Source organism: Geomesophilobacter sediminis (assembly GCF_016458275.1).
GTDB lineage: Bacteria > Desulfobacterota > Desulfuromonadia > Geobacterales > Geobacteraceae > Geomesophilobacter > Geomesophilobacter sediminis.
The window spans coordinates 1-40980 of record NZ_JAEMHM010000032.1 but is presented as its reverse complement, the minus strand read 5'-3'; the positions used below and the strand labels follow the sequence as shown (position 1 = coordinate 40980).

The following is a 40980-nucleotide window of genomic DNA, read 5'->3' as shown; positions in this document are numbered from 1 at the left end:
CCCTCTGCGAAACTAAGGAGACCCTCTGCGAAACTAAGGAGACCCTCTGCGAAACTAAGGAGACCCTCTGCGAAACTAAGGAGGCCCTCTGCGAAACTAAGGAGACCCTCTGCGAAACTAAGGGGACCCTCTGCGAAACTAAGGGGACCATCTGCGAAGCTAAGGGGACCACCTGCGAAGCTAAGGGGACCACCTGGCAGAAAGACACACATCGATGTCATCAGGGGGCGTGTAAAGGATTTTGTAAATGCCCCATCGGCTACATCAGGTGTCCTTTTGGTCTTTTCTGCTTTCGCGCCGACATCACCTGCTGCCGGTGGTAAGATTAAAGTTATCCGGAATCAAATCTCATAATCAAAGGAGGCAGCCATGAAAAGGATCGGCTGGGCTCTCCTGATCCTGTTACTGGCAATCACCGTTGGGGGCTGTGGTGGCAGCAGCGGCCCTTCGACCGTCGTCACCCAGATTCTCAGCGACCCCACCCGCGACCAGGACATTGCCCTTAGCTCCGGCGGCGTCTTCAGCTTCAGCGGAACCGACACCGCCACTGTTCTGGCCGGGATCGACCCGTCCACCCTCACCGAGTACCGTGCCTTTCTCGACTTTTCCCTGGGCACCGTTCCCGCCGACGCCGTCATCGTCTCCGCCACCCTCGACATCTTCATCGACAACATCACCCCCCAGCCGCTGTTCACCACTATTCCCATCCGGATCGACCTGGTCTCCTACCCGCAGCCGCTGGTCGCCAGCGACTTCGACCGGAACCAGCAGCTGCCGCTCGCTTCCACGACCATCGTGCCCCCCATCGCACAGAGCGACCTGCTGCATCATGTGGCGGTCGACGTGACTCCGCTCATGCAAGAGGCGCAGCGGCGCGGCCTGTCCCGCTTCCAGGTCCGGATCCTGGAGGATCTCGGTCCGGTTACCCCGGGGTTGATCGAGATCGAGGAACTCGCCACCAGCCGCGCCCCGCTGCTGACCGTCGAATATTTCTGAACCGCCAGAGTGAAGTCGCGGCACTAAAAAATGAAGGGACCAGCTCGAAAGAGCTGGTCCCTTTTGCTTTGTGCAGTGGCAACTTTTGGGGAAGCCTTTTTAAGGCCCTAAGGGACACCAGGGAGCTAAGCCGGTTGATGGTATTCTGAGGTATTTGTATTGGGAAAAACAATAGAGGTAAGCGTAAAATACGATACTTTTTTCTTGAACGAACCGGCCGCTTTTGCTATATAGATACTCACCCGTCGGGAGGGGCAGGATAACCTCCACACAATACTCGTGTTTTTCGGGCCGCTAGCTCAGTTGGTAGAGCAGTTGACTCTTAATCATCAGGTCGTTGGTTCGATCCCAACGCGGCCCACCATCCTCACAAACGCTTCAGGTGCTACCTGGGGCGTTTGATTTTCCCCCCCAGCAGCCATTTCCGCCCCCCCGTTGTTTCTTTAGCCGACCTCAACCCAGAGAATCAAAGGGGGAATCGGCGCAGATTAGCGATTCCCTCTTTTCTTGTTTGTGCCGGTACATCGCCGCGTCGGCCTGGCGGATCAGGGTCTCCATGGTGCTCCCGTCCCGGGGGTAGAGGGCCACCCCGATGCTGGGGGAAACCTGGACCCGAACCGCATCGACGACGAATTCGCTGCGTACCGTATCGACCACCTTTTCCGCAGTCCGGATCGCGTCCACTTCCTCCCGCACCCCGTTGATCACGATGATGAACTCGTCACCCCCCAGCCGGCTCACCGTGTCGCTCGCCCGCACCAGGCCGAGCAGCCGCTGCCCGATCTCCTGCAATACCAGGTCGCCGGCCTGGTGGCCGAGGTGGTCGTTGATCGCCTTGAAATTGTCCAGATCGATGAACAGGATCGCCAGTTGCCGACCGTAGCGCTGCGCCGCGGCCAGCGCCAGCTCGAACCGGGCGGTGAGCAGACTGCGGTTGGGGAGGCCGGTCAGCGCGTCGTGCATGGCGAGATGGCGGATCTGCTCCTCGGCTCTTTTGCGCTCGGTGATGTCGGACAGGATCCCGACGTGGTGGGTGATCTCGCCCGCCGGGTCGTTGACGCAGGTGATGGAAAGCCTGGCCGGGAAGTGGGTCCCGTCCTGGCGCCGGTTCACCAACTCCCCTTGCCAGGAACGCTTGGTGCTGATTTCCTCCCACATGGCCTGGTAGAAGGATGGCTCCTGTTCCCCGGACGAAAGAAGGTGCGGGTTTTTACCGATGACCTCGTCGGCCGCGTATCCGGTGATCCGGCAGAAGGCGTCGTTGACCGATACGATGCGGTTGGACCGGTCGGTCACCAGGATTGCCTCGGGGCTGCAGCGATAGACCGTGGCCGCCAGCCGCTGCTGCTCTTCGAGGTAGAGCCGGTGCGCGCATTCCAGAAGGCGGTTGCTCAGCTTTTCGGTGCCGATCGGCTTCACCACGTAACCGTTGACTCCCAAATCTATGGAGTCCAGCAGGTACTCGGTCTGCTCGAAGGCGGTGGTCACGATGACCGGGACGTTCCCGTCGAGCTCGCGGATCTGGCGCACCATCTCCAGGCCGTTCATCTCCGGCATCAGGATGTCGGTCACCACGAGATCGATCTGGTGGGCGCGGAAGGCGGCCACCCCTTGGGTCCCGTTTCCCGCCGGGATGACCTTCCCGACGCGCCGCTTCAGGAAAACCTCCAGCTGGCGTCGTACGTCTTCATCGTCTTCCACGTAAAGCACGGTAAGCGTCTTCAGAAACTCCTGGTCATGCGTTCGATCCATTGGCGCTCTCCCCGGCTAGCGGGGCGAAGACGGCGAATTCCGCTCCGCCCGCTACGTTTCTTGCCCTCAGGTTTCCGTTCATGTTGCGTTCGATGATCATTTTGGACATGTACAGCCCGATGCCGGTCCCTCCCTGTTTCGTGGAGAAGTAGGGCTCGAAGATGCGGGGCAGGACCGCATCCGGGATGCCACCCCCGCTGTCGCGCACCGTGATGCACCCTTTTCCCCCATCCATCTGCAAGGAGATGACGATATCTCCGGCACCCTCTCCCCGCCCCTTGATCGCCTCCTTGGCATTGGTGAGAAGGTTGAGCAGCACCTGGGAGAACTGGTTCGGAAACCCGGCCAGCCTCAGGTCGGGGACCCCCTGCACCTGGATCCGGATCTGGTCGTTGCCGAAGCTCGACTCGACCAGCGAGATCGCCTCGCGGATCTGCTGGGCGGCCGAGAAGGCCACCACCTCGCGGTCGGGGCGGAAGAAATTCCGGAAGTCGTTGATGGTGGAGGACATCTTCTGGATCAGCCGGTTCCCCTCCGCCGTCGCCTTTTCCAGGTATGCCTCGTCCATCTCGCCAAAGTGGTAGGCGTCCGCCATGTTGGCGATCAGCAGGTCGAGCGCGTTGAGCGGCTGGCGCCACTGGTGGGCGATGTTGCCGATCATCTCCCCCATCGCCGCCATCCTGCTTTGGGAAATGAGGATCTGGTCCTTTTCCCGGCTCTTCGCCAGCTCCTCGGCCACCCGCTTCTCCAGGGAGCAGTTCAAGACGGCGAGCTGCATTTGCTTTTGGGCCAGGGCCTGCTCCGCCCGCTGCCGCTCGTGGACTTCCTCCTCCAAAAGGGTCGTTTGCTGGTAGAGAAGCTCCTCGGCCCGCTTGCGCGCCGTGACGTCGACGGCGATCGACAGGACCGCGGGGCGCCCCTGCTGCTGGATCGGCATCATCACCGCTTCGACGATGGTCACGTCCCCGTCCAGGCGCAGGAGCCTCAGCTCGCGGGGCGGGACCGATATCTGCTCTCGTTGCACCTTCTCGACCCGCTGTCGGGAGATCTCCCGGTCCTGGGGGTGGAGCCGGGCCAGGAGGGGGGTGCCGAGCAGATCGTCGGCGGAGCGCGCGCCGAGCTTGCGGACCGCCGCCGGGTTGACGAACACGATTTTCCCCTTTTCCTGGATCACAATCAGGTTGGGGGAGGATTCGATGATGTTGCGGTAGCGCAGTTCGCTTTCGGCGAGCTCCTGCTCGATGAACTTACGGTCGCTGACATCGGTGATAAAGCCGTGCCAGAGGATGCTGCCGTCGTCCTGCTGCTGGGGGCGCGCGCTGCCGAGGCGCCAGCGCACCCCCTGGGCCGGGAGTACCACGCGGAACTCGTGCTGCCAGGGACGTCCCGAATGACGGGATTCCTCCACCGAGGCGAGATACCCGGGGAGGTCGTCGGGATGGATCAGTTTCAAAAGCCGGGAACCGTCCCGGGCGAGCTCCTCCGGCGTCACTTCGTAGAGCTCCTCGATGGCCCGGCTCACGTAGGGGAAGGTGGAACGGCCGTCCGGGAAGAGCTGGAACTGGAAAAAGGCCCCGGGGACCTGCAAGGAGAGGTTCTGGAGTCGCTCCGAACTGGCGCGCAACTCCGAAGTCCGCTCCTCGATCCGCTGCTCCAGGGTCTGGTTCAGGGCGGTGACTTCGCGGAAGGTGGCGGTGAGGGCATCGGCCACCACCTGGATGTGGGTGCTCAGGCTCTGGACCTCGCGAATCCGGGAGCCCGGCCAGTCGCTGATCCCCTGGCCCAGGCGGGCCGGAATCGCCGCCGCGGTCTGCTCCAGGCGGCCCAGCGAGTTGGAGAGGAGACGGCTCAGGACCCGGGACACCGGAAGGATCAGCAGCGTCGTCCCCCAAAGCAGGAGGAGCTGGTCGTTGATCTTCTCGGCCACCTCCGTCACCAGCGGCGCGAGCGGGCGTTCCACCACGATGTGCCACGGGGTCCGGGCCGAAGCCGGGATTTCCCGCACCATCACCTTTTCCGCTCCCCGCGCCATGATCCGCGCGCTCCCCGGGGTCTGATCCTGCAGGTGGTAGCCTCCCTGCCGGGCATAGCGGGCCCCGTTGCTTTCGGGCCAGACGAATCGCTCGCGGGGACGAAAGCGCTTCCCGGTGCTCACGACGACAGAGCCGCGGCGGTCGACCACGCTGATCTCGGTCCGCGGCTGGTTGAGCAGGGTGCCCAGGCGCATGGAAAAGACATCGAGGTTGACCGCGCCGGCGCAGTACCCGCGGTAGCTTCCGTTGATGACGATCGGGGCGAAGACCGGGACCACCGCGCCGCTCGCCGCACCCCCCACCCTGGCCGTCCCGCCGACCAGGGGCTGGAGGGTTCGCTGCAACTGGGTGAGTTCGGCGGCCGAAGCGGTGCAGCCGGTAACCAGGGGATCGGTTGAGGGAACGGCGGCCGGGGCCCGGGCCATGCAGGTGCCGTTGCGGTCGAAGGCGGCCATGAGCAAAAGGCTCGGGATCCCGAGTTTGAGGGTCTCCACCTCGTGCTGCAGTTGGCTGCGGCTTTGGTGCTCCGGAACACGCACCAACTGGGCCAGGGCAATCACCCCTTGCATGCTGGATGCGGCGGCGGCCCCTAAAAGCCGGTCGGCGTTGGTTGCCACGATGGTGACCTGGCTGTTCATCTCCGCCTCGGCGTCGTCCACGTTCTCGATCATTTCATGGAACAGTTCCCCAATCGACGGGAGGATGGTAATGGCGACCAGTGCGGTGAAGATGATCTCGCGCAGCGGGATGGCGTTTTGGGGGAAAGGGGTCCGGTTTCGCATCAGCAGCTGCCCATACAGGATGGCCGTGGCCAGGAGGGCGTTGAGCAGCCCGTTGACCGATTCCTTCAGGGCGATGAGGAGGGTGATATGGGGGGGGGAGCGAAGCACGCCGCCGTAGAACAGGAAGATGAGCGGCATCCCCGCCACGATCCAGAAGACGGTGTCGGCGAGGACCAGGTTTCCCCAGCGGCGCCGCTTGCAAAGCGCGACGGCAAGGGCCTCCAGGAAGAGCACGATGGCGGAAAAGGGGTGTCCCCAAGTGAAGATGGTGGCCGTTGCGGCGATGGCTCCGGCCAGGGCGGCGCCCCCCATCCCGAACCGCCCGATCGCCAGCATGACGAAGATCGATCCGGTCAGGATCTCCACGTTCAGGACGACGTGGATCGGGCACCAATTCCCCAGAAACGCGCCCAGGCAGAGCAGGGCCAGGAGAAAGCCTTCCTGGGTGGCAGATCGCTGTCGGCAAACGGTATCGGAGGATTCAGTCATGATGCTCCTCGCTCGACCGGTGAAGTTTGCTATCTGCTGCAGGTGTTACAGGCACTGCCAAGGGATGGGTGTGGCAGAAACCAGATTGATGGGTAATGTCACATTGAACTTTACTTTGCTGTGTGACAAAGTCCAGACCTTAGTCTCAGATAATTTTCATCAAGGCTGTTATTGGTTTTGGTTAATGATTGACAAAGACAGCAATCTCCGTCGGTTCCCCACACCGTGTCCGGCGCATATAGCATATAATGGGCGAAGGACCGGCTCTCTGAGCATTCCGCTGGCGCAATCGGGGCCACCGAGACAGTGGGAGGGTAGTCCAGCCCGTTGCATTGACAGCCATCGGGCCGATGGCATAATGACTCGTCCTTTGCAGGGCCCAAAGCCGCGGTAATGGTACCGCGGGCCGACCGGCGCAACTTTTTCGGGGGAGCGTCATGAAACCGGATACCGAAGCAAACCGCACCCTGGCCGAAAACGTCCATCCCGGGGAGTGGACCAACCCGGTCCCCGCCCCCCGTTACAACCTGGTGGTGATCGGCGGCGGAACCGCCGGACTGGTTTGCGCCGCGGGTGCCGCCGGACTCGGGGCCAAGGTGGCCCTCGTCGAGCGGGGCGATCTCGGTGGCGATTGTCTCAACGTCGGCTGCGTACCGTCCAAGGGGATCATCCGTGCCTCCCGCGCCTTCCACGACGCTCGGACCAGCGGCCGCTTCGGGGTCTCCGGGACCGAGGGGCTCGCGGTGGACTTCGGGCAGGCCATGGAGCGGATGCGGCGGCTGCGGGCCGGAATCAGCGGCCACGATTCCGCCCGCCGCTTTCGCGACCAGCTCGGGGTGGACGTCTTTTTCGGCTCGGCGTGTTTTGCCGGGCCGGACCGGATCGAGGTCGGCGGGGCGGTGCTGCCGTTCTTTCGGGCGGCCCTGTGTGCGGGCGGGAGGGCCGCCGCGCCGCCGGTGCCCGGGCTGGCCGAGGCGGGGTATCTCACCAACGAGACGGTCTTTTCCCTGACCGAGCTCCCGGCGCGGCTTGCCGTCATCGGCGCCGGACCGATCGGCTGCGAGCTTGCCCAGGCTTTTGCCCGCTTCGGGAGCCGGGTCACCGTCATCGACCGGGGCGACCGGCTGCTGCACCGCGAGGACCTCGACGCTGCGGAACTTCTGCGTGCGGTAGTTGAGGGGGAGGGGATCGGGCTGCGGCTGGGGCGAAAGATCGACGCGGTGACCCGGCACGGGGCGGAGCGGCGCCTGCGGCTTTCCGGGGCGCAGGGAACCGAGGAACTTTCGGTGGATGCCATCCTGGTCGGCGCGGGGAGGGTGCCCAATATCGAGGGGCTGGAACTGGAGCGGGCGGGGATCGAGTTCGACCGGGACGGGGTGAAGGTGAACGAGAACCTGCGTACCAGCAATCCGCGGGTCTTTGCCGCGGGAGACATCTGCTCGGGATACAAGTTCACCCACCTGGCCGACGCCCAGGCGCGGATCGTGATCGCCAACGCGCTCTTTTTCGGGAGGAAAAAGCATACGGCGCTCACCGTGCCGTGGTGCACCTACACCGACCCGGAGATCGCCCACGTCGGTATGTACGAAAAGGAGGCGCGGGAGCGGGGGCTCGAGGTGACCACCTTGACGGTGCCGTTGTCCGAGGTGGACCGTGCGGTTTTGGACGGCGAGGAAAGCGGTTTTGCCCGGGTGCACCTGGTTAAGGGGAGCGACCGGATCCTGGGAGCTACGGTGGTGGCGCGCCATGCGGGGGAGATGATCAGCGAGCTGACCCTGGCGATGGTGGCGGGGAAGGGGCTGGGGACGATCGGGAACACGATCCATCCGTATCCGACCCAGGCCGAGGCGATCAAGAAGCTCGCCGACCTCTACAACAGAAGCCGCCTGACGCCAAGGCTCAAGCGTCTGCTAACGTGGTGGATGGGGTTCAGCAGGCAATGAGACAATGAGACAATAAGACAATAAGACAATATGACAATAAGACAATAAGACAATAAGACAATAAGACAATAAGACAATAAGACAATAAGACAATAAGACAATAAGACAATGAAAGGCCGCGACCCCTCTGGCTTTTTATGGTCTCATTGTTCTTTATCTGTGTACGGCAACCTGGTTCCGCCCGCGTTTCTTGGCCTGGTAGAGCGCCTTGTCGGCCATGCGCAGGGCTTCCTCCGGGGCGGTCCGCTGGTCGCCGGAGGCGGCGACCCCGATGCTCACCGTCACCGAGACGGTTTCGGCGCTCCCGCCGGCCTCGGAACGACGCTTCCGGCCGGTCTCCTCTTCCTGGGGACGGTCCTTGCCCCGAAGCTTCAGCTGGTAATCCTGGATCGTCTCGCGCAGCTCTTCCAGGTGGGGAAGCACTTCGCCCACAGTCTTGCCGGGAAAGATGATGGTGAATTCCTCCCCCCCGTAGCGGTACGCCTTCCCGCCCCCCTTGGTAAGACGGATCTTCGCCCCCACCAGTTTCAGTACCTGATCCCCCACGTCATGGCCGTACGTGTCGTTGAACCCCTTGAAGTGGTCGACGTCGATCATCGCGACGACGTAGCGCCGCCCGAGCCCCATGATCTGCTCGTTCAGGGCGCGCCGGGACGGCAGCGCGGTCAACTCGTCGGTGAACGCCATCGAGTGCGAGTCCTGCAGCACCCCGATGCTCAAAAGCACCGCGGCCGCGGCCGTGAACAGGGTCGGGGTGAAGTCGGCGGCGATCCGGTCGCAGGAGATCCCGATGGCGATCAGGGTGCCGAACAGCGCCACCTCGATCGGGGAGCAGCGCTTGAGCACGCGGACCGCAATCAGCACCCCGGCCACCACGAAAAGGACCACCGCCGGCTGGGGGAGCCCCAACCCTTCCAGAAAAGGGCTCTTCACGATGGGATGGGAAAGCAGCTCCGGAACGGCGCTGTAGTCGACCCGGAAGCGGACGATCCAGTAGACCGCGATCAGCTGTATCGCGATGAAGCTCATGCGGAGCCGGCCGGCATGGGTGAAAATACCGCGCTCGGCCATGAAGGAGAGGAGCAGGAGGTTGATCGGGAGCAGGAAACAGAAGCAGTGGTAGATGGCGCTCGGGGTGTAGCCGGTGGCGCCGATGAGCAGGTAGTGCCGGGTAACCAGGTGGAACAGCCCGAGAAGAAGCAGGGCGAAGAAGACGCGGCCGCGGTTGAAGGCGAGGCTCAAACCGAGTCCGACGGCAAGGGCGAGATAGGGGGAAAGGAACACCAGCTCCCGCTGCACCGGGGATAGCAGAGGGATTTGCCTGAGACTCATCTGAGTCGCAACCAGAAGTGCCGCCGGTAGGGCGATGGTGCTCACTCTTTTGATCAAGGCATACGACAAAGGCAACCCACCACTAGTTCAAGCACCGCGTCCCGGAAACGGGGTGCGTCATGGAGTTGCGCAGAGATCGGTAGATCGGGCTCGGCAAGGCGCAACTTCCCTCAATTACATAACAAGCCGCTTTATTATACTGGCGGAGCGGACCTGTCAACGGCAATCTGTCAAACGGCGCCGGTCAGGCGCTTCCATCCGTTGCCGGCGAGCTCCAGGACGCCATCCACGGTGCGCTGATAAAAACGCCGCACCGGCATCCGGTTCACCAGGATATCCTCGCCGCTTCGCTCCAACGTGATCCGGTCCCCGGGGGCGAGCCCCTGGACCAGCTCGTAGCTCTCCGGGCCGAGTCCGAAAAGAAACGGATACCTTTTGCCCGAGAAGGCGCAGGATACGATGACGATGACCCCCTCGGGGAGCCCGGTCTTGTAATCGAAACGGGTGGTGGCGGCGACGTAGCGCCCTTCGGTCTCGGTGCCGGAGGCCAGGAGGCTCGCGACGTTCGCTTCCTTGGGCTTCATCTGCCCCAGCGGCGGGAGCCCCCACGGCGAGACCGCGGCGTGGGGCCGGGCCCGGTAGTGGCCGGTCCGCTCGATCAAGGTCACCACGTTGTTGTTGATCGGCCCGCCGATGGAGTGGGCGAGCCCCAGGTCGAAGCGCCCCTCCTGGATCAGCTTGTGGTTCTCCACGATCTGGATCATCCCGGTCGCCCCGAGCGGATGGCCGCGCCCCTTGAGCCCGCCGGTGAGGTTGGTCGGGAAGGCGCCGTCCGGTCCGGTCAACTCGTCGTTCAAAAGGGCTTCCACGATCCGGCGCCGCGGCACGAAGCCCAGGTCGACCATGTTGATCGGCCCGAACCCGTTGAACGGATCGTGCATGTTGACGTGGATGCGGCCGGCAAAGTCGGTGATGTTCTTGATCTCCGCCATGGCGTATGCCTCGGAGGCGGCGCGCACCGTGGCCGGAAAGGAGTGGAAATAGGGGCGGTCGGCGATGGTCGGGATGTCGGTGGCGCTCCCCACCCCGGAAACCATCACCTCGTGCGGCAGGGCGCTCAAAAGGACCCCGGCGACCCCGTCCGACATCGGACAGAAGTCGTGGTAGCGCAGCGGATACCAGTAGCGGTAGTTTTTGCCGTTGACGATCTCGCGGTAGTACTGCTCCAGCGGGATCTCGAAGTTCAGGTGGGCGTCGGGGTTCTGGGCGGCGAAGCGGTGCGCCCGCTGGGTCAGCAGCGCGGAGAAGGCGGTCCACTCGTCGATGTCGAGTTTCAGCCGGTTCATGAGCGCCCCGGCGACCAGCGCGCCGCAGGCCGGCATGGTGAGGCCGAATTCCCCTTCCTCCCGGTCGATCACCCCCGCGACGATGCGGGTGGCGGCGGCGGTGGAGACGTCGCTCATCTTCTGGATTCCCAGGGCGAGGACGTGGTCGCAGCGCCCCGAGGCGATCTGCAGGTAGGCGTATTCCAGGGCCGAGGCCCCGGACGAGGAGGCGGTGTCGATGAGGACCGACTTGGCGCCGGAGATGCCGAGCACCCCGGCGATCTTCGCCGCGGTGTTGTCCACCCCGGAGAAGGCGACCGGGTTCTGGCACCCGACCACGACCGCGTTTACGTCGGAGCGGCGGACCTTCCCGGTGGAGAAGAGCTCCGACGCCTTGGCCGCCATCTCCAGAAAGGAGAGCTTTTCCCGCTCCTTTCCGGTATAGCGTCCGACCGGCCCCATGAAGGACGAGGCGATGTAAACCTTCCTCGGCTGAAACGAACTCATTCCGCCCCCGCTCCCGGCGCGACACCTTTGCCGCCGGAGATTACCCTTGCCAGTCCACAGCCACTCTGCTACTCTCTGCTATCTATTAGAAAGCTGTCACAACATATCATTAAGGCGGTCAATATGGTAGAAAAAATTAAAAACATCGTCGTATTCGTTCGGGATTTCCAGGCCGCGCGCCGTTTCTACAAGGACCTGCTCGGGCTCCCCATCGCCCAGGAATCGGAAACGATGATGGAATTTCTCCCCGGGTCCGAGACCAAGCTCGGGGTGGCGCTCGCCCTGCACGAGGCGGCGCAGAAGCTGGTCGGCCGTCATACCGGCGTCACCTTGAACGTCACCGGGCTGGACGCCCTCTGCACCGCCCTGGTGGAGAAGGGGGCACACTTCACCGAGCCGCTGGAGCGGACTCCCTGGGGAAAGATGGCGGTGGTAGCCGACCCCGACGGCAACGAGTTCGCCCTGGTGGAAGGGTAAGGAGGCCGCTCATGGAGATCATCGATCAGGAGCTTTTGGACCGCCTTTCCGAGCAGGCGCGGCTCGCGCCGAGGCTCCGGAAGAACCACAACCTCCACACGGCGGACGACTCCCGCTGCCACCGGCTCCTGAACGCCATCGAGCCCGACTCCTACATCCGGCCGCACCGGCACCTGAGCCAGGACAAGGACGAGGCGTTCGTCCTGCTGCGCGGCACCCTCGGGGTGGTCACCTTCAACGACGAAGGCGAGATCATGGAGAGCGTGAAGCTGACCGCCGGCCGGGGGGCAGTCGCCGCCGACATCCGGCACGGCGTCTTCCACAGCGCGGTGAGCCTGGAGCCGGGAACCGTCTTTTTCGAAGCCAAGGCCGGCCCCTACCAGCCGCTTGCCCCGCAGGAGCTCGCCCCCTGGGCGCCGGAAGAGGGGTTCCACGAAGGGCGGGTGTACCTGGAGAAACTGCGTGCCCTCTTCACGTAGGACGCTTTTTTTCACCCTGATCCTCCTGCTTAGCTGCACCGTCGCCTTTGCCGCACCGCCGAAGCCGCGCCCCTACAGCGGCTTCGGCGTCGTCGTTTTGGGGCGGGGGGATCTCCTGGTCCTCTATGCCGAACCGGGGGTGCAGCGGGTCGGCGAGCTCTCCGCGGAGCGGATTCCGGCGCTCGCCGCCGAGGGGGGAGAGGTCGCGGTCGCGGCCGACGCCCGCAAGGGGGAGTGGGTCCGGCTCGCCTACGACGAGGCGGGGCGCGAGGGATGGGTCGAGCTCAAGCGCTCCTGGGAGCTTTGCTCCTGGGAGGAGTACCTTCCGGGGCGCTCGGTGCGGCTTTACGGCGGGCTGAAAAGGGGTTTGTATCTCCTCTCCCCGACGCCGGGCGAGGGGAAGGGGTCGGTAAGCCTGGTGCCGGGACAGACGGTCCGGGTGGCCGAGGTGGCGGGGGAGTGGGCGCGCAGCGAGCGTCCCTCCGGCTGGTTTCGCTGGCGCGACGGTGACCGGCGGCTCACCATCGTCCCGCTCCCGCCGCTGCGCTGAAAGAAAAAGCGTTGACTCCACCGGCAGTTCATGCTATCTCAACCGGCATGTTAAACGAGACTCTGTACATCCGTGGCCTGGGCCACGAGCTGGCAGCAGCGGCCGCAACCTGATCGGGGCCGCCACTGCTTATTCAGAGACAGATATGATACTGAAGGCCGTGGGGGTTCCCACGGCCTTTTTGCATCCAAGAGCCAAAACTGAGAACTTCAGAGAGATCTGAATATATCCAACGGGGGAATACATGCGCAACGAGATAGTCGCTCCCGGCGCGGGAGAGCTGAGCTACGAGATCCGGAACATCGTGACGGTCGCCGAGAAGGTGCAGAGTTTCGGGGTGAAGATCAACTGGGAGAACATCGGTGACCCCATCGTGAAGGGCGAGGACATCCCCGCCTGGATGAAGGAGATCGTGGCCAAAGAGGTGATGGAGAACGACACCTACGGCTACTGCCCGACCCGCGGGGTGCTGGAGACCCGCCAGTTCATCTGCGAGATGACCAACAAGCTGGGGGGGGCGCAGATCACCCCGGACGACATCATCTTCTTCAACGGTTTAGGTGACGCCATCGCCAAGGTGTACGGCAACCTCCGTCCGGAGAGCCGGATCCTGATGCCGTCGCCGACCTACACCACCCATTCCATCGGGGAAGCCGGCCACGCGAACGCGGTCCCGGTCTGCTACCGGCTCAAGCCGGAGGACAACTGGTACCCGGACATGGAAGACCTGGAGTGCCACGTCAAGTACAACCCGCAGATCTCCGGGATCATGATCATCAACCCGGACAACCCGACCGGGATGGTCTACCCGCGTGCCGTCCTGGAGAAGATCGTCGCCATCGCCAAGCAGTACGACCTCTTCATCATCGCCGACGAGGTCTACAGCAACATCGTCTACAACGGCGAGGTGAGCGTCCCCATCTGCGAGGTGATCGGCGACGTCCCGGCCATCGCCCTCAAGGGGATCTCCAAGGAAGTCCCCTGGCCCGGCTCCCGCTGCGGCTGGATCGAGGTCTACAACGGCGAGAAGGACCCGCGCTTCAAGAAGTACATCAACTCCATCCTCTCCTCCAAGATGAACGAGGTCTGCTCGACGACGCTGCCGCAGCGCTGCATTCCGGCGCTCATGCAGCACCCGGAGTATCCCACGTACCTCAAGGAGCGGATCGCGCGCTACGAGAAGGCGAGCAACATCACCTACCAGGCGCTCAAGGAGATCCCGGGGCTCGCGGTGAACCGGACCAACGGCGCCTTCTACATGGCGGTCTCCTTCCGCAAGGGGGTCCTGAACGACCGGCAGAGCCTCCCGATCGAGAAACCGGAGCTCCAGGAGCTGGTCGAGGGGATCGTGAACGCCCCCGGCGTCTCGCTGGACAAGCGGTTCGTCTACTACGTCCTGGCCAACACCGGGATCTGCGTGGTGCCGCTCTCCTCGTTCAACACCGACCTCCTCGGCTTCCGGGTGACCCTGCTGGAGCGGGACGAGGACGAGGTGCGGCGCATCTACCGCACCCTCACCGAAAAAATCGACGCCTACCTCAAATCGGCGTAGCATGGAACCGGAAAAGCCCCGCCCGCGGGGCTTTTCTGCTTTTTGACCTGCGGCATCCGTAACCCAAGCGGAGAAACCGTATGACCTCCCCATCTCGCCCCCTCCGGCGGACCGTTCAGCGCCCGTCGGTCTTCCGGGAGATCAACCCGGAGATCGCGCCGGAGACCTTCCAGGCCATCGCGCGCCTGCTCCAGGCGTGCTACGGCTTCACCCTGACGAGCTACAAGGACAAGTGCGTCAAGCGGCGCATCAACATCCGGATCCAGGCCACCTTTTCCCCGTCACCCGAGAGCTACCTGGCGCTGCTGAACGACTCGCCGGCCGAACTGGAACGCCTCGTGGCGGTCCTCACCATTCACGTCTCCCATTTCTTCCGCAACCCCTCCGTTTTCGCCCTGCTGCGCGAGGCGGTGCTTCCGGAGCTTTTCGCCCGCCGTCCCGGGCCGATCACCATCTGGAGTTCCGGCTGTGCGACCGGCGAAGAGCCGTACAGCCTCGCGCTCATCCTGCGGGAGAACTTCCGCGCGGACCTGGTGCGCCGCCCGGTGAGCATCGTCGGCACCGACATCGATGCGGCCACCCTGGTCCGGGCCGCCCAAGGGAGTTACGGTCCGGAGCGGCTGGGGGAGGTGAGCGAGGAGCAGCTGCGGCGCTGGTTCACCCCGGAGGGGGAGCGCTTTCGGCTCAGGGATGAGATCCGCTCCCTGGTGCAGTTTCAGGAACTGGACCTGCACCATTCCGAGCGTTTCGTCCCAAGCGACCTGATCCTGTGCCGTAACGTGCTGATCTACTTCGAGCGGGAACGGCAGCAGGAGATCATCGCCGGCTTTGCCCGCGCCTTGGGGGCGGGCGGGGTGCTGGTCCTGGGGAAGGCCGAGACGCTGGTGGGACCGACGCGCCGGCTTTTCGAGCCGATCTCGAGCACGGAGCGGATCTACCGGGTGCTGTGAGGGGGGAGGTGCGATAAGATAATGTGCCGCCTTCGGAGCCAGAGTTTTCTCATGTTTTCGCCCGTCCCGCCGATACGGAACGGGTGGTCCTGTCGCAGCTGCGGCTGGGCCGGGCAGAGCCGGAAATAGACCAATGACCGCCCCTGGAAAGGAGCCTCCATGTACATCCAGATCGGGTACAAGTTCATCCTCGGATTCCTCGCCGTCGTTGCCGCCGTGGCCTTCGTTCCGCAGTGGGTCGACAAGCTCGGCTACCCGCCGGAGGTCACCCACGTGCTCTCCTACGTGGTCGCCCTGACCTTGGGGCTCATCCTCGGCTCCTTCTTCTCCAAGAGCTTCACCCGGAACATCTCCCGGTTGAAGGCCTCTGCCGAGGCGATCAGCGACGGTGACCTCACCGGCAGCGCCGAGCTCCCCCCCACCCGATTCCCCGACGAGACCCGGGACCTCGCCGTCTCGATCAACCGGATGATGGAAAGCCTCCAGGTGCTGGTCCAGCAGATCCGCGGCACCTCGGAGAAGGTCTCGCTCTCGTCGCGCGGCCTTTCCACCTCGGCCCAGGAGGTGAACGTCTCCTCGATCGAGGTGGCCCAGGCGGTGGAGCAGATTTCCCGCGGCGCGGAGACCCAGTCGGAGATGGTTACCCGCTGCTCCAAGGTGATCCACGAGATGGCGGTTTCGGTGGACATCATCGCCCGCCGGGCCAAGGAGACCGCCACGGCGGCCCGGGAGACGAGCCAGACCGCCCAGCGCGGCGGCGAGATCGCCAACGATTCGCTGGAGCGGATGAAGAGCTTTTTCGACGGGGTCGGCTTGATCGGGAAGGAGTTCGCCCAGCTCAACGCCAAGCTGCAGCAGGTGGGCAAGATGGCGGACTTCATCGTGGAGATGGCGCGCCAGACCAACCTCCTCGCCTTGAACGCCTCCATCGAGGCGGCCCGCGCCGGCGACTACGGCAAGGGGTTCGCGGTCGTGGCCGAGGAAGTGAGAAAGCTCGCCGACAACAGTTCGAAATCGGCGACCGAGATCGTCGAGACCATCGACATCGTGAAGCAGGGGAGCCAGCGCCTTCAGGAAACCATTGCCGAGAGCTCGCGCAGCATCGCCGGAGGCAAGCGCAACATCGACACCACCATCGAGTCCTTCAACAAGATCGTCGCCACCGTCGTCGAGACCGAGCGCAAGGCCAATTCCATCGCCGATCTGTCGGTGATGCAGAACACCGGCGCCGAAAAGATGGTCTCCATGGTCGACGAGATCGCCCGGGTGGCCGAGGACAACGCCGCCGCCACGGAACAGGTGTCGGCCGCGACCGAAGAGCAGTCGATGGCGATGCAGGAGATGGCGCAGGCCGCGCAGGAGCTGACGCAACTGGCCGGGGAGCTTTTGCGCTCGGTGGAGCGTTTCCGGCTGAGCGACGAGCCGCCGGTCGAGGCGACGGACGTGGTGCCCCCCCCTGAGTCGGAGCCGGGGGTCTGATGGAGCGCCGGTATCTCCTTTTCACCGCCGGGGGCGAAGGGTTCGCCCTGGGGCTGGGCGAGGTGGTCGAGGTCCGGGAGCGGGCCGACCTCTTTCCCCTCCCCCGGGTGCCGGAAGCCATCCTGGGGCTGATGAACTATCACGGCAACCTGACCGCGATTCTCGATTTCGCCGCCTTCATCGGGAGTCTCGGCCGAAACGACGGGAAACTCCTGGTGCTGGATCCCAAGCTTGCGGCCCTGGCGCTGTGGGTGGACGAGGTGAAGGCGATCGTCCCGGAGGAGGCGGTGGAGGTGGTGGCAGAAGGGGAGCGGCACTGGGAGACCGCCACGCTCAACACCGATTTCGGCACCATGACCCTGTTGCGGTTGGAGGGGCTTTTGGAAGAGGTGGAAAGCCAACTGGCCGCGGAGCCCTAGCATAGAGGTACCCGATCCGACGGATCCGACCGATCGCTCTGATCCGAGCGATCGGTCCGAGGAATCAAGTAATGACTATGGACATGTCCCAGTACCGCGCGCTGTTTCTTGCCGAATCGCGGGAGTACCTCGAGGAGATGGGCCGCTGCGTGGTCGCCCTGGACTCCGGTGCCGGCGGGAAGCCCGAGGTCGACGCCCTGTTCCGTGCCGCCCACTCGCTGAAAGGGATGGCGCTCAGCATGGAGTTCGAGCCGATCGTCGCGCTGGCGCACTCCATGGAAGACCTGATGGTCCGGGTTCGCGACGGCGCGCTTTCCTTTGACCGGGGCATCGGCGATCTCCTTTTGGAAGGGGCGGACCTCCTCGAGGGTATGATGCAGGACCTGGAGGCGGAGCGCCCGCTGCGCGGCCCGGAAGACCTTCCCCTGCGCCTTTCCTCCTACTCCCCCGGACAGGCCACCGCACCGAAGGCGCCCGAGCCGGCACCCGAACCGGAGGTAGGCGCGCCTGCCGAGCCGGCACGGGAAGCGCTGCGGGAAACGCCTGCCGAGGCCGGATTCGAACCGGCGACGGTCCGGGTCAGGACGGAACTTCTGGACCACCTGGCGAACCTGACCGGGGAGCTCCTCACCAACAAGCAGCGCCTGCTGAGCCTCGCCCGCGAGGTGAGCTCCTCCAGGCTGGACGAGGCGCTGACCGAGACCAACCGCCTGTTGCGCAGCCTGCAGGATGAGGTGGCCCGGGTCCGGCTCATGCCGTTTGACGCCATCTGCCCGAGGCTGGAGCGCTCGGTGCGCGACGTCTCCCGCAAAAGCGGCAAGCAGGCCGACTTCGTGATCGAGGGGCGGGAAATCGGCCTGGACCGCGGGGTCCTGGAGCAGCTGGGCGAGCCGCTGAACCACATCCTCAAAAACGCGGTCGACCACGGCCTGGAGCCGGCCGAGGAGCGCCAAAGCCTGGGGAAACCGGAGCGCGGCACGGTGACGCTTTCCGTCACCCGCGACCGCGACCAGGTCGTCATCCTGGTGACCGACGACGGGCGCGGCATGGACCCGGCCAAGATGATCGCCTCGGCGGTCAAGAAGGGGCTCATCGATCCCGACGAGGGGGCGATGCTCTCGCCGCGCCAGGCGCTCATGCTTTCGGTCATTCCCGGCTTCTCCACCGCGGGGAAGGTGACCGAGGTGTCGGGGCGCGGGGTCGGCATGGATGCGGTCAACAGCACCATCCGCCGGCTGGGCGGCATCCTCGCCATCGACTCGCAGGTGGGAAGCGGCAGCCGGTTCACCCTGCGCCTGCCGATGACCATCGCCACGGTGCACGCGCTCCTGGTGCGCTGCGGGAAATTCAAGGGGGCGGTCCCGGTGAGCGCGGTGCAGCGCAGCGTGGAGCTGCGCCGCGAGCAGATCCGCAGCGAAAGCGGGCGCCAGGTCTTCTATCTCGGCGACGAACCGGTTCCGGTTTTGAGCCTGAACCGGATCCTCGGGCTCCCGCTGGGGCGTTTCCCGCGCGGCTTTTTGCCGGTGTTCGTCACCGAGGTGAAGGGTCGGCAGCTCGGGCTCGTGGTCGACGAGCTTTTGGGGCAGCACGAGCTCTACATCAAACCGCTCGGGAGGCCGTTGGGCAAGGTCGCCGGCGTGGCCGGGGGCGCCATCCTGGGCGACGGCGAGATCGTCCCGGTGCTCGACCTGGCGACGCTGATGTAGAGGGGCGAAAAAGGTTCATTTCCTGCCGCAACTTACGTATACCGCGTTGCGGCAGAGGCCCGGGAAAATGGGGTTGCACCGAAAATCGACTTATGGCAGAATGACCGGTCAATGCAGCGGTACCCCCTTTTGGGGGGTGATCGGGAGTAATCCGGAGGCGACACCAACACTGTCGCCTTTATGAATTTTTGAGAGAGGTAATCCAATGAAACTGCTGAAAACGCTGAGCCTCGCTGTTTCCCTGTTCGCCTTTGCCGCCACCTCCGCATTCGCCGCCGACCTGAACCAGGTGGTGAAGACCCTCGAGGAAGGGTACGGCACCCTCAACGACGTCCAGGCTGCTTTCAGCCAGAAGACCACCATCAGCTCGGTCAAGCGTGAGCAGAAGGGGGGCGGGGAGCTCTACATCAAAAAGGGAAGCGGTTCCAATGCCCTGTTCCGCTTCAACTACGACCGTCCCAAGCAGCAGATCGTGAGCAACGGGAAACAGGTCTGGTATTACCTGCCGGAGAACAAGCAGGTGATGGTGATGAGCATGGCCCAGCTCTTCGAGGGGGGGAAATCGGTCGCCCTGAACTACCTCACCGGGATGGGGCACGTCTCCCGCGACTTCAACGCCAAGTTCGCCGCGGAGCAGAAGGACAAGAAGGGGAACTACATCATCGAGCTCACCCCGAAGCAGAAGAACCCGGCCATCGCCAAGCTGCAGCTCACCATCAGCGGCGACGCGGTCGAGAAGTTCGTCGCTCACGGGCGTCCGAGCTACCCGTTCCCGATCGTCTCTTCGGTCATGACCGACCAGGTCGGCAACATCACCCGGATCGAGTACAGCAACGTGAAGACCAACAAGGGGATCTCCAGCAGCAAGTTTGAATTCAAGGTCCCCTCCGGCGTGGAAGTGATCAAACGGTAAAAATTTTGCTCCGCCCGCCAGGGTAGGGGGAATGCTATAGGGGATGCACATTACTTTGTAAGGGGGTACCCAATGCCGTCATTCGATATCGTTTCCAAGGTGGACATGCAGGAGGTTGACAATGCGGTCAACCAGACCATCAAGGAAATCAGCCAGCGTTACGACTTCAAGGGCTCCAAAAGCGAGGTGACCCTGGAGAAGGACTCGATCAAGATCCTGGCCGACGACGACATGAGGCTCAAGGCGATTGCCGACATCCTGCAGTCCAAGTTCTTCAAGCGCGGGATTTCCCCGAAGGCACTGACCTTCGGCAAGGCCGAGCCCGCCTCCGGCTCGATGATCCGCCAGATCGTGACCATCCAGCAGGGGATTTCCAAGGAGAAGGCCAAGGATATCGGCCAGGTGATCAAGGAGTCCAAGCTCAAGGTCCAGAGCCAGATCCAGGACGATCAGGTCCGGGTGACCGGCAAGAACATCGACGACCTGCAGGAAGTGATCAAGCTCCTCAAGGCGAAGGATCTCGACGTGGAGATGCAGTTCGTCAACTTCAGAAGCTAACGTACCAGGAGGGGCCGGCACCGCGCGGTGCCTGCCCCCCCCGGTGCCGACTTCTAACTCAAGAGTAACCAAGGGGTTTATGACCAAGGAAAAAGTAAGCCTGGTTAGCCTGGGCTGTCCGAAGAACCTGGTGGACGCGGAGGTCATGCTCGGCTACCTCACCAACGTGGGGTACGAGGTCACAACCGATGAGACCGAAGCGGATATCATCATCGTCAACACCTGCTCCTTCATCAAAGAGGCGAAACAGGAGAGCATCGACACCATCCTGGACCTCGCCGACCGCAAGCACGACGCCCGCTGTCAGCTCCTCATCGTCACCGGCTGCCTTCCGCAGCGCTACCAGCAGGAACTCGCCAAGGAACTCCCGGAGGTCGACATCTTCGTGGGGACCGGGGACTATCCCCGGATCGCCGAGATCGTCGCGGAGAAGAAGGGAACCTCGGAACAGCTCTGCTATACCGGCGACCCCAACTTCGTCTACAACGACGACCTGCCGCGGCTCCCTTCGTCCCCGTACTATACGGCCTACCTGAAAATCGCCGAGGGGTGCTCCAACAACTGCGCCTACTGCGTCATCCCGTCCCTGCGCGGCGCGATGCGGTCGCGCTCCCTGGATAGCCTGCTCGCCGAGGCGCGTGCCCTGGTCAAAAACGGGGTGAAGGAACTCAACCTCATCGCCCAGGACATCACCGCCTACGGGCGCGATCTCTCCGACGGCGTGAGCCTCGAGAACCTGGTGCGGGAGCTGGCGAAGCTGGACGGCCTCAAGTGGATTCGCCTCCTCTACGCCTACCCGGACGGGGTCACCGATTCGCTGATCGAGCTGATCAAGACCGAGCCTAAGGTCTGCAAGTACCTCGACCTGCCGATCCAGCACATCAGCGACCCGATCCTGAAGAGGATGAAGCGGCGCAGCGGCGAGGAACAGATCCGGACCCTGATCGGGAAGCTGCGCAGCGAGATCCCGGACATCGCGATCCGCACCTCGCTCATCGTCGGCTTTCCCGGTGAGACCAACGACGACTTCAAAAAGCTTTTGCAGTTCGTGGAAGAGACCCGCTTCGATCGGCTGGGTGTCTTCTGTTATTCCCGGGAGGAGGGGACCCCGGCGGCGGAGATGCCGGACCAGGTCTCGGAACGGATCAAGCGGGAACGCCACAAGAAGCTGATGCGCACCCAGGCGCGCGTCTCCTTCAAGCACAACCGCAGCCTCGTCGACACCGAGGAAGAGGTGCTGGTCGAGGGATACTCAGAGGAGACCGAACTCCTGCTCAAGGGGCGCTGCTCGCGCCAGGCGCCGGATGTGGACGGTCAGGTTTACATCACGGCGGGTAATGCCAATGTAGGCGAAATCGTTCGATTAAAGATCACCGATTCGTCTGATTACGACCTTATCGGGGAGATCATAGACTAGGGGGCTTTTAGCTTGACAGCCCTTTTTATTGCTGTATCATTACGTCGCTTTTTGGCACAGATATTATACGGAGTGAATTTTACATGACAGAAAAGCCGGAAGAACTAAAATCAATGCTCTTGAAGATGAAGGAAGAAACTCTTCAAGAAATTAACAAAGCAATGAAATCGGGCTCTGACTTGCCCGTGAATGAACCTAGCGGTGACATCTACGATCAAGCGTCCAGTGAACGTGACAGAGAGTTAGGACTTCTTCTTGGAGACAGAGAAAGGGAGAAACTCAGAAACATTGATGAGGCGCTTTTAAGGCTTGAAGAGGGTGAATACGGGATCTGCGAAGAGTGCGAGGAAGAAATTCCCATGGGAAGATTAAAAATCGTTCCTTTCGCACGTCACTGTGTCAAGTGCAAGTCCGACCTGGAGAAACAGCAGGCTCAGACCAAGCGCTTTGAAGAGGATCGGGCCTACCGGGAGATTGCTCTTGGCGAGGAAGAGGAAGCCTGACGGCTTCCGCCCAGCCCAAACTGATGACTGGCAAGGTACGGGGGCGTTAGCGCCCCCGTTTTTTTTCGGCCGGACGGGATCACCCGCCCGGCCGGAGTCGTTTCAGCGGAGAACTGTTGCCAATTGGCGCAGGCGCGGCATTGGGGGAGGGTACCGCGTGGCGTTCCCTCCCCTTCAAGGGGAGGGACAGGGTGAGGATGGGGTTGCTGACAGCCGCTATCTCGCCAGGAAAGGCGCTCCCACCGGGTGGGCAGCTGCCTTGCTTATATGAAGGAGTCAAATCGCGACCGGAATGTCGCTCCTACCAGGTAGGCCCGGGCTTCACCTGGATCAAAGGTGCGGTATCTCCGGCAGGGTGAAGAGCCGCTGGTACTCGGCCCTGTCCATCGACGTGTGCCAGTGCCCGGTCGCCCGTCCCACCAGCGATCCGCCTACGAACAGCACCACCACCAGCGCCGCGAACACCATCCCCCCCACGATCTTTCCCCCTTTGAGCCGCAACTGCAGCGCCTCGGGTTTCGGGCAGTTGTCCACACAGCGCAGGCAGCCGATGCACTCCTCCGAGCCGACCCGGGTGCTCTGCATCACGTCCAGATGGGAGGGGCAGGCGCGGTTACAGCCGCCGCAGGAGATGCAGGCGGAGGCGACCCGTTCCACCTTCACCGGCGACAGGCGGGAAAGAAGCCCGAGCAGCGCGCCGTACGGGCAGATGAAACGGCAAAACGGATTGCGGAAGAAAACGGAGAGAACCAGCAAGGTGCCGATGACGATGAGTCCGGTGCCGGAGAGGTTGAGGAAGAAATCCAGCATCTTCACGTCGGCCATCTTGTTGTAGTCCGAGAGGATGAACGCCTGCAGCGCCAGCCCCGACATGCCGCCGACCACGGTGAAGAGGAAGAAGAAAAGGAGCAGGAACTTCACCCCGCGCAACGCCAGGTCGAGGTAGCGCGGAAACTGGAAGTTCCTTTTCAGCGCCTTCTGCCCGAGCTTCCACATGACTTCGCTGACGGTGGCGACGGGGCAGATCCAGGAACAGAAGGCCCGCTTCAAAACCAGGGAGAGGAGCAATATGGTGAGAAAGATCACCAGTCCGGCGGGATGGATGGAGTTGATCTCGCCCGAGACCAGCCACGCCTTCAGGCTGACCAGGGCCGAGATCGGGAGAAAGGCCTCCACGCCGTCCGGGCGGGAGACGAACGCGGTGGCGCCGCCGCTGCGGAAGTGGAGCACGAAGCGGTAGAAGGCGAAGCCGAGGTAAAGGGAGAAAAGGAGGAACGCCCACTGGACGGCGATCCGGACCGGCTGGGTTTTCTGGTTTGGCATTGGGTTACCTTTGGTCCTCCCTCTCCCTTCGGGAGAGGGGCGGGGTGAGAAGGATTACCAGGAAGAACCTTTCGATCTGGTTCCCAAGAACCACCTGGGGAACCCACACGGATGATGCGACTTATTCTGTCGCTGTCCCATGCTATGCTCCAATCATCGAAAATGACAGGAGGGCATGGATATGGAACCGATGGTGGTATGCGGGCTGGGGATCGTCGTCTACTGTGGCTATATAACCGTCAAAGACATCATCAACGATCTGCGTCAGGAGGGAATCCTGGTCAGCCCTTTGTCCATCAGGTGGCGCGGATGTACGTTGGAAAGGGCCTTCAAAAGGCTCTTCTTCACCACCGGGTTTTCCCGCTCCAAATCCGCCAGCAACTCCTTCATCCGTTTGCGCTGCAAATCGGCCTTGCCGCAGACCGGGCACCGGCAGCAGACGACCGGGAAGCGGTTGTTGCGCGAAAACGGGATGATCTCGCTTTCCGGGACGTAAACCAGGGGGCGGATCACGGTGGTGACGCCGTTGTCCGCCAGCATGCTCGGCGCCATCGCCTTGAGCGACCCGACGAAGAACTGGTTCAACAGCAGGGTCTCGATGAAGTCGTCCATGTGGTGGCCGAGGGCGATCTTGTTGCAGCCGAACTGCTGCGCCAGGCCATAGAGCGCGCCCCGCTTGAGCCGGGCGCAGATCGAGCAGTAGGATGAGTTGGGGCGGCGCTTCTCCGAGATGATCCCGTAGTGGTCGGTCTTCTCGATGTGGTACGCGAAGCCCTGCTCCTTCAGGTGGTCCTCGATGATGTCGGCGCGGAACCCGGGATAGCCGGAGTCGATGTTGATCGCCATCAGCTCGTACTTCACCGGGGCGCGCCGCCGCAGCGTGTCCAGCATGTGGAGCAGCGTGTAGGAATCCTTCCCTCCCGAAACGGCGACCGCGATTCGATCTCCCTCGGAGATCAGGTCGTAGTCGGCGATCGCCTTGCCGACCCGGTTCTTGATCCTGGTGAACTGGGCGTCTTCAATAAGCGCCATCCGCGCCTCCTGCCATTTTCTTCAAAATCAGCATGTCCATCTTATTTGCCATCACCCAGAACCGCGGTGCGGAAGGCCTCGATGCCCATCGCGTCGATGATGCGGCCCAGGCGCAGCTCGTTGTTCGGGTAGTTCTTGTAGAAATCCACCACCTTGGCCACGATTTCCAATACCGTTTCCTCGTCGGGGACGTTGTCGATGAGGATGTCCGCCAGGCGGGGTTTCGGGCCGCCGTTGCCTCCCACCATGATGCGCCACCCCTTGGCGGTGCCGGCCATGCCGATGTCCTTGGTGTGGGTCTCCGAGCAGGAAAGGAGGCAGCCGGAAATGCCGAACTTAGCCTTGTTGGGGAGCGGCATCGAGTGGTAGAGGGCGTCGACCTTCAGGCCGAGCGAGACCGAATCCTGGACCGCGCGCTTGCAGAACTCGGTGCCGGGGCAGATCTTGACGCTGCGCACGCAAAGGCCGATCGGAGCCCCGTGCCGCTGGTCCAGTTCGGCCCAGATCGCGTCGATCTCCTCTTCCCGGATCCCCAAAAGCGCGATCCGCTGGGCCGAGGTGAGCTTTATCGCCGGGATCTGGTATTTGTCGGCGACGTCGCAGATCCTTCTCAGGGTGGCGGTGTCGACGAACCCGCCCGGCGTGTGCGGAGCGATCGCGTAGGTCTCCCGGTCGCGCTGCAGGATGGCGCCTTTCTCCACAATGTCCTTCTTCGGCATGATGACTCCTTACTCAGGTCCTGGAAATGACGAAGGTCAATTTCATAGCAATCCGGCGACGTACTTCTCTCTTTGACAAAGGGGGCCGAAACCAAATCCCCCTAAATCCCGCTTTTTCACAGGGGGAGTTCAAACCCTGCCTTGTTTTAGGAGCGCCCTCTCCCTCCGGGAGAGGGTTGGGGGGAGGGCACTGACGTGCTCCTACCGCGCACCTCTTTCCTTGATAAATCGCACCAGCTCGGCGGCGATCCGGTACTTGCCGAAGGGGGGGATGAGGTAGAAACCCCCCACCCGGTCGAAGGCCGCCTCGATGAACTCTCTCGCGATGGCAAGTCCTTCCTGCACCCCTTCATCCCCGGTCTTCCCGGCCATCCGGGCCCGGATAGCCTCGGGGATGACGATGCCCGGGACCTCGTTGTGGAGAAACTCGGCGTTGCGCCCGCTCACCAGGGGCAAAACGCCGGGGAGGATGGGAATATCCAGGTGGGCGGTCTGCTCCAGCATGAGGTCGAGCCGCTGCAGATCGTAGATCGGCTGGGTCTGTACGAAGGTCGCGCCGTTGGCGACCTTCTTTTCCAGCCGCTGCACCTGCACGTCCATCTTTTGGCCGTTCGGGTTGAAAGCCGCGCCGATGGTAAATCCGGTACCCTCGCCGATCGGGTTCCCCAGTGCGTTCACCCCGCGGTTCAGGTCGCTTAAAAGCTTGATCAGAGTAAAGGAGTTGAGGTCGTAGACCGAGGAAGCGGCGGCATCGTCGCCGAGGCTCGCCGGGTCGCCGGTAACGGCAAGGATGGCGCTGACCCCCAAAAGACTCGCGCCCATCAGGTCGGACTGCAGCCCGAGGAGGTTTCGGTCCCGGCAGGTGATGTGGGCGATCACCTCGATATCCACCTCGCGGCGGATCAGCGAGGCGAGGGCGATGTTCCCCATCCGCACCCGGGCGAGCGGGTTTTCCGCCAGGTTAATGGCATCGGCGCCGGCGTCCTTGAGCGCGCGGCTTCCGGCAATGACACCGGAGCAGTCGAGCCCCTTGGGCGGGTCGAGTTCCACGGTCACCACCTTGCGCTTGCCCCAGTCGGCGAGGAACCCGGCCGCGGCCGCACCCGTTCCGGTGCCGGTTTCCGCCTGGGCGGACGGTTGCACTACGGTCCGGGGGGCCGGCTTGAGCCCCCGCAACGCGGCGGCAATGCTGCGGACGTGATCAGGAGTCGTCCCGCAGCAGCCGCCGATGAGGCAGGCTCCCGCGGCGGCCATCTCGGCGGCCATCCCGGCGAAGTATTCCGGGGTGGCGCGGTAGATGTACCGGCCGTCGACGTATTCGGGGAAACCGCTGTTGGGATAGGCGGCCAGGGGAAGATCGGTGACCGTGGCGATCCGCTTCAGGGTCTTGAGCAGTTCCAGCGGACCGGCGCCGCAGTTGGCGCCGACCAGATCGGCCCCGGCCGCGGCAAGGCGCGCGGCGGCGGCCTCGGCTTCGATTCCCCCGGTGAGTTTGGCCCCCTCGCCGTAGGCAAGGTTCGCCACCACCGGGAGCCCGGTTTCCCGCGCCGCCTGCAGCGCGAAGAGAAGCTCGTCCAAATCGGCGAATGTTTCCAGGATCAGGAGATCGACCCCCCCCTCGGCGAGCGCGCTCGCCTGGGCACGAAAGCAGTCGAGCTCGGAACCTGCGGCGAGTTCCGCCTTGCCGCGCCCCAAGGGGCCCACGGAGCCGGCGACGAAGGCATCCCGGCCGCGGGCGGCCTCCCGGGCCAGGGCCGCGCCCTGGCGGTTGATCTCGGCGACCTTGGAACCGAGCCCGATGGCGGAGAGCTTGACGAAGTTGGCGCCGAAGGTGTTGGTCTCGATGACCTGGGCCCCGGCGTCCAGGTATTCGCGGTGCAGCTCCCGCACCAGCGAGGGGCGCACCAGGTTCAGGTGCTCGAAGTTCGCCTCGAGCGCCACCCCCTTGGCATAGAGCATGGTGCCGATCGCGCCGTCGCCGACCAGCACCTCCTCGCGGACCCTTTTCAGAAACCCATTGGTCATCAGAGCGCTCCGAGCACCTTGATCAGGTGCGGCACCAACTGCTTCTTACGGGACATAACCCCCTGCATCTCGTAGAGCTGCGGCTCGACGCGGGGGTACCCCATGTGCTTGGAATATTCGGCACCGCCGTCCACGAGGAAAAGGGTGCATTCGGTGGCGATGTCGGTGACCATGAGGCCGGCCATTTCCAGCTTGTCCCCCGCCCGGACCGAGGCCAGCGCCTGGCGCAGGTCGGCTTTCATGGCGTGGAACTCGTCGAAACCGAACACCTCGACCTGACCGACGCCGAAGGTGAGGTCACCCTGGCTGAAGTGTTTGAAGTCGGACCGGACGATCTGCAGCGGTCCACCGTAGCCGGAAAGGGCACCTGAGGCGGCGAAGATCTCGGCGCCGAACTTCTGCCAGTCGAGCCCGGCCAGCCCGGCGAGCCACTCCACCGTGGCGCGGTCGCGCTCGGAGGTGGTGGGGGACTTGAGGATGACGGTGTCGGAAAGGACGCCGGCTAAGAGGAGCGAAGCGGTAGTGGCGTCCGGGGTGAGGCCGCGGTCGCGATACAGGGTGGCGACCAGGGTGCAGGTGCTCCCCACCGGCGCGGTCACGAACTTGATCGGGTAGGAGGTCGGGGGATTGCCGAGCTTGTGGTGGTCGATCACTTCCAGGATCTCCAGCTCCTCGGCGCCCGGAACGGCCTGGACCAGTTCGTTGTGGTCGACCAGGATCAGGGAATACGGGATCGGCGCGAAGAGGGTCGACTTGGTAGCGACCCCGGCCAGGGCCCCGTCGTCCTCCAGGGCGAGAACGGCTGCTTCGCCGGAGCTCTTCAGCTTCTGGCGCAGCCGGCCCAGCGGTTCGCCGACGCCGACGCTTTCGAAATGCGGATCGGCCAGCTCGCCGGCCAGGGTGGCCAGGCGCGCCAGCGACAGCGCGGCGGCGGTGTCGAGCGGCGTGGAGAGGACGGCGACTCCCTTCTCCTTGGCGAGCTCGACCACCTCAGGCTCGGCGGAGAGACCGCCGGTCACCACCAAAAGCCGCACCCCGTGCGCGATGGCGGCACGGTGGATCGAGGGGCGGTCCCCCGTGATGACGACGAGGCTTTCGGCGGGGAACCCGGTGAGCCGGGTGGCAAAGGAGGTTTCGTTCATCGCCCCCACCACCAGCCGGAGCTGCTCGACCTGCAGCGACGCCTGTCCGGCGAGGAAGTTCCCTTCGAGGCAGGCAGCGAGCGAATCGAGCGAGGCGCTGACGACCCGGAGCGAGTCGGGGCCGGTGCGCAGGAAGCGGTCGGCGATCTTGATCAGCGGGATGACGCCGACGGGGGCGCCGGCCGTGTCGACGACCGGCAGGATGCGGATTCCGTTGTGGTGGAAGAGCTGGAGCGCCTTCATCAGCGGATCGGTGGCCGCCACGGTGACCGGGGTGCGGACCACGACGTCGCGGACCTTCGGGTGCACGTCGGCCAAGTAGAGCGGCGGAGTTACGCCGAGCCGTTCCAGGACCCACTTGGTCTGCGGGTTGAGGGAACCGGCCATGGCGGCGGTTACGTTATCTTCTCCGGCGAGCCGTTTGAACTCGGCATAGGCGAGCGCCGAGGCGACGGAGTCGGTATCGGGATTTCTATGACCGATGACGTAGGTTTGCTGTTTCATTTTCCTGTCCCCGGATTAAATTAGTCGTTTTTTTTGGAAAAGCCGTATAAGATTGCGACCCGTATCACATGCCATAAAGGAGAAGCATTACATGCACGCTGCAATCGACTGGCTGGTACAGACCATCATGGCCATGGGGTACCCCGGGATCTTCATCCTGATGGCGATGGAGAGTTCGGTGATCCCGATACCGAGTGAACTGGTCATGCCGCCGGCAGGCTACCTGGCGCAGCAGGGATCGATGAGCGCGCCTTTGGCGATCCTCTGCGGTACGCTCGGAAGCCTCATCGGAGCCTATGCCAACTATTTCACCGCCCGTTACCTGGGGCGGCCGCTGCTTTTGAAATACGGCAAGTACGTCTTCATTACCGAGGCGAAGTTCGCCAAGGTGGAAAGCTTCTTCCTGCGCCACGGGGAGATCTCGACCTTCGTCGGGAGGCTTTTGCCGGTGGTGCGGCACCTGATCTCGCTCCCCGCGGGGCTGGCCGGGATGAACCACGTGAAGTTCACCCTCTACACCCTGCTTGGTGCCGGCATCTGGGTGACCGTGCTGACCGGGATCGGCTACTTCATCGGAAGCAACCAGGAGCTGATCATGCAGTACTCGCATCACGCGCTCGTCGTGGTGCTGGTCGGCTGCGCGGCGATCATCGCGGTATACGTAAAGCTGCAGCGCCGAAGAGCCGCCGACAACTGATTCGCCCGCTTGCTCCCCCCTTTGCGAAGGGGGCGGGGGGATTGCCGTAACGGTTCTTGTAAAGGCAAATCCCCCTATGTCCCCCCTTTTCACAGGGGGACTTAGAATCCTGCCGTAAACATTCTGCGCCAAAAACAGGGGGGCGGGTCGCATGACCCGCCCCCGAACGGCGCCGTTGCCGGTTTTAGCTTACTTGGGAACCTTCTCCCAGTCTTCCAGGAACTTCTTGATCCCCGCGTCGGTGAGCGGGTGCTTGGCGAGCTGCAGCATGACCGAGTAGGGGATCGTGGCGACGTCGGCCCCGATGAGTGCGGAGTTCTGCACGTGGATCGGGTTGCGGATCGAGGCGACGATGATCTCGGCGGTGTAGCCGTAGTTGTCGAAGATGGCGCGGATCTCTTCGATGATCCCCATCCCGTCCTGGGCGATGTCGTCCAGGCGGCCGACGAACGGGGAGACGTAGGTGGCGCCCGCCTTGGCGGCGAGCAGCGCCTGCATCGGAGAGAAGATCAAGGTGACGTTGGTCTTGATGCCGCGCGCGGTCAGGGTCTTGGTGGCCTTGAGCCCTTCGGCGGTCATCGGGAGCTTGATCACGATGTTCTTGTGGATCTTGGCGAGTTCGGTCGCCTCGGCGATCATGCCGTCGTGCTCGAGCGAGATGACCTCCGCGGAAATCGGGCCGTCGACGATCTCGGTGATTTCCTTGATGACATCTTCAAAGCGCCGGCCGCTCTTGGCGATCAGAGACGGGTTGGTCGTAACGCCATCCACCAGGCCCAGCTCGTTTGCCGCCCGAATTTCCTTTACGTCGGCCGTATCGATAAAAAACTTCATTCTTCCCTCCGCGTGTTGTTTTTGTTGTCGTTTGCCAGTTCTTTCTGGTAGCGCTCCAGGCAGGCCATGGAGCAGAAATGGATTTTCTTTCCATCGAGGCGTCCGACCACCGCGTCGGATTCCGGTATGAAGACGCCGCAGACCGGGTCCTGGAAGGTTTCGGTGGCCGTGTCTTCCTTGGGGAGCTCCGGAGTGCGCTTGGCGCGGAGCATCCGGTAGACGAGGTACCCGAGGAGAATCCAGATCAGTATCCGCATCGCGTGCTCCTAAACCCGTGTCACGTTCCCGCCGGCGGGAAGCGCCGCGAGAAGTTCGGTCACCGTCTTTCCCTGGACCGGGTGCCGCAGGTCCGGGGCGATGTCGCAAAGAGGCTTGAGCACGAAGCGCCGCTCGTGAAGCCGCGGGTGCGGAATCGTGAGCCGCTCTTCGGAGACGACCTCGTCGCCATAGATGAGAATGTCGAGGTCCATGCTGCGCGGCCCCCACTTGCCGGAGGGTTTGCGTCCGAAGACTTCGACCTCGATCTTTTTGAGACAATCGAGCAGTTCCAAGGGGGGGAGCGCCGTCGCGAGTCGGGCGGCTGCGTTTAAGAACTTGGGCTGGTCGGTCACGCCGACCGGCTCCGTTTCGTAGAACGGGGAAAGGGCGGTGATCCGGGTGTTTGGGAGCTTGCCGAGCTCCGCAACCGCCCTGAGCAGGGCGAGTTCCCGGTCGCCGAGATTGGCGCCGAGCCCTATGTAAACCGACTCTTGCACAGCCTGCGATTAGAGCACAGATCGCCTTTTTTTTCAACCCTGCCCGGGGTGGTGGTGAAGCCGCACGCAGCGCGGGTTCGCAGGCGGTGGCTGGTTTATCTTATGCCGATTTAATGCTGGAGTCTTCCCCGCCGGGACCGGTCGGACCGGGCGAGGGGAACAACCAAGGAGGCCTACCATGGTGCGCTATCTGAACCTGAAGAGCCGGGAACGGTCGGAGATGATCGACATCACGGAGCGGATCGAGGAGATGATCGACAACCTGCGGGTTGCCAGCGGCTGCTGCGATCTCTTCGTGATGCACACCACCGCGGGACTCACCGTGAACGAGGGGGCCGACCCGGCGGTCAAGCGGGACATCATCTCCTTTCTGGACCGGGCGGTGCCGCACAACTCGCCGTACTTCACCCACGCCGAAGGAAATGCGGCGGCGCACGTCAAGGCCTCCATCATGGGAAGCTCGCTGAGGCTCTTCATCGACAAGGGGAAACTGCTGTTGGGAACCTGGCAGGCGGTGTACTTCTGCGAGTTCGACGGGCCGCGGGACCGCAAGGTGGCGATCCGGATCGTGACCGAGCCGTCGGTCTAGCCGAAGTGGTCGAATCCTGATTTGGCGGGGGAGTACGGGGAGCCGTCCGGCCGGAAGAGCTCGACCCCTTTGCCATCGGTGATCTCCCCGATGATCGAGGTCTGCAGCCCCAGGCGCTGCATGAGCGCCAGGACGTTCTTTTCCTGGCCCGGCGCGGCGGTGAAGAGAAGTTCGTAGTCCTCGCCCCCGGAAAGGGCGAGCGGGTACGGATCGGCGCCGCAGACGCGGCGGTATTCCTCGGAAAGCGGGAGCAGCTCGACCTCGACCTTGGCCCCGACTCCGGAAAGCTCGCAGATGTGCCCGAGGTCGGAAACGAGCCCGTCGCTTACGTCGATCATGGCGTGGACGAATCCCGCGTCGGCCAAGGCGGCGCCGGCCGCAACCCGGGGCTCCGGCGCGAGCTGCCGGTCCACCAGCCTTCCCTCCCTGACCCCACGCTGCAAAAGCTCCAATCCCGCCGCCGCATCCCCCAGGGTACCCGTTACGAATACCAGATCCCCGACCCGCGCCGCGCTTCGCTTCAGGACGCGCTCCGGCCGCTGTTCGCCGAGGGCGGTAATGGAGATGACTAGGCCGCTTTTCGAGGCGCAGGTGTCGCCGCCGACCAGGATGGCGCCGTAGCTCCGCGCGGTGGCAAGGACCCCTTCCATGAACCGGTCGATGAACTCGACTTCGATGCTGCGGGGAAGACCCAGGGAGAGGAGGAACTGCCGGGGGAGCGCCCCCATCGCGGCGAGGTCGGAGAGGTTGACCGCGAGGGATTTGCGTCCCAGGGAGATGGGATCGCTGAAGGAGAGGTCGAAGTGGACCCCCTCCAGCAGCATGTCCGAGGTGATGAGGGTGATGCAGCCGGCTGAGGGAAGGATGCCCGCAGCGTCGTCCCCGATGCCGAGGACGACGCTGCGGTGGGCCGGTATCTTTTCGGCGATCCGGCGGATCAGGCCGAATTCGCCGACCTCCGCAAGTTTCACGCTTTGGCTCCGGTAGTGACCCTTTTACCGGCCGCGGCGGCGGGACGCTTGACCCGGTGCACCGGTGCCTTGGCCTTGGCAGGCTTGATCGGCGCCGGCGGGGGCTCGGAGGCGGGGGGATATTTTTCCAGGGCGACCGGGAGGACCTCGTCGAGGCTCGCGGCGGTCACGATCTTGAGCTTCTTGAGGATGCTCTTGGGCACGTCCTCCAGGTCCTTCTTGTTCTGGACCGGGATGATGACCGTCTTCACCCCGAGCCGGGCGGCGGCGAGGATCTTCTCCTTCAGGCCGCCGATCGGGAGCACCTTGCCGCGCAGGGTGATCTCGCCGGTCATGGCGACGTCCTTGCGCACCGGGGTCCGGGTCAGCGCCGAGACCAGTGCGGTCGCCATGGTGATGCCGGCCGAGGGGCCGTCCTTGGGGATGGCGCCGGCCGGGACGTGGACGTGGATGTCGGTGTTCGGGTAGAAGTCGTCGGGGAGCTTCAGGTCGGCGCCGCGGGAACGGATGTAGGACAGGGCCGCCTGCACCGACTCCTTCATCACGTCACCCAACTGCCCGGTGAGGGTGAGCATCCCCTTTCCCTTCGCCACGGTCGCTTCGACGAAAAGCACCTCGCCGCCGACCGGGGTCCAGGCCAGGCCGGTCACCACGCCGACTTCGTTCTTCTCCATCTCCTCCTCGCGGAGGAACTTCGGCGGACCGAGGAATTTCGAGACGTTGCCCGCAGTGATGACGAACTGCTTCTTCGCCCCTTCGGCGACCTTGCGCGCCACCTTGCGGCAGATGCTCCCGATCTCGCGCTCCAGGTTACGCAAGCCGGCCTCGCGGGTGTACTTGGAGATGACGGTGCGGATCGCCTCGTCCGAAAAGACGATGTCCTGGTCGGTGATGCCGTTTTCCTTGATCTGGCGCGGCACCAGGTAGCGCTTGGTGATCTCCAGCTTCTCCTCCTCGGTGTAGCCGGCGAGGGTGATCACCTCCATGCGGTCGCGCAAAGGCCCCGGCACGGTGTCGATCTGGTTCGCCGTGGCGATGAACATGACGTTCGCCAGCGAGAAGGGGAGGTTGATGTAGTGGTCCGAGAAGCTGTTGTTCTGCTCGGGATCGAGCACCTCCAAAAGCGCCGAAGAGGGATCGCCCCTGAAGTCGGAGCCGAGCTTGTCGAGCTCGTCGAGCATGAAGACCGGGTTGTTGGAGCCGGCCTGCTTGAGCCCCTGGATGATGCGCCCCGGCAGCGCGCCGACGTAGGTGCGCCGGTGGCCGCGGATCTCCGCCTCGTCGCGCACGCCGCCCAGCGAGATGCGGACGAACTTTCTTCCCATGGCGCGGGCGATCGACTTGCCCAGACTGGTCTTGCCGACCCCCGGGGGGCCGACGAAGCAGAGGATCGGGCCTTTCATCTTCTTCTTCAGCTTGCGCACCGCGAGGAACTCGAGGATGCGCTCCTTGATCTTGTGCAGGTAGTAGTGGTCCTCGTCGAGGATCTCCTGGGCGCGGGTGATCTCCAGGGCGTCCTTGGTGGCCTTGCCCCAGGGGATCTCCACCAGCCAGTCGAGGTAGGTGCGCAGCATCCCGGCCTCGGCGGCGTCCGGATGCATCTGCTCCAGCCGGCTTAGCTGCTTGAACGCCTCCTTCTCCACGACGGGAGGCATCTTGGCGCTCTCGATATTCTTCCTGAGCTCGGCGATCTCCTCGCTTCGGGCGTCGGTCTCGCCGAGTTCCTGCTGGATGGCGCGCAGCTGCTCCCGGAGATAGTATTCGCGCTGGCTCTTGCCCATCTCCTCCTTGGCGGCGGACTGGATCCGCGCCTGCATGTTGAGGAGCTCGCTTTCCTTGTTCAGGAAGTCGTTGACCCGTTTCAGACGCTCCAGAGGGTCGGTGATCTCCAAAAGCCCCTGGGCCTCCTCGACCTTAAGGCCGATGTTGCTCGCCACGAGATCGGCGAGGCTCCCCGGGTCCTGCATGTTGTCCACGATGACCATGACCTCGGGAGAGACCGCTTTGCCCAGCGCCACGATCTTCGCGAGTTCCTCTTTGACGGTCCGGATCAGCGCCTCGGCCTCGAGGGTGGTCTCCTGGGCCGCCGGCTCCACGATCCGCTCGATGCGCACCGAAAAGAACGGCTTTTCCGCTACGTACTCCGAGATGCGCGCTTTGGTGAGCCCCTGCACCAGGATCTTCACCCGGCCGTCGGGGAGCTTCAGCATGCGCATGATCATCGCCACGGTCCCGATCTCGTAGATCGCTTCCGGCTTGGGGTCCTCGTCGCCGACTTCCTTCTGGGTGGCGAGGAAGATCATCCGGTCCTTGGAGAGGGCATAATCCACGGCGTTAATGGAAATCTCGCGCCCTACGAACAGGGGGAGGATCATGTAGGGATACACGACCACGTCCCGAACCGGGAGCAGCGGGAGAACTTCCGGTATGTTTAGCTCTTCGCTTTCCTGCTTTTCCATCGACCTCTCCTTATTGCTCAATCGGAATCTTTCTGATGTGCCTCCGCCGGTTCTCGAGCCAGGGGAGATGGACCGTCAGCAGCCCCTTGTGGTAGCGGGCCTTCACCTTGTCGAGGTCGACCGAGGGGGGGATCTCCACCGCTCGGCAGAAGCGCCCGAAACGGCGCTCCAGACAGATGTAGTTGACTCCGGAGCGCGGCTCCTCTTTCTTGATCCCTTCGATGACCAGCGTGGAGCAGCAGATGCTCAGGGAGATATCCGCCTCCAGGCATCCCGGGAGTTCCGCCTCGACCACGAACCCGGCGGCGGTCTCGTAGATGTCAACGAGGGGCGCGCTCTCCTTTTCGGCGGCGAACCCTTCCCTTCCTTCCAGTGACGACAGGAAGCGGAAGATCTCGTCCATCTGTTGCCGGAACAAGGTCAGCCACTCCAACGGTTCCTTCGGAATTACCGCCATCGTTTCCCCTTGGTGTTCAGCTCGCCGGTTTAATTAAAAAAGCCCGCTTCAGGCAGAAGCGCTGCTGCTGCGCCTGTGCGGGTTCCCCGGACGAAAGGTCTGGATGATTTAACCATCTTTATCATGAAAGTCAAGGTAATCCGCTTTAACCTTCGGCAGTGCCGGAGCCGTTCCCCGCCCCGGCCGCGAGGGTGGGGAGGGGGTAGAGGAGGCTGCCCCAATGGGGGGCATCCGGGGCCGGGCTGCTGCCTGGTCTCCCTTCAACCGCGGTGCCCGGTACCTCGCGCCCAACCGCGACGGCACCGGCAAATTGTGCACAACCCGTGCAAACGGCCGCCATTATTGAAGATTCTCTCTTATTGTTTGAACTTTTGAACCCGGCTGTGTATAATCCGCCATCCGCCCGAGCCGTATTTATCGGAATCGGAGGAATAACCCGTGGAAACTATTGCGGTTATTCTTCTCATCGACCTCGGCCGACCGCCTGCCAACCGCGCCGGTCGGATGCCGCCGTGCGTCTCCCATCAATCGAAAAGGACCCTACATGAAGAAACGCACGACCCTGGCAGCACTACTGGCCGTGACCCTCTTTGCCACAGGCTTCACCTGGTTCCCCTCCTCCGACGGCTGCAAAGAAGCTAAGAGCCTGATCAACCAGCTTTCCGGCAACTCCTCCGAGCAGAAGCAGAAAGAGACCGAGACCCGGGTGATGGAACTTTGCCCGAGCGGTCCTGCCGGGCACTACCTCAAAGGGGTCCAACTGGAGCGGGCCGGCAGCGTCGACAAGGCGATCTCCGAGTACAAGGAAGCGCTGCGGCTCGACCCCTCGTTCTACCAGGCGAGCGGCAACCTCGGTCTGCTGCATCTCCAGAAGGGGGCTCCCGACGAAGCGACCGTCGAACTGACCGCCGGGCTCAAAAGCGGCGATCCCCGTTACAACGAGGGGCTCGGGCGCATCTTCGCCGAGCGCAAGCTCTACACCCTCTCCATTTATCATTTCGGCGAGGCGATCAACGCCTTCCCGGAAAACGCAGTGCTGCACCGCGAGCTGGCCGCGGTCTACGACGCCTCCGGGCAGAAGCAGAAGGCCGAGGACGAGTACCGCAAGGCGCTGGTGATCGCCCCCGGCGACGCCAAGGCGCGCCTCGGCCTGGGTGCGATTCTCATGTCCCGCGGCGAGACCGATCAGGCCGTCACCGAGCTGAAGCAGGCGGAACAGGCCGATCCCGGGAACAAGACGGTGCACCGGCTCCTGGCCGATGGCTACTCCCGCAAGGGGGACAAGAAGAATATGGAATACCAGCTCCGCCTGGCGGGTGAGACCACCAAGCCGGAGCCGGAATCCAAGGTGAACCATATCGCGCTGGGGGATGAAGCCAGCGCCGCCAAGAATTACGAGAAGGCGATCAACGAGTACCGGCTCCGGCTGGCCGAGAAACCGGGCGACACCGTGGCGCTGCAGCATTTGGGCGATGCGCTGACGGCGGCCGGACGCGACGACGAGTCGATCGCCGCCTACCGCGAGGCAATCCGGCACGGGGCGGACAACGCGCAGCTCCACTACAGCCTGGGCACCATCTACGAGCGCAAGGCGCTTCTCGACGAAGCGGTCGTTGAGTACCGCCAGGTCCTCACCACCACGCCGGAAAACGACGATGCCCGTGAGCGGCTCGCCGAGATCTACACCCTGCGGGGCAGCTTCCAGCAGGCGCTGGAGCAGTACCGCGAACTGATCAAGCGCCGTCCCGCCGACGCGGGGATCCAGCTCAAGCTGGCGCGCAGCTACGTGAACGCCAAAGACCTTCCCGCCGCCACCGAGGCCTATGCCGCCGCGATCAAGCTCGACCACGACTCGCTGGAGGCGCACCAGGAACTCGCTGCGCTGCAGCGCAAAAGGAATATGAGCGACGAGGCCGCCGCGGAATACCGCGAGGTGCTGCGTCTCAAGAAGGACGACGCGGACGCCCGCACCGCGCTCACCTCGATCTACGTGAAGAACAAGAATTACGACGAGCTGGCGAAGCTGCTCAAGGAAGGGGTAGAGCTCACTCCGGAAGATCCGAACGCCCATTACAAGCTTGGCCTGGTCTACGAGTTCCAGAAGAACTACGATGCCGCCACCGAGCAGTACCAGGAAGCGGTCAAGCTCAAGCCGGACCATGCCAAGGCGCTCAATGCCATGGGGCGGGTCCAGATGAAGAGCGGCAAGATCGAGGAGGCGAAGGCATCGCTTGAGGCGGCCAAGAAGGCCGATCCGGAGTTGGAGGAGCCGACGGTCCTTTTGAGCAACATCCGTGACGAGCTTTCTCCGGAGCCGCGCCACTACCGCAGCCAAAAAGGGAAGCACGGCAAGAAGCTGAAAGGCAAGAAAGGGAAGTCGAAGAAGGAAAAGGCTACCAAGGCCAAATCCAGCAAGGGCAAGGCCAAGAAAGGCAAGAAGAAGAAAAAGTCCCAGGAGTAATCGGGACCGCATATATAAGAATAGGGAAAGAAAAAGGCAGCCCCGCGGGGCTGCCTTTTTCGTCCAAAAAACGCTCGCCAATGAAAACGTAAACGGATATCATGCGCGGATCATTTCTGGGCAGCGCCCTCGCTTTCGCGGGCGATGGCGGACGGGAGGGGTATGTTGAAACGAACCCACATCATACTGGTGGCAATCTTCGTAGTTCTGGCTTCTGTTGCGGTTCCGGGGGCGGCACGGGCAACCACCACCCTGACCGTCTCGCACACGGCAAATTCCGGTGACTCCAACCACTTCACCACCATTCAGCAGGCCATTGACCACGTAGCCTCGGTCCGTGCAAGCTCTGTCAGCCCCGGTGATTTTCTGATTGAGGTCGCGGCAGACGCGACTAACCAGTATACCGGCGCTGTGTTGATCGATGACTCCAAAACCGGTGGGAAGGGGATGAGTAGTGTAGTCATCGAGGGAACCAGTACTAAAGATACTATTGTCACCAGCGGCAGTTCGTCTGGAGTTACTTTCACTATTTCCGGCAACACCTCCAATATCACGATACGCCGTTTCACCTTCATCACGGGAACCGGGATTTCTATCAGCAGTAGTGTAACTGGCACTACCATCAGCAATAACGTCTTCAAAGTTGGCAGCAGCAGTACTGCGATCCAAAATGCGAGTGCCTCTACAACCATAACCAACAACACTTTTTATCTGAACGGAACGGCAATAAACACAACCGCCAGTATTGCAATTAAGAACAACATCTTTTCATCCAATACTCCTGCCATTGCCGGTTCAGAATCGGCTCCGAGTGTCTTATATAACCTCTTTAATCCGAAAGCCAATGCTGGCATCCCTATCAGCCAGCTCGATGCGTCGAACATTCCCAACAACTCGACTTCCTCTGACCCCCAATTTGTTGACCCGGGAAAGGACTTCCACCTGCAGCCCGGCTCCCCAGCGATTCATGCCGGTGATCCAACCATCAAAAATCCTGATCAGACTATCTCCGATATGGGCGCGTACGGGGGCCCGGCTGCAGAACTCAACATCCCCCAGGTTTCTGGCGTTAGTGCAACTGCAACTCAACAAGTCGATACGACCTTTTCGGTGACCCTGACCTGGACCGCACTCACTAGCAATCTGGTTACCGCTTACCGCGTCCATTACGGTACCGCTTCCGGCAGCTATACCAGTTCTCAGGATATTTCTGGGCAGAGTTCCAGTAGCTTTACGCTTCAGAACTTAACCCCGACAACAGTCACTTCGCTGGCCCCTCCGACTATAACCAGTATCACACCTGCCAATGGGGCGCTCATCGTACATTGGACCGCGGTTGCCGGGGCCACGAACTATCTGGTGTATTGGAATGAAGGCGCGGATTTCACCGATGCGTCGCTGCCGACTACTTTTAAAGAGGTTGCGAACGTGCAGACGTTCACCATCCCCAACTTGACCAATGGAGCGACCTATTTCGTGAGAGTCATCGCCAAAGCGCAGAATGCCTACTTTTTTGCCGTCGGTGCCTTGGCTGCTGATGGCTCCGAGGGGCCCCTTTCGGCGGAGGTCTCCGCTCCTATCGGCAACTCAGTCATGAGTCTGCTTTCCGCTTCGGTGTCGCAGATGCCTTCCACCTCCGTCGCCTATCCCTATCTGAAAGGGGAGGGGTGCTTCATCGCCACCGCTGCCTACGGGTTCTACTCCGCTTGGCAGGTGCAGGCGCTGCGCGACTTCAGGGACCGCTACCTGATGACCAACGGACCGGGACGGGCTTTCGTCAACTGGTACTACCATTACGGACCGATCGGGGCGCACTACCTGAACCAGCACCCGGTGTGGAAACCGCTGGTGCGCGTGCTCCTTTTCCCGCTGGTCGTGGGAGCCATCTTCCTGACCGCCACGTCCTCCGTCACCAAGGTCGCCGTGCTTGCCCTGCTGTTACTGGCAACAACGGTGTTGTTCCGAAGAAGGGCCGCGGTGCGGTGGGGAGGTGTGCGATGAGAAAACTTATCCTTGCTATCGTGCTGCTGCTCTTGAGCGCGCCCGCCTTTGCGGCGGAGGCCCCGGCTTCCCGTCCCCACTGGTCGCTTGAATTCAAAGGGGGCGCCTTCTTTCCCGATGCGGGGCAGTGGTCCACGTTCTACGGCCAGAACTACACCAGCGAGTTCGGCGCGGCTCTCGCTTACAAGGTGACCCGTAACGTCGAGGTCGGGCTGGAAGCAAGCTACATGCACGCCTCTGGAAAAGGGACCGCCGCCCAGAGTACCGGCAGCACTCCGGTCGTCACCGGCGACACGGCGCGGATGGAGATCGTCCCGCTGGATCTTTTTGTGCTGTTTCGGGGCGTGTTCGACGAGAAACAGTGGCTGGTTCCCTATGCCGGCGGCGGCTACACGCGTCTTTTCTATCGGCAAAACGCGACCGGGTCGCCGGAGAACCGAGGCTCGACCAACGGCTTTCATGCCCGTGCCGGGCTGCAGTTCCTGCTCGATCGGATCGATCCGGATGCGGCGAAAAGTGCAGCGAAGGAAGTCGGCTTGCAACACACCTACTTCTTCGTGGAAGGGAAGTATCTGCGTGCCGTGGCCGATACCGTCCCGAGCGGGACGGTGAACCTGGGCGGGGTGAGCACGCTGGGTGGGCTGCTGTTCGAGTTCTAGTCGTTCCGGGATGGAGCTAATAACTCACCCCTTTATCAAAGGAGGGCGGGGGGAGGGTGGTTCTGAGGTTTTCGGATGAACACCGGAAGACGGAACCTCAAAAGCAAATCCCCCTAAATCCCAGCGTTGTCCGGTTAGGTTTTTGCTTTACGTCGCTTGTTTCTTAAGCGGGTGTTTCTTTTCGATCTCG

General features: G+C 63.0%; 34 protein-coding genes and 1 tRNA gene. 20 read left to right on the top strand and 15 right to left on the bottom strand.

Going from position 1 to position 40980, the window contains the following annotated elements; translation table 11 throughout:
* Positions 1-369 precede the first annotated feature (369 nt).
* Both JFN93_RS24655 and JFN93_RS24650 read left to right on the top strand, forming a co-directional pair.
* Entirely contained in the window at positions 370-996 is a 627-nt protein-coding gene (locus tag JFN93_RS24655) for a hypothetical protein (RefSeq protein ID WP_199387050.1), read from the top strand.
* Between the two features lie 288 nt (positions 997-1284).
* Positions 1285-1360 (top strand) — tRNA-Lys (locus tag JFN93_RS24650).
* 89 nt (positions 1361-1449) lie between these two features.
* Here JFN93_RS24650 and JFN93_RS24645 read toward each other — a convergent pair.
* Positions 1450-2748: a two-component system response regulator gene (locus JFN93_RS24645; RefSeq protein WP_199387049.1), complete on the bottom strand. Its 1299-nt coding sequence runs from the start codon at positions 2746-2748 to the stop codon at positions 1450-1452.
* The gene (locus JFN93_RS24640; RefSeq protein WP_199387048.1) at positions 2732-6052 is read right to left on the bottom strand and encodes a PAS domain S-box protein; all 3321 of its coding nucleotides are present in this window, start codon (positions 6050-6052) and stop codon (positions 2732-2734) included. The genes JFN93_RS24645 and JFN93_RS24640 overlap by 17 nt, the downstream gene beginning before the upstream one ends.
* Before the next feature lie 437 nt (positions 6053-6489).
* On the opposite strand from JFN93_RS24640, the gene JFN93_RS24635 reads away from it, so the two are divergent.
* Positions 6490-7995, top strand: coding sequence for a mercuric reductase (locus JFN93_RS24635; protein ID WP_199387047.1), 1506 nt, complete (start codon positions 6490-6492; stop codon positions 7993-7995).
* Between the two features lie 153 nt (positions 7996-8148).
* Here the strand turns inward: JFN93_RS24635 and JFN93_RS24630 are convergent, their stop codons facing one another.
* Together JFN93_RS24630 and JFN93_RS24625 are read right to left on the bottom strand one after the other, a co-directional pair.
* Positions 8149-9327, bottom strand: a complete 1179-nt coding sequence (locus tag JFN93_RS24630) for a GGDEF domain-containing protein (RefSeq protein ID WP_236021953.1) — start codon at positions 9325-9327, stop codon at positions 8149-8151.
* Positions 9328-9557: 230 nt separating this feature from the next.
* Entirely contained in the window at positions 9558-11159 is a 1602-nt protein-coding gene (locus tag JFN93_RS24625) for a thiolase family protein (protein ID WP_199387045.1), read from the bottom strand.
* Positions 11160-11282: 123 nt separating this feature from the next.
* Between JFN93_RS24625 and JFN93_RS24620 the strand changes: the two genes are divergently transcribed.
* From JFN93_RS24620 to JFN93_RS24565, 12 genes are all read left to right on the top strand, one after another.
* A complete protein-coding gene (locus tag JFN93_RS24620) occupies positions 11283-11636 on the top strand; it encodes a VOC family protein (RefSeq protein WP_199387044.1) in 354 nt (117 codons plus the stop codon).
* Between the two features lie 11 nt (positions 11637-11647).
* Positions 11648-12115 carry a WbuC family cupin fold metalloprotein gene (locus tag JFN93_RS24615; RefSeq protein ID WP_199387043.1) on the top strand — a complete coding sequence of 156 codons (468 nt, stop codon included), beginning with the start codon at positions 11648-11650 and terminating at the stop codon, positions 12113-12115.
* Positions 12099-12665, top strand: coding sequence for an SH3 domain-containing protein (locus tag JFN93_RS24610; RefSeq protein WP_328754583.1), 567 nt, complete (start codon positions 12099-12101; stop codon positions 12663-12665). The genes JFN93_RS24615 and JFN93_RS24610 overlap by 17 nt, the downstream gene beginning before the upstream one ends.
* Positions 12666-12909: 244 nt before the next feature.
* Entirely contained in the window at positions 12910-14217 is a 1308-nt protein-coding gene (locus JFN93_RS24605) for a pyridoxal phosphate-dependent aminotransferase (RefSeq protein WP_199387042.1), read from the top strand.
* Between the two features lie 80 nt (positions 14218-14297).
* Positions 14298-15167 carry a CheR family methyltransferase gene (locus JFN93_RS24600; protein ID WP_199387041.1) on the top strand — a complete coding sequence of 290 codons (870 nt, stop codon included), beginning with the start codon at positions 14298-14300 and terminating at the stop codon, positions 15165-15167.
* A gap of 159 nt (positions 15168-15326) precedes the next feature.
* Positions 15327-16646 (top strand): methyl-accepting chemotaxis protein, encoded by a 1320-nt coding sequence (locus tag JFN93_RS24595; RefSeq protein ID WP_199387040.1) that lies wholly within the window; start codon positions 15327-15329, stop codon positions 16644-16646.
* Complete coding sequence (locus JFN93_RS24590; protein ID WP_199387039.1) at positions 16646-17065, top strand: chemotaxis protein CheW; 420 nt, start codon at positions 16646-16648, stop codon at positions 17063-17065. Before JFN93_RS24595 ends, JFN93_RS24590 begins: the two co-directional genes overlap by 1 nt.
* Before the next feature lie 71 nt (positions 17066-17136).
* Positions 17137-18771 carry a chemotaxis protein CheA gene (locus JFN93_RS24585; RefSeq protein WP_236021952.1) on the top strand — a complete coding sequence of 545 codons (1635 nt, stop codon included), beginning with the start codon at positions 17137-17139 and terminating at the stop codon, positions 18769-18771.
* 205 nt (positions 18772-18976) lie between these two features.
* Entirely contained in the window at positions 18977-19684 is a 708-nt protein-coding gene (locus JFN93_RS24580) for a LolA family protein (RefSeq protein ID WP_199387038.1), read from the top strand.
* Between the two features lie 72 nt (positions 19685-19756).
* Complete coding sequence (locus tag JFN93_RS24575) at positions 19757-20242, top strand: YajQ family cyclic di-GMP-binding protein (RefSeq protein WP_199387037.1); 486 nt, start codon at positions 19757-19759, stop codon at positions 20240-20242.
* Positions 20243-20321: 79 nt separating this feature from the next.
* Entirely contained in the window at positions 20322-21659 is a 1338-nt protein-coding gene (gene rimO, locus JFN93_RS24570; RefSeq protein WP_199387036.1) for a 30S ribosomal protein S12 methylthiotransferase RimO, read from the top strand.
* 83 nt (positions 21660-21742) lie between these two features.
* Entirely contained in the window at positions 21743-22162 is a 420-nt protein-coding gene (locus JFN93_RS24565) for a TraR/DksA family transcriptional regulator (RefSeq protein WP_199387035.1), read from the top strand.
* 330 nt (positions 22163-22492) lie between these two features.
* Here the strand turns inward: JFN93_RS24565 and JFN93_RS24560 are convergent, their stop codons facing one another.
* The 5 genes from JFN93_RS24560 to JFN93_RS24540 all read right to left on the bottom strand — a co-directional run bounded on the left by JFN93_RS24560 (position 22493) and on the right by JFN93_RS24540 (position 28907).
* Complete coding sequence (locus JFN93_RS24560; RefSeq protein WP_199387034.1) at positions 22493-23485, bottom strand: 4Fe-4S binding protein; 993 nt, start codon at positions 23483-23485, stop codon at positions 22493-22495.
* A 264-nt stretch (positions 23486-23749) separates the two neighbouring features.
* Positions 23750-24517, bottom strand: a complete 768-nt coding sequence (gene ttcA / locus JFN93_RS24555; protein ID WP_199387033.1) for a tRNA 2-thiocytidine(32) synthetase TtcA — start codon at positions 24515-24517, stop codon at positions 23750-23752.
* A 41-nt stretch (positions 24518-24558) separates the two neighbouring features.
* Positions 24559-25236 (bottom strand): NAD(P)/FAD-dependent oxidoreductase, encoded by a 678-nt coding sequence (locus JFN93_RS24550; protein WP_199387032.1) that lies wholly within the window; start codon positions 25234-25236, stop codon positions 24559-24561.
* 201 nt (positions 25237-25437) lie between these two features.
* Positions 25438-27261, bottom strand: a complete 1824-nt coding sequence (locus tag JFN93_RS24545; protein ID WP_199387031.1) for a bifunctional homocysteine S-methyltransferase/methylenetetrahydrofolate reductase — start codon at positions 27259-27261, stop codon at positions 25438-25440.
* The gene (locus tag JFN93_RS24540) at positions 27261-28907 is read right to left on the bottom strand and encodes a putative manganese-dependent inorganic diphosphatase (protein WP_199387030.1); all 1647 of its coding nucleotides are present in this window, start codon (positions 28905-28907) and stop codon (positions 27261-27263) included. Before JFN93_RS24540 ends, JFN93_RS24545 begins: the two co-directional genes overlap by 1 nt.
* Before the next feature lie 91 nt (positions 28908-28998).
* Between JFN93_RS24540 and JFN93_RS24535 the strand changes: the two genes are divergently transcribed.
* A complete protein-coding gene (locus JFN93_RS24535; RefSeq protein ID WP_199387029.1) occupies positions 28999-29604 on the top strand; it encodes a DedA family protein in 606 nt (201 codons plus the stop codon).
* 189 nt (positions 29605-29793) lie between these two features.
* Here JFN93_RS24535 and fsa read toward each other — a convergent pair whose 3' ends face one another.
* From fsa to folK, 3 genes are read right to left on the bottom strand one after another with little or no spacing between them, the layout of a single operon-like run.
* On the bottom strand, positions 29794-30438 hold the full coding sequence (fsa, locus tag JFN93_RS24530; RefSeq protein WP_199387028.1) for a fructose-6-phosphate aldolase: 645 nt from the start codon (positions 30436-30438) through the stop codon (positions 29794-29796).
* On the bottom strand, positions 30435-30695 hold the full coding sequence (locus JFN93_RS24525) for an eL24 family ribosomal protein (protein WP_199387027.1): 261 nt from the start codon (positions 30693-30695) through the stop codon (positions 30435-30437). Before JFN93_RS24525 ends, fsa begins: the two co-directional genes overlap by 4 nt.
* Before the next feature lie 9 nt (positions 30696-30704).
* Positions 30705-31193, bottom strand: a complete 489-nt coding sequence (gene folK, locus JFN93_RS24520; RefSeq protein ID WP_199387026.1) for a 2-amino-4-hydroxy-6-hydroxymethyldihydropteridine diphosphokinase — start codon at positions 31191-31193, stop codon at positions 30705-30707.
* Positions 31194-31371: 178 nt separating this feature from the next.
* On the opposite strand from folK, the gene JFN93_RS24515 reads away from it, so the two are divergent.
* Positions 31372-31782 carry a secondary thiamine-phosphate synthase enzyme YjbQ gene (locus tag JFN93_RS24515; RefSeq protein ID WP_199387025.1) on the top strand — a complete coding sequence of 137 codons (411 nt, stop codon included), beginning with the start codon at positions 31372-31374 and terminating at the stop codon, positions 31780-31782.
* Here JFN93_RS24515 and thiL read toward each other — a convergent pair.
* From thiL to JFN93_RS24500, 3 genes are read right to left on the bottom strand one after another with little or no spacing between them, the layout of a single operon-like run.
* Positions 31779-32753: a thiamine-phosphate kinase gene (gene thiL / locus JFN93_RS24510; protein WP_199387024.1), complete on the bottom strand. Its 975-nt coding sequence runs from the start codon at positions 32751-32753 to the stop codon at positions 31779-31781. The genes JFN93_RS24515 and thiL overlap by 4 nt on opposite strands.
* Positions 32750-35233, bottom strand: coding sequence for an endopeptidase La (gene lon, locus JFN93_RS24505; protein ID WP_407931907.1), 2484 nt, complete (start codon positions 35231-35233; stop codon positions 32750-32752). The genes thiL and lon overlap by 4 nt, the downstream gene beginning before the upstream one ends.
* Positions 35223-35669: an Hsp20/alpha crystallin family protein gene (locus JFN93_RS24500; protein WP_199387022.1), complete on the bottom strand. Its 447-nt coding sequence runs from the start codon at positions 35667-35669 to the stop codon at positions 35223-35225. The genes lon and JFN93_RS24500 overlap by 11 nt, the downstream gene beginning before the upstream one ends.
* Before the next feature lie 544 nt (positions 35670-36213).
* On the opposite strand from JFN93_RS24500, the gene JFN93_RS24495 reads away from it, so the two are divergent.
* The 3 genes from JFN93_RS24495 (at position 36214) to JFN93_RS24485 (ending at position 40790) form a co-directional block, all read left to right on the top strand.
* Positions 36214-38130 carry a tetratricopeptide repeat protein gene (locus JFN93_RS24495; protein WP_199387021.1) on the top strand — a complete coding sequence of 639 codons (1917 nt, stop codon included), beginning with the start codon at positions 36214-36216 and terminating at the stop codon, positions 38128-38130.
* Between the two features lie 162 nt (positions 38131-38292).
* Positions 38293-40131, top strand: coding sequence for a CFI-box-CTERM domain-containing protein (locus tag JFN93_RS24490; protein ID WP_199387020.1), 1839 nt, complete (start codon positions 38293-38295; stop codon positions 40129-40131).
* Positions 40128-40790, top strand: coding sequence for an MXAN_2562 family outer membrane beta-barrel protein (locus tag JFN93_RS24485; protein ID WP_199387019.1), 663 nt, complete (start codon positions 40128-40130; stop codon positions 40788-40790). Before JFN93_RS24490 ends, JFN93_RS24485 begins: the two co-directional genes overlap by 4 nt.
* The last annotated feature ends 190 nt before the right edge of the window (positions 40791-40980 follow it).

Excerpts from the sequence above, each read along its gene's own strand:
- JFN93_RS24535 (WP_199387029.1), top strand. The coding sequence starts at position 28,999 with ATGCACGCTGCAATCGACTGGCTGGTACAGACCATCATGGCCATGGGG.
- JFN93_RS24615 (WP_199387043.1), top strand. The coding sequence starts at position 11,648 with ATGGAGATCATCGATCAGGAGCTTTTGGACCGCCTTTCCGAGCAGGCG.
- JFN93_RS24540 (WP_199387030.1), bottom strand. The coding sequence starts at position 28,907 with ATGAAACAGCAAACCTACGTCATCGGTCATAGAAATCCCGATACCGAC.
- JFN93_RS24620 (WP_199387044.1), top strand. The coding sequence starts at position 11,283 with ATGGTAGAAAAAATTAAAAACATCGTCGTATTCGTTCGGGATTTCCAG.
- JFN93_RS24585 (WP_236021952.1), top strand. The coding sequence starts at position 17,137 with ATGACTATGGACATGTCCCAGTACCGCGCGCTGTTTCTTGCCGAATCG.
- JFN93_RS24655 (WP_199387050.1), top strand. The coding sequence starts at position 370 with ATGAAAAGGATCGGCTGGGCTCTCCTGATCCTGTTACTGGCAATCACC.
- JFN93_RS24645 (WP_199387049.1), bottom strand. The coding sequence starts at position 2,748 with ATGGATCGAACGCATGACCAGGAGTTTCTGAAGACGCTTACCGTGCTT.
- JFN93_RS24550 (WP_199387032.1), bottom strand. The coding sequence starts at position 25,236 with ATGCCGAAGAAGGACATTGTGGAGAAAGGCGCCATCCTGCAGCGCGAC.
- JFN93_RS24495 (WP_199387021.1), top strand. The coding sequence starts at position 36,214 with ATGAAGAAACGCACGACCCTGGCAGCACTACTGGCCGTGACCCTCTTT.
- JFN93_RS24485 (WP_199387019.1), top strand. The coding sequence starts at position 40,128 with ATGAGAAAACTTATCCTTGCTATCGTGCTGCTGCTCTTGAGCGCGCCC.
- JFN93_RS24630 (WP_236021953.1), bottom strand. The coding sequence starts at position 9,327 with ATGAGTCTCAGGCAAATCCCTCTGCTATCCCCGGTGCAGCGGGAGCTG.
- JFN93_RS24600 (WP_199387041.1), top strand. The coding sequence starts at position 14,298 with ATGACCTCCCCATCTCGCCCCCTCCGGCGGACCGTTCAGCGCCCGTCG.
- JFN93_RS24595 (WP_199387040.1), top strand. The coding sequence starts at position 15,327 with ATGTACATCCAGATCGGGTACAAGTTCATCCTCGGATTCCTCGCCGTC.
- JFN93_RS24575 (WP_199387037.1), top strand. The coding sequence starts at position 19,757 with ATGCCGTCATTCGATATCGTTTCCAAGGTGGACATGCAGGAGGTTGAC.
- JFN93_RS24635 (WP_199387047.1), top strand. The coding sequence starts at position 6,490 with ATGAAACCGGATACCGAAGCAAACCGCACCCTGGCCGAAAACGTCCAT.
- JFN93_RS24545 (WP_199387031.1), bottom strand. The coding sequence starts at position 27,261 with ATGACCAATGGGTTTCTGAAAAGGGTCCGCGAGGAGGTGCTGGTCGGC.
- JFN93_RS24560 (WP_199387034.1), bottom strand. The coding sequence starts at position 23,485 with ATGCCAAACCAGAAAACCCAGCCGGTCCGGATCGCCGTCCAGTGGGCG.
- JFN93_RS24525 (WP_199387027.1), bottom strand. The coding sequence starts at position 30,695 with ATGCGGATACTGATCTGGATTCTCCTCGGGTACCTCGTCTACCGGATG.
- JFN93_RS24500 (WP_199387022.1), bottom strand. The coding sequence starts at position 35,669 with ATGGCGGTAATTCCGAAGGAACCGTTGGAGTGGCTGACCTTGTTCCGG.
- JFN93_RS24580 (WP_199387038.1), top strand. The coding sequence starts at position 18,977 with ATGAAACTGCTGAAAACGCTGAGCCTCGCTGTTTCCCTGTTCGCCTTT.
- JFN93_RS24565 (WP_199387035.1), top strand. The coding sequence starts at position 21,743 with ATGACAGAAAAGCCGGAAGAACTAAAATCAATGCTCTTGAAGATGAAG.
- JFN93_RS24490 (WP_199387020.1), top strand. The coding sequence starts at position 38,293 with ATGTTGAAACGAACCCACATCATACTGGTGGCAATCTTCGTAGTTCTG.
- JFN93_RS24590 (WP_199387039.1), top strand. The coding sequence starts at position 16,646 with ATGGAGCGCCGGTATCTCCTTTTCACCGCCGGGGGCGAAGGGTTCGCC.
- rimO (WP_199387036.1), top strand. The coding sequence starts at position 20,322 with ATGACCAAGGAAAAAGTAAGCCTGGTTAGCCTGGGCTGTCCGAAGAAC.
- JFN93_RS24640 (WP_199387048.1), bottom strand. The coding sequence starts at position 6,052 with ATGACTGAATCCTCCGATACCGTTTGCCGACAGCGATCTGCCACCCAG.
- ttcA (WP_199387033.1), bottom strand. The coding sequence starts at position 24,517 with ATGGCGCTTATTGAAGACGCCCAGTTCACCAGGATCAAGAACCGGGTC.
- fsa (WP_199387028.1), bottom strand. The coding sequence starts at position 30,438 with ATGAAGTTTTTTATCGATACGGCCGACGTAAAGGAAATTCGGGCGGCA.
- JFN93_RS24625 (WP_199387045.1), bottom strand. The coding sequence starts at position 11,159 with ATGAGTTCGTTTCAGCCGAGGAAGGTTTACATCGCCTCGTCCTTCATG.
- JFN93_RS24605 (WP_199387042.1), top strand. The coding sequence starts at position 12,910 with ATGCGCAACGAGATAGTCGCTCCCGGCGCGGGAGAGCTGAGCTACGAG.
- JFN93_RS24515 (WP_199387025.1), top strand. The coding sequence starts at position 31,372 with ATGGTGCGCTATCTGAACCTGAAGAGCCGGGAACGGTCGGAGATGATC.